Raw genomic sequence first — 47,066 nt, 5'->3', positions numbered from 1 at the left:
CGGCCAGCGTCTGCCGCTGGCCGGCGAGCTGGTGGTGCTGGACCGATTCCGCCACGTGCGTGGCCGCACGCTGGTCCGCAACGACCGGGCGAGCCGCACGGTCTCCTGACGGGCTAGACGCCCCCGCGGGAGCGGACCTCGTCGATCGCGCCGTACGCCACGGCCTCTTCCGCGCTCAGCCAGAAGTCCCGGTCCGAGTCGGCGCGGATCTTCTCCAGGTCCTGGCCCGTGCGTTGCGACAGGATCTCGTAGAGACGCTCCCGCAGATAGACGATCTGCTTGGCCTGGATCTGGATGTCGACCGATTGCCCGCGCGCGCCGCCCAGCGGCTGGTGGAACATGATGCGCGCGTTCGGTGTGGCCGCACGGGTCCCGGTGGCCGTGGCGAGCAGGAAGGCGGCAGCCGAGGCCGCCAGGCCGACGCAGACGGTGTTGACCTTCGCGGTCATGAGGTGCATCACGTCGTAGACGGCGAACATCCCGCTGACCAGGCCGCCAGGCGAGTTGATGTAGAGCGTGACGTCCTTGTCGCCGTCGGCGTCCAGGGACATCATCTGCGCCACCAGCGTGTCGGCGACGGTCTCCTCGATCGGCCCCCGCAGGTAGAGGATGCGGTTGTCGTACAGCTTCTTGAAAACGCTGGCCTCGACCATCGCTTCCAGGGGGGTCTCAATCTCTGCCACGGCAGTTCTCCTCGCGGACGGCTGGAAGTGAAGCCTATCAGGGGGGTGGTGGTCCGACCGGCCCTTGACGGGTCTGCCGGGCAGCGGAACACTCGCCCTTGGTGCGCCGTGCGCGCGCGGACGAGGGGGTTCCTGGGCGTGTCGTCACCCGCAGCACCGACAGGTTCTCGCACGCTGTCCCGAGGGCTGGCTGTCCTGCATGCGCTCGGCGAGGTGAGCGACGGGGCCACGATCGCCGAGCTGGCGACGTCCACGGACCTCGACCGGGCGGTGCTCTACCGCCTGCTGGAGACCCTGACCGCGGCCGGCTTCGTGGTCCGTGACGTGGAGACGCGCCGCTTCCATCTCGGTGTCGCCCTGGTGGAGCTGGGGGCCCGGGCGAGTCGGGGCCTGGAGGTGCGGCGTCTCGCGCTGCCGGGGATGCGCGCCTTGATGGAGCAGTGCCGCGAGGCGGTGTGCCTCGCCGTGCGCGACCGGGCCGATGTCGTGGTCGTCGACCGCCTCGAGCCACCCGGTCTCTTCGTGCGCGTCGGCTACCACGTCGGTTTCCGCCATCCGCTGCACGTCGGTGCGCACGGCCGCGCCCTGCTGGCCTTCCTCGATCCTGGCGAGCGGGCGGCGCTGGTCGCTCGTCAACCGCGTCTCGCCGGTGAGCTCGATGCCTGCCGGGCACGAGGCTTCGCCCTGTCGACCGACGAGCTGGAACGCGGAGCCTCCGGGGTTGCCGCCCCGGTGCTCAACCGGGCCGGGCGGGCGATCGCCAGCGTGGGCGTGGTCGCCCCTTCCCCTCGGCTGCCCGAACCGGTCACCCTCGGTCCGCGGATGCGCGCGCTGGCGGCTGAGATCTCCGCGCGGCTCGGGCACACCGCCACGGGCGCGCACGGTGGCGCCCCGCGCCCGCGCAGCGGGTGACACCCCCCGATCAGCGCCCGACGAGCAGGAAGCCGATCAGGAGCCCCAGACCGGCACCCGCGGCGAGCACCACGAGGATGGCGAGCGCGTTCAGCAGCGGACGCACGAACGAGCGCCGGCTCTCGGGCTCGTCCGGCTCGTCCGGCTCGTCCCACGTCGTGGGTGCGTGCGGCTCCTCCGACTCGGTCTCTCCCTCTTCGGCCTGAGGCAGGGCCTGGGTGGGGTCTGCCTGCGCATCGGCGGCGTCGGTCTTGGCGGTGTCGGCTTCGGCTGCGTCGGCCTCGACCGCGGCGTCAGGCCTGGTGCCGGTCTGCAAGGTCCCCAGGAAGGGGGTCAGGTCCTCGGTGTGGTCGTGGCTGGCGTCGTCGGCGGTGTCCGCCGCGTCGTCAGTTTCGGGGTGGTCGGTGTCCTTGCGCGCGGTGTCGGTGTCGGCGGTGTCAGGGTCGGCGGGCGCGGTGTCGGTGTCGGCGGTGTCAGGGTCGGCGGGCGCGGTGTCGGCGGGCATCTCCTGGTCCGTCGGGTGGGGCGGAGCCGGGTCGTCGTCCAGTGCCGAGGGCAGGGGCGCCACCGGGATGGCCCCCGACGGCGCTTCCCCGAGGCTCGAGAGCGGCTCCTGCGATCGGGGCGGGGGCTCCGCGGTGGGGGGTGGGGCGGAGCTCGCCCCGGGGTCAGAGCGCGGTTCGGCGGGCGGGGGTGTGCCGGGGCCGGGGGTGGGCGGCGCGTCGCCCCCGGCCCCGAGCACGCCCGCGAGGACACGCTGGCCCAGATCCGGCGCGGCGGGAAGCCCTTCGAGACGGCGGCGCCCCCGGCGCAGCGCCCGGGAGCGGGAGGCGCAGGCGCGGCGATCGACCACCTCGCTCGCCACCCGGGCGGCACGGTCGGCTTCGAGCAGCCCGAGCGTCCAGTCGGCCATCCCGGCCAGGTCCCCGCATGCCTGGGCCGAGCCCTCGTCCGCACCCTCGCCGGGCCCGGCGAGGGCCATGAGCGCGCGATCCAGGGCCCCCGCGGCATCGGGGTCGTCCTGCGCAGCGGTGGGCAGACCCTGGTCGTGGGCCAGGAGCACCGCTCGCCGCTCGTCCTCGGGGAGGGCGGCCAGCACGTCCTCGGCCGGGTCACGCGTCACGCCCTTGGGCGACGGCAGCTCGGGCAGCAGCAACGCCAACGATGGCGACGCGGGCGCCTCCTGGCGTTCGCGGAGATGATCGGACCCCAGACGGAAGCACCGCGACCGGATCCACCCCTCGAGGCGGGCCGTCTCCGGGGGCTCCGTCCACAGCTGGGTGTAGACGGCGTGCAGCAGGGCCTCGGCGTCCCGCGGGTTGCCGAGCAGTCGCCGAGCGCACGCGTGCGCTGCCGAGCTCGTGCGGTGGTAGGCCTCGGCCAGCGCCAGCGGGTCGCGCGAGCGCAGCCCCACGAGCAGCTCGGCTCCCTTGCTCCGGCGGTAGTCAGGCCGTTCGATGCGCAGCAAACCGATGCTCCTCTCCCCGTGTCGCAGCTCGCGCACAGCCTAGACGAGCGGGCGCTGGAATCCGCGGCACCTCAACGTCCGTGCCGTCTGGCTCCGCGACCCCCGGTGGGGTGGTCGCGGCGATCGGCGATCTGATCCGGCGCACCGGCACGCCGGCAGCGGCCCGTCACCGCGCTCAGATGAGGCGGACCTGCAGCCGGACGCCGTCCCACCCGCGCCCGTGGCCCGGCGCGTCCTCTCGCCAGTGCACGCCGCGCGATTCCGTCCGCAGACGGGCGCTGCGCACGATCAGGCGGCTCACGGCCAGCACGTGCGCGAGCTCGACGGTGTCGCGCCGCAGGGCGGGGGTCGCCGGCCCCGCGGCAGCGGCCGCGTCGCCCAAGGCCTTGGCGGCCACGTCGAGGGAACCGGCCGTGCGCAGCGGCCCCGCACCCGCGGTCATCGCCTGGCGCACCTCCAGGCGCAGGGCCGACACCACGTCGCCCGCCGGTGCGTCCCCCGGCGCCGGTGGGTGCGGATCGGGCGCGCGGGGCAGCGCCGCGTCCAGGTCGCGCACCACCGAGCGCGCGGCCCGATGCCCGAAGACGCAGGACTGGGCCAGCGAGTTGCCGGCCATGCGGTTGGCCCCGTGCACCCCTGTGGACGCGACCTCGCCGGCGGCCCACAGGCCGGGGAGCGAGGTGCGTGCCCACAGGTCGGTCGCCACGCCACCGACCATGTAGTGCTGGCAGGGCTCCACGGGCACCGGCTGGGTCGTGAGGTCGTAGCCATGGGCGCGGGCCCCGGCCAGCACGGTGGGGAAATCGGCCGCCAGCGTCGCGGGCGGTAGGTGGCTCGCGTCCAGCCAGGCGCCCCCCGGCTGCTCGAGGATGGCCCGGGTGACCACATGCCGGGGTGCCAGCTCGGCGTCCTCATGGTAGTCGGGCAGGAACCGCTGGCCGTGCGCGTCGACGAGGACGGCTCCGGCCCCCCGCAGGGCCTCGGTGAGGAGCAGCCGCCGCATCCCCTCGGTCCGCAGGCCGGTGGGGTGGAACTGCACGAACTCCATGTCCACCAGGGCCGCGCCGGCGGCGCCCGCCAGTGCCACGCCGTCCGCGGTGGCGTCGGCGCGGTTGGTGGTCGCGGCGTACAGGCCCCCGCAGCCGCCGGTAGCCAGCACCACCGCCCGCCCCTCCACCAGGACGAGCCCGGCCTCCTGCGCGGGTCCGCTGGCGTCGGCCTCCCGGTCGTCGACGAGCAGCCACGCACCGTGCACACGCTCCGGGCGCCCCCCGACCGCGAGCGCGCAGGCCGTCCCCTGCAGGCGCTCCACCCGGCCGGTCGCCTGGTCGCGCAGCGCCGCGAAGATCGCTGCACCGGTGGCGTCCGCGGCCCGCACGCTGCGGGCGACCGCCTGGCCCCCCTCCCGGGCGAGCGCGAAGGCCCCGGAGCCGTCGCGGTCGAAGACGGCGCCGCGGGCGATGAGGTCCTGCACCCGTGCGGGGGCCTCGCCCGCGAGGACCGCTGCGGCGCGGGGGTCGGCGAGGCCGTCGCCGACGGCCAGCGTGTCGGCGGTGTGGCGGGCCGGCGAGTCCTCCGGCCCCACGGCGGCGGCCAGTCCGCCCTGCGCCAGCGCGGTGGATCCCGAGGTCCCGAGGGCGCCCTTGTCGATGATCGCGACCGACAGGCCGGGGGCCAGATCGAGCAGGTCCAGCGCCGTGACCAGGCCGGCGACGCCCGCCCCGAGCACCACGACGTCGTAGGAGCGCCGGTCTCCAGCTCGAATGCGCCGCGCTAGCATTGGGTCATCGTCGCTGCGGCCGACCCCGCCTGCAAAGTGCACGGACGACGCGGGTCAACACCCGGCCCGTCGGGTACCACTGACAGGGCATGCGGGCGAAGGACTGCCTGACCAACGCGACGGTACCGACAGGATCGAGGCTGGCGAGTGGACCGCATCAAGCGCTTCCGACTGCTGGCCTTCCTGCTGCTCCTCCTGCTGCTGGTCATGCTGTTCTCGGGGTTCGGCACGGACGACGCCATCTCCTACAGCGAGTTCCGCACGGCGGTGGACGACGGACGCGTCGAGACCGTCACGTTCACCGGGGAGGCGATCCAAGGCGAGTTCGCCGACGGTGAGGCGTTCACGTCGCAACTGCCGACCAGCACGGTCATCGGCCAGCAGGGCATCGAGGACTTCCTGGTCGAGCACGACGTCACGATCGACGCACAGCCGGACACCGAGAGCCCGTGGTTCCTGCTGATCTGGCTGCTACCGGCGCTGATCATCGTCGGGTTCTTCGTGTGGATGAACCGCCAGGCCCGCGGACAGATGGGCGGGCTGTCCCAGATCGGCAAGTCGCAGGCCAAGGTGCACAAGCCGCACGAGCCCACCACCCGCTTCGACGACGTCGCCGGCTACCAGGAGGTCAAGCAGGAGGTCGAGGAGGTCGTCAGCTTCCTGCGCGAGCCCGACCGCTTCCGCAAGGCCGGCGCCGAGGTGCCCAAGGGCATGCTACTGGTGGGCCCGCCCGGCACCGGCAAGACCCTGATCGCCCGCGCGGTCGCCGGGGAGGCGGGGGTGCCGTTCATCTCGGTCACCGGCTCGGACTTCATGGAGATGTTCGTGGGGGTCGGGGCGTCGCGCGTGCGCGACCTGTTCAAGACCGCCAAGCAGAACGCGCCGTGCATCATCTTCATCGACGAGCTCGACTCGATCGGGCGCAAGCGTGGCGCCGGCCTCGGCGGCGGCCACGACGAGCGCGAGCAGACCCTGAACCAGATGCTCGGCGAGATCGACGGGTTCGAGGGGTCGGAGGGCGTCGTCATCATGGCGGCGACCAACCGTCCCGACGTGCTCGACCCGGCGTTGCAGCGTCCGGGCCGGTTCGACCGGCAGATCGTGGTCCCGCTGCCCACGCTCGGCGAGCGCATCGAGATCCTCGGCGTGCACACCAAGGGCAAGCCCATCGGCGATGACGTCGACCTCAGGACGCTCGCCCGCGGCACGCCCGGCATGAGCGGCGCGGACCTGAAGAACCTCATCAACGAGGCCGCGCTCATCGCCGTTCGCGACGGCTCGGACGTCATCCGCATGCGCGACGTGGAGCAGGCCCGCGAGCGCCAGACCATCGGCCGCGAGCGGGCGAGCCTCACCCTCAGCGAGGAGGAGAAGCGGGCGGTGGCCTACCACGAGGGCGGGCACGCCCTCGCCGCGTTCCTCGAGGAGGAGGCCGACCCCGTCTACAAGGTGACCGTGCTGCCGGTGGGCATGGCGCTGGGGGTCACCACCCAGCTGCCCATCGACGAACGCCACATCTACATGCGCAGCTACCTCGACGCGAAGATCAAGGTCATGCTCGGCGGCCGCGCGGCGGAGATGGTGTTCCTCGGCCAGCCCACCACCGGCGGCCAGCACGACCTCGTGCAGGCCACCAAGCTCGCGCGCGCCATCGTCAAGGAGTTCGGGATGAGCGAGGTGCTCGGCCCGGTGGGCTACGGGGACCAGCAGCAGGTCTTCCTCGGCGAGGAGCTCGCCCGCGGCCACGAGTACTCCGAGAAGACCGCCGAGACCGTCGACGGCGAGGTGCAGCGCATCCTGACGACCGCGCTGGACGAGGTCTGCGCGCGCTTCGCCGAGCTGCGTCCGGGCCTGGACGCGATGGCCGAGGCGCTGGTGGAGCGGGAGTCGCTCACCGGCGAGGAGGCGCTGGAGGCCGTGCGCGGCGCGCTGGACGCCGAGCAGCGCCACCTGCTGCGGGGCCGCGCCAGCGTCACCGAGACCGCCGAGTCGGTGCAGGATGCCATCCACGAGGACGGCCAGCGCGACCGCGACCAGGCCGGTGTCGGCTCGGGCTGAGGCGCGAGCGTGGCTGGGATGGTGCTCAGGTGACCACCCGGGGGTCTGGGAGCCGGTAGCGGATGCCGCCGGGCTCGATGCGGCCGTAGTCGGTGGTGCGCTCGGCGGGGATGCGACCGGCGAGCTCGGCGATGTGGCGCAGGGTCTCGGGGTCCTGGGCCACGCCATGGTCGGCGCCGGCCATGCGGCTGATCGTCTCCTCCATCAGGGTGCCGCCGAGGTCGTTGCAGCCGGCCGCCAGGAGCTGCTGCGCGCCGTCGAGGCCGACCTTGACCCACGACAGCTGGACGTTGTCGATCACCCCCTGCAAGACCAGGCGGGCGACGGCGTGCACCTTCAGCGTCTCGTCCCAGGTGGGCCCCGCACGGGCGACGCCGGCGAGGTAGATCGGCGCCTGGGTGTGGATGAACGGCAGCGGGACGAACTCGGTGAAGCCCGCGACACCGGCGTCGCGGTTGGCCTGCTGCAGACGGCGCAGCAGGTGCAGGTGCGCCGCCCAGTGCCGCGGCTCGTCCACGTGGCCGTACATCATCGTCGACGACGAGCGGATGCCGAGGGCGTGCGCCGTGGTGACCACCTCGATCCAGGCGTCGGCCGGGAGCTTGCCCTTGGTGAGCACCCAGCGGACATCGTCGTCGAGGATCTCCGCGGCGGTGCCGGGGATCGTGTCCAGCCCCGCCGCCCGGGCCTGCGCGAGCCACTCCCGTACGCTGACACCCAGGCGCGTGGCGCCGTTGACGACCTCCATCGGCGAGAAGGCGTGGATGTGCAGGTCGGCCACGCGCTCCCGGACGGCCCGCAGCACAGCGAAGTAGTACTCGCCGCCGAGGTCGGGATGGATGCCGCCCTGCATGCACACCTCGGTGGCGCCCAGCTCCCAGGCCTCCGCGGCACGGTCGGCGATCTGGCCCAGCGACAGCGTGTAGGCGTCGGCGTCGTCACGCCGTTGCGCGAACGCGCAGAAGCGGCACCCCGTGTAGCAGATGTTGGTGAAGTTGATGTTGCGGTTGACCACGTAGGTCACGACGTCGCCGACCCGCTCGGCGCGCACGGTGTCCGCGGTGGCCACGAGCGCGTCGCGCTCCGCGCCGGACGTCTCGAACAGCGCCAGCGCCTCGGCCTCGTCCGGGGCCGTGCCGCCCTCCGCACGGCGCAGGATCGCGGCGATCTCGGGGCGCACGCGGCTGCGGGCGACGGCCGGGGCCGGGTCGGGGGGGCCCGCGGGGCGCCGGCGCAGGGTCTCTGCGGCGATGAGGTCGGTGTCGCCGTAGACCGCCGCGGCGTCGTCGCGCAGCGTCGTGTCGCGCCGCACGCCCGTCACGCCCTGCCCGGCCACGGCGTTGCGCCAGCGCCGGTCGTCGCCTGCGGCGGTGACAGCGGTGCGCTCGGGGTCCTGCCACGGCTGCCCACCGGGACGGCCGGGCACGGCGAACCCGTCGGGATCGGCGAGCGCCGTGACGGGGCCCCGCATACGCCCGGCGAGCCACGGGTCGGGCTGGCGGACGAACTCGGGGTAGACGCACAGCCGTTCGGCCAGGGTCTTGCCCGCCGCGGCGGTGGACGCCTCCAGGGCCTCCAGCGCGGGCCAGGCGTACTCGGGATTGACGTGGTCGGGGGTGACCGGTGAGACCCCGCCCCAGTCGTCGATGCCGGCGGCGACCAGGTCGCCCTGCCACCGCGGGGACAGGTTCGGCGGTGCCTGCAGGTGCACCCGCGTCGGTAGCAGGAGGCGGGCCACCGCGACGGCGGCCAGCAGCTCGTCCCGTGCGGGCGTGGGGTGATCACGCATGGCCGTGTCGGGCTTTGGCCGGAAGTTCTGCACGATCACCTCCTGCAGGTGGCCGTAGCGCGCGGCCGAGGCCCGCAGGGCGAACAGCGCCTCGGCGCGCTCCCGCAGCGTCTCGCCGATGCCGACCAGGATCCCCGAGGTGAAGGGGATGGACAGGCGCCCGGCGTCCTCGATGGTGCGCAGCCGCCGGGCCGGGTCCTTGTCAGGGGCGTGCCAGTGCGCCTGGCCCCGCTCCAGCAGCCGGCGGCTCGCCGATTCGAGCATGATGCCCATCGAGCCCGAGACCTGCTTCAGGCTCGCCATCTGCGACCAGGTCATCACACCCGGGTTCAGGTGGGGGATGAGGCCGGTGCCCTCCAGGACGGTGATGGCCACGGCGCGCAGGTACTCCAGCGTGGACTCATACCCCCGCTCCGCCAGCCAGCGACGGGCGGCCGGGTAGCGGTCCTCCGGCTTGTCGCCGAGGGTGAACAGCGCCTCCTTGCAACCCGCCGCCTGGCCCGCGCGCGCGATGTCGAGCACCTGCTCGGGTGACAGGTAGGCCGGCAGGTCGCCTTTGGGCGGCCACGCGAACGTGCAGTACCCGCAGGTGTCCCGGCACAGGTGGGTCAGCGGGATGAACACCTTGCGGCTGTAGGTGACCCGATCGGGGCGGGCCCCGTCGCGCACCCGGGCGGCCATCGCCATCAGCGCGGCCAGGGCGGGACCACGGGCCCCCAGCAGCCACGTCGCCTCGTCCACCGACAGGGTCTTGCCGGCGTCGGCCCGCGCCAGCGCCCGGCGCAGGCCCGACGGTCGGCGGTCGGCGTCCCCGGGACGCCCGTGCGTCCCGCCTGCGCTGTCGGGGGTTCCGGTGTCGCCCACGCCCCGGGTATAGCCGCTCTCGGCCGGACGCGCCACGACGTCGGTGGCGCCGTGCACGGTGCGGTGTACGGTGCGCGGGCCGACGTACGCACGAACGGACGGGGCACCGATGCGGTTCGCCTGGCTCTGCAGCCACGAGTCCTACCAGCCCGAGACCCTCGTCGAGCATGCCGTGGCCGCCGAACACGCCGGTTTCGACATGGTGACGGGCGCCGACCACTTCCACCCGTGGGTCGACGACCGGTCCGCGGCGAGCTCCGTGTGGGCCTGGTTCGGCGCGGTGGCACAGGCCACCGACCGGGTTGAGCTGGCCACGAGCGTGACCTGCCCGCTGTTCCACTACCACCCTGCCCTGATCGCGCAGATGGCGGCGACGGTCGACCGCCTCTCCGGGGGCCGGTTCAGCCTCGGCGTCGGCACGGGGGAGAACATCAACGAGGGCCCGCTCGGCTACGACTTCCCCGGCTACGCGGAGCGCAGCGCGCGGATGGACGAGGCGCTGCGGATCATCCGCGGCCTGTTCGACGGGGACAAGCTCGACTTCGAGGGGCGCCACTACCGCACCGACAAGGCCAAGCTCTACAGCCCGCCCGCCCACCGGGTGCCGATCTGGATGGCCGCGGGCGGGCCGAAGTCCGCCAGCCTCGCGGGTCGTCTCGCCGACGGCGTCATCACCAGCGTGAAGGATCCCGCCGAGACGCTCGAGCGGGTGATCGACCCCTATCACCGCGCGGCGGGGGAGCGGGGGGCGCCGAGCGCCGTCCTGGCCACCCGCTGGTGCGTGCTCGCCGGCGACGAGGACGAGGCGTGGCAGGCGCTGGCACCGATGCGCGGCCTGCGCGCCCCCGGCCGCCTGGAGGCGGTCGACCCCATGGTCCTGCGCCAGCGTGCGGACCGCATGGACCGGGCCGAGATCCTCGCCCAGTACACGATCGTGGCCGACGCCGACGAGCTGTTCGCCGCGTACCGGCCGCTGGTCACCGAGGTCGGCGCTGACGCCGTCGCGATCCAGGTCGCCAGCACCGACCCGCTGCGCGCCATCGCGCTCGTCGGGGAGGAGGTCCTGCCGCGGCTGCGGGCGCAGGCGCCCCCGTGAGGGGCGAGCTGCGCGTGGTCCCCGACGTCGCCGAGGCCTTCGGGAGCCTCGTGGACGACGCGGCCCCCGCCACCGTGGCCTTCAGCGGCGGCCACACTGCCCGGGCCTGCTACGAGCGGCTGGCCACGGCGTCACGGGTGGACTGGTCGCGCGTCGAGGTGCTCTTCGGCGACGAGCGATGGGTGCCGGTCGACCACGAGGGATCGAACGAGGGCCTGGCCCGCCGCGCCCTGCTGGACCGCGTGGCCGTGCGGGCGGTCCACTCGGTGCGCGGTGCCGGGCCGACGATCGCGGCGGCCGCGGCGGCCTACGACGCGCTGGTGGAAGCCCTCGACGGCATCGACCTCATCCACCTGGGGCTCGGCGCCGACGGGCACACCGCCTCCCTGTTCCCGGGTTCTGCCGCCCTGGAGGTGACCGACCGGTTCGTGGTGCCCACCAGCCACGTCGACTTCGAGCGCGTGACCTTCACCCGCGCGGCTATCGCGACCGGGCGGCTGGTCGTGGTCACCGTCGCCGGCGAGGGCAAGCGGGAGGCGCTGCAGCGGGTGATCGACGGCGACACCACCGCCCCGGCCGCGCGCGTCGACGCCGACGCCGTGATCTGGCTGGTGGACCCGGCCGCCGCGGGTCGAGCCGCTGACGGGTGAATCGCCCGAGCCTGCGAGGGCGGTTCTCTGCTGTGCCGGGTGTGGTGGTCGCGCAGCGACCGCCCTGGATGCTGACGGGTGATTCTCTGCTGTGCCGGGTGTGGCGGTCGCCAGGCGGACCGCCATGGGATGCTGGAGCGCCGGGATAAACCGGCATGGAGAAGAGGATGGAAGAGCCTTACACCGAAGGGCTAGCGTCCCACGGTGGCCCCGAGTCATGCGCGACCGTCCGCAAGGGCGGTAGCGAAGCGTTGACAGGGGTACGCGTAGGCCGGGCTATGGAGCCGCGAAATCATGGGTTTGGGGCGCCGACGCCGTCAGCATGGGCGGAAGGCAACACCTTTGGCAGCGCTATGCGTGAGCTGTCGGGGGGCCCCGCGCGGTCTGAGAACCTGAGCATGCGCGGAATCTTCATGCGCGAGAACCGGGAGGTCCCACTCTCGCCCGTGGTCGTGATCTGGCGACGGGCCGCCCAGGGAAGGCCAAGGCCGTGATCCTGGGATGAACGAGCGTGGGAAGTCTGACAGTCCTGTAGTACCGGCGAAGCTGTCGAACAAGGCCCTATCTGGGGTTGCGGAGACGGTGGAGGGAAGAGGGCTGGCCGAGGGGAACGCGGACAGCAAAACACGGCCCGGACGCAGAGCCGGACAGGACGTGCCACATGCGCTGGATCGCGTGCGCCAGGCCGCACGGAGAGACAAGGAGGCACGGTTCACCGCGCTGCTGCACCACGTGGACGTCGACCGCCTGCGAGCGGCCTACCGGGCGTTGAACCCGCGGGCCGCCGTGGGGGTGGACGGTGTGACGTGGCGGGACTACGACCAGGACCTGGAGGCCAACCTTCAGGATCTGTGTGGTCGGGTCCACCGCGGCAGCTACCGGGCGAAGCCCTCACGTAGGGCCTACATCCCCAAGACCGACGGGCGGCTGCGGCCGCTCGGCATCGCCGCGCTGGAGGACAAGATCGTCCAGCGGGCGCTGGTCGAGGTGTTGGAGGCGGTCTATGAGGAGGACTTCCTCGGGTTCTCGTACGGTTTCCGGCGGGGGCGCGGCCCGCATGATGCGTTGGACGCGCTCGCGACGGGGATCTACCGCAAGAAGGTGAACTGGGTGCTCGATGCGGATATCCGCGACTTCTTCACCAGCCTTGATCAGGGGTGGTTGAGCAAGTTCGTCGAGCACCGGATCGCGGACGAACGGGTCCTGCGGCTCATCCACAAGTGGGTGGGCGCAGGGGTCATCGAGGAGGGGAAATGGTCCAAGAGCGAGCAGGGGACCCCACAGGGAGCATCGGTCTCGCCGTTGCTCGCCAACATCTACCTGCACTACGTCTTGGACCTGTGGGCCCACGACTGGCGGCGGCGACACTCGCACGGTGACGTGATCATCGTGCGGTTCGCCGACGACTTCGTCGTGGGTTTCGAGCACGAACGGGACGCGCGGCGGTTCCAAAGCGATCTGCGTGAGCGGCTCGCGAGGTTCAGCCTGGAGCTGGCGGAGGACAAGACGCGCCTGATCGCGTTTGGGCGGTTCGCTGCTCAACAGCGCGCACGGCGTGGTCTTGGCCGCCCCGAGACGTTCGACTTCCTGGGCTTGACGCACATCTGTGCGAAGACCAAGAACGGACGCTTCCTGCTCAAGCGTGTCACGGTCGCGAAGCGGATGCGGGCCAAGCTGCGCGAGCTCAAAGTCGAGCTCAAACGGCGCCGGCACCTGCCCATCCCCGAACAAGGGCGCTGGCTGGCCAGCGTGGTGCGTGGGCACTGCGCCTACTATGCCGTGCCCGGCAACACCGAGGCGGTCGCGGCGTTCCGCACCCAGGTGACGCGGCACTGGTTTCGGGCGCTACGGCGTCGCAGCCAGCGCGCAACCCTGAACTGGGAACGCATGCGCCGACTCGCCACCCGATGGCTCCCACCCGTCCGGACCATGCACCCTTGGCCTACCACGCGGTTCGACGCATGCACCTGAGGCAGGAGCCCGGTGCGTTAGTAGCGCACGCCGGGATCTGCACGGGGGGCCGTCGGCAACGACGGTCCCTACCGTAATAGGCGAGCGCTACCGGGTCGGGGTGTGCTGGCCACCCTCGACGGCCCGGGCGAGCACGAACAGGTAGTCGGACACGCGGTTGAGGTAGTGCAGGATCACGTCGTCGGGCAGCAGCTCGGCCCGGCGCATGCGCACGGTCAGGCGCTCGGCGCGGCGGATGATCGTGCGGGCGAGGTCGATCGCCGCGCCTTCCCGCCGCCCCCCCGGCACGGTGAACTCCTGGGGCAGGGGGTAGGCGGCCGTGAGCTCGTCGATCGCGGCCTCGAGCCGGGTGGTCATGCCCGGCGTGACGCGGGAGACGCCGTCGGACAGCTGCGACCAGTGCTCCGTGGCCGTCGCCAGCTGCGCCCCGACGACGAAGAGCTCCCGCTGGACGCGCAGGATCGCGTCGTGCCAGACGCCGTCGACCCCGAGCTCGGCGCGCGCCAGCCCGAGCGCCGAGACCGCTTCGTCGACGGTGCCGTAGGCGTCGGTGCGCAGGTCGTCCTTGTCCACCCGACCCCCGTACAACAGGCCGGTCGTGCCGTCGTCACCGCGCCGGGTGTACACCTTCATCTCGCACCACCTCCCCAGGCGGCGCAGTGTAGTGCCCGGGCCCCGCGTTGCAGTCTCGTACCATGGTCGCGTACCGATACCTTTCTCCGGCCATCGACCTGAGGTCTGCATCCTGTGAGCGAAACGGCTCGGCGACACTTCCGCGCACTGACCCGCACGCGTGGGGGCTACAACGGCTCCATGATGTATGACGTCCAGCTCCAGTCGGTCGCCTCCGGGCGCCTGCTGTGGGCCCAGACCTTCACCCACCACGAGCAGGCCGCGGCGTTCGAGGCTGCGCTGGAGGCTGACCTCGACGAGCTGGACGACGTGGCGTTCCGGGAGAAGTACCGCGTCCCCTCCAACGCCTGACGAACCCGGCGTGGGTGCGCAGCCAGCCGGGCAGGTCCGCATCGGGGTGGAGCAGCTGGACGCCCCCGCGGACCCCTTCGCGCTCGCCGGCGTACCCGGGGTGCGCTTCCCGCAGGTGCACACCGTTCGGGGATGGCGGGTGGTGCTGGGCGACCCCGTGGCCGTCCTGCGTGACCCGGTCGCCCTCGACGACATCGGCCGCGGGTGCGACTGGCGCGGCGAGCGCGACGCGGGCGCTCCGCCCTTCACGGGTGGTGCCGCAGGGTTCCTGTCCGACGCCTGCTCGGCGGGCTTCGTCGACCTGGCGACCGGCGACACCAGGCCGGCGTTCGCCCCGCTGCCGGCGATGCGCCTCGGTCTGTACGACGGCGCCGTCTGCATCCCCCCCGGCGGGCAGGCGTCCCTGCTGGTCGCGGCGGCGCTTCCCGGCGTGGTCCGGACGTCCGTGGCCGACCGTCTGGACGAGCTGCGGCGGTGGGTCAGCGCGAGCCGGTCCGTGCCGGCAGACGTCGACGCCGGTGCGCCGGCGCCGACGGACGCCGCGCTGTCGCTGACGCGGCCCGCGCACGCGGCGGCGGTGCGGCGCATCCTCGGGTGGATCGCCGCCGGCGACCTCTACCAGCTGAACCTGACGCTGCAGGTGGCGGTCGGTTGGGCCGGCGGGGGACTGGCGCTCGCCCGCCGGCTGGAGGCGGCGTCGCCGGGGGCTGCGCATGCCGCCTACGTCCGGCTGCCGGGCGGGGCGGAGATCGTGTCGGTGTCACCGGAGACCTTCCTGCGCACCGACGGCGATCGGGTGACCACCCGCCCCATCAAGGGCACCCGCCCGCGCCACGACGACCCATCCCGGGACGCGGCGGCGGCGCGGGCGCTCCAGGAGAGCGTGAAGGACCAGGCCGAGCACGTCATGATCGTCGACCTCGAGCGCAACGACCTCGGCCGCGTGAGCGTCCCCGGAACCGTGCGGGTGCCCGAGCTCGCCGGGCTGGAGGGCCATCCCACCGTGTGGCACCTCACCTCGACGGTCGTGGGGCGGCTGCGCGACGAGGTCGGCCTCGGTGGGCTGCTGCGCGCGACGTTCCCGTCGGGGTCGGTCACCGGGGCCCCCAAGCGCATGGCGGTGGAGCGGACCCGCCTCGTCGAGCCCGTCCGCCGGGGCGTGTACTGCGGGGCGCTCGGCGTGGTGTCGCGCGGTCTGGTCGACCTCTCGGTGGGCATCCGCACCGCGGTGGTGGCGGGCCCGGTGGCCAGCTACGGGACCGGCGGCGCGATCGTGGCGGACTCCGACCCCGGCGAGGAGTTCGCCGAGGCCATGGTGAAGGCAGCGGCGTTCCTGCGGGTCACGAACGGTCGGATCGGGTCGCCCGGGCGAGACGGGGGCGACAGCGCGTCGTAGCCAGGGGCCCCTTCTCCCCGTCGGGGTGGGGATCAGCCGTAGGTGTGCTCGGTGGCCGGGTACTCGCCGGCGACGACCTCGGCCTGGTAGCTCTTGACCGCGTCGGTGATCGTGGCGCGCAGGTCGGCGTAGGGCTTGACGAAGCGGGGCCGGTGCCCTGTCGACAGGCCGAGCAGATCGTGGAGCACCATCACCTGGGCGTCGGTGTGGGGACCCGCGCCGATGCCGATGGTCGGCACCGCGACCGCCTCGGTCACCCGGCGGGCCAGGTCCGCGGGGACGGCTTCGAGCACGATGGCGAACACGCCGGCGTCGGCGAGCGCCTGGGCGTCGGCGACGATCGTGTCCGCGGCAGCGGCCGTTCGGCCCTGCACGCGGTGGCCCATCTGGTGCACGCTCTGGGGGGTGAGGCCGAGGTGGCCCATGACGGGGATGCCGATCTGCACCAGGCGGGTGGCGAGGTCCACGACGCGCGCGCCGCCCTCGACCTTCACGGCCGCGGCCCCGCCCTCCTGCAGGAGGCGCCCGGCGTTGCGGAGACCGTCCTCCACCGACACCTGGTAGCTCATGAACGGCAGGTCGGCGACCACCACCGCGCGCTGCGTGCCCTGTCGCACCGCCCTGGTGTGGTGGATCATGTCCGCCATCGTGACCGGCACGGTGGAGGGATAGCCGAGGACGTTGTCCCCGACGGAGTCCCCCACGAGCAGCACCGGCACCCCGGCCGCGTCGAGGATCCGCGCGGACGGGTAGTCATAGGCCGTGAGCATGACGAAGCGCTCACCGCGTTCCTTGAAGGCCACCACGTCCCGAGGGGACAGCGGTCGGGGGTCTGGTTGCATGCGCCACCACCATTTCCGCCTGCCGGCCCGATTCGTCGCGTCGGCCACGACGAGGTTGACGGGTCCAGCGGCTGTCATGGCAGTCTACCCGGGTATGCGAGTCGTCCTGCAGCGGGTGCGCAGCGCGTCGGTGACCGTCGACGGCGCGGAGGTGGGCGCGATCGGGCACGGGCTGGTGGCGCTGGTGGGCGTCGGGCCGCGCTCGACCACCGACGACGCGGCGTGGCTGGCGGCCAAGACCGAGCAGCTGCGGATCTTCGCCAACGCCGAGGGCGCGATGGACCGCTCGTGGTCACCCCGGCCTCCTGACGCACCCGCCGGCGGCCAGTGGCCTGGCGACGCGGCCGCCGCCAGGGTGGTGCACCAAGACACCGCTGGGGCCCACCCACGATTGTGCAGGGAGCCGGAAACCTCTTGCTCGCCGCGGCCGGTGGGTGCATTCAGGACGCGCCATGACCGACACACGACCGTTCGAGAACACACTGCCGCCCCCCGAGGGGACGCCGCAGTCGAACCTGCCGGTCCCGCCCGCCGGCTCCGGTGGTCCCGAGCAGGTCGTGGGCCGGCGCATCGGTGCGGCCCTGATCGACCTCGTCGTGCTGATGGTCTTGTCGTTCCTGGTGGCGACCCTGTTCGGGGGCGCCAGCGCGGGTGGCGGCGAGGTCGGCTTCGCGCTCACGGGTGGCCCGGCGCTCATGCTGATGGCGGCGATCCCGGCCTACTACATCATTCTCGAGGGGCTGCGCGGCCAGACGGTCGGCAAGATGCTCCTCGGGATCAGGGTGGTCGCCGCCGACGGCACGCCCGCCGGCTGGGGGGCCGTGGTCGTCCGCACACTGCTGCGCATCGTCGACGGCTTCTTCTTCTACCTGGTCGGGCTGATCGTCATGCTGGCCTCGCCGCGCAAGCAGCGGGTCGGTGACATGGCGGCCAAGACCCTCGTGGTGCGCGCCTGACCCGACCGGTCGGCGAGGCGGGGGGCCCCCCCCGGGGGGGGGGGGGGCCCCCCCGGCCAGCCCTGGGTGATCGGCAGGCGGCGGTCCCGGCCGAATGCGCGCCCGGTGATCTTGGCGCCGGGCGCGGATTGCCGGCGCTTGTACTCCGAGCCGTCCACGCGCGCGGTCACCTCGCGCACGAGCGGCTCGTCGAAGCCCCGGGCGGCGATGTCCGCGACGCTGGCGTCGTGTTCCACGTAGGCCTGCAGGATGACGTCGAGCACGTCGTAGGGCGGCAGCGAGTCGGTGTCGCGCTGGTCGTGGCGCAGCTCGGCCGATGGCTCCTTGGTCAGCACCGACTCGGGGATCACCGGCTGACGGGCGTTGCGATGCCGGCACAGCTCGTACACGGTCGTCTTCCACACGTCCTTCAGGACCGCGAACCCGCCGGCCATGTCCCCGTAGAGGGTCGCGTAGCCGACCGCCAGCTCGCTCTTGTTGCCGGTGGCGAGCACGAGCCCGCCGAACTTGTTGGACAAGGCCATCAGCAGCGTGCCCCGGATGCGCGCCTGGATGTTCTCCTCGGCCAGCCCCGGCTGTGTGGCCGCGAAGGGCGAAGCCAGCACGTCGTCGAACGCGGACATGACCTTCTCGATGGGCAGCTCCAGGTAGCGGCAGCCGAGGTTCTCGGCCAACGCCCGGGCGTCCGCCAGGGAATGGTCGGAGCTGTAGGGCGAGGGCATGGCCACGCCGGTGACCGCCCCGGCGCCGAGTGCGTCAGCAGCGATCGTCGCGGTGAGCGTCGAGTCGACGCCACCCGACAGGCCGACGAGGGCCTGGGTGAAGCCGTTCTTGCGGACGTAGTCGCCGGTGGCCATGACCAGTGCCCGGTAGGTGTCGGCGGTGGCGTCGGGCTCGTCCTCCTGGAGCGGGGACGGGGCCGGGCCACCGCCGGTCGGGAGGTCCACGAGGAGCAGGTCGGGGGCGAAGCGGGCGGCGCGCGCCACCACCGCACCGTCTGGTCCCATCACGAACGAGTCACCGTCGAAGACGACCTCGTCCTGACCGCCGACCTGGTTGACGTAGGCGATCCACACGTCGCCCGCGCGGGCGTGGTGCGCTGCCCACCGTTCGCGCTCGCCCCGTTTGTCCCGCTGGTAGGGGCTGGCGTTCATGGACACGACCACGTCTGCCCCGGCGATGGCGGCGTCCGCCACCGGCCCGCCCTCGCCCCACAGATCCTCGCAGATCGTCACGTACACCTGGGCCTGCCCGGAGGGGCCCGCGGTGCGGGCGTCGCCGGCCCCGAACCCGACCAGCGCACTGCCGGCGCGGAAGTACCGCGCCTCGTCGAACACCCCGTAGTTGGGGATGCGGTGCTTGCGGTAGACGTGCTCCACCGCCCCCCCGCGCAGCACGGCCGCGGCGTTGGCCAGCCGCTGCACCGAGGGGGCCTCGCTCATCACCGGGCGGGCCCAGTGGGTGGAGCGCCCCTCGAGGCGCTCGGTGAAGCCCACGACGAGCGGGACACCGGCGGCCGCGGCGGCCAGCTCGGCCAGCGTCGTGCGGACGGCGGCGATGAACGCCGGCTTCAGGACCAGGTCCTCGGGGGGGTAGCCGGTGAGCGACAGCTCGCCGGTCACGACGACGTCCGCCCCCGACGCCACCGCGTGGTCATAGGCCGAGCGGATCGCCGCCGCGTTGCCGGCGAGGTCGCCGACGACCGGGTTCAGCTGCGCGAGGGCCAGCTTCATCGGGGTCCTTTTACACCACGGAAACACGAGGGCAACGGGGCGGTAAGCGCTCGCGCCTACGGTGCCAACCGTAGCGGACGACCCCCCCACCCACCGACACCGAAGGATGGTCAATGGACGCAATGGAGGCAGTCGAAGGCCTCGAACTGAGCATGATGGTCATCTACCTCATGGTGGCCACCGTGCTCGTGTTCATCATGCACGCCGGGTTCATGTGTCTGGAGGCGGGGCTGACCCGCTCCAAGAACGCCGCCAACATCGTGATGAAGAACCTGATGACGATCTCGGTCGGCATGGTCGTGTACTTCCTCATCGGCTGGGGGTTGATGTACGGCGAGAACGTCGCCGGCCTCTTCGGCTCTGACAACTTCGCACTGATCGGTGGCAACTACGCCCCCGACGCGACCCTCGAGATGGACTTCGCCTTCCAGGCGATGTTCGCTGCGACCGCCGCGACGATCGTGTCGGGGGCGGTGGCCGGGCGCATGAAGATCGGCTCGTACATCGCCGTGGCGGCGGGGATGACCGCGCTGATCTACCCCATCGTCGGGGCCTGGACGTGGGGCGGCGGATGGCTGAGCGAGCTCGGCTTCGTCGACTTCGCCGGGTCCACGATCGTCCACCTGACGGGTGGGGTGGCCGGACTGGTAGCCACGATCATCCTCGGTGCGCGAATCGGCAAGTTCGACGCCACGGGCAAGGCACGGGCCATCCCCGGTCACTCGATGCCGCTGGGCATGCTCGGTGTGCTGCTGCTGTTCTTCGGGTGGTTCGGCTTCAACGGGGGCTCGGTCCTGGCGCTCGATGGGGAGGCCATCGGCGCCGTGCTGGTCACCACCGCGCTGGCCGGTGGCGCCGGTGGCGTCGCGGCGGGCTTCTTCACACGCTTTCGCTACGGCAAGTTCGACGTCGGCATGACCGGCAACGGCATCCTCGCCGGACTGGTCGGCATCACCGCGGGGGCCGACGTGGTCTCCAACTTCGGGGCACTGGCGGTCGGGCTGATCGCCGGGGTGGTCGTGGCGCTTGCGGTGGCGTTCTTCGACGCGGTGCGCGTCGACGACCCGGTCGGGGCGGTCAGCGTCCACGGCGTGTGCGGTGTCCTGGGCACGATCTGGGTCGGGCTCGCGCACACCGAGGAGGGCCTGCTGTACGGCGGCGGGGCGTCACTGCTGGGCATCCAGGCCATCGGGGTGCTGGCCGTGATCGTCTGGGTCGGCACCGCCACGGCCCTGCTCTTGATGGTCATCAAGGCGACCTTGGGCCTACGGGTCTCCGAGGAGGAGGAGATCGAGGGGCTCGACATCCACGAGCACGGGATGTACGCCTACCCCGAGGCCGCGCTTGGGGCGTCGGCGTACCCCGCCGGCCCCGCCATCGAGCCGACCGGGGCCGCGTTGCCCGCACCGGCGCGCCAGCAGCCGCCGGTCATGCAGGACTAGCCACCACCGGGACCGGCGCCCAGAGCCGGCCCCGCCGCAACGCAGCCCCGGCCGCGCCCTTCGAGCGGCCGGGGCTGCGTCTGCTCGCGTGGCTGGGCGCTACGATGCGGACCCGCAGACCGCATGAGGGGAGCGTCGTGGACAAACAGCAGGAGTACGTGCTGCGCACCGTCGAGGAGCGCGACATCCGCTTCGTGCGCCTGTGGTTCACCGACGTGCTCGGCATGCTGAAGTCCGTGGCGGTCACGTCCTCCGAGCTCGAGGGCGCCTTCGAGGAGGGCATCGGCTTCGACGGCTCCGCGGTCGACGGGTTCGCCCGCGTGCAGGAGTCCGACATGCTCGCGATGCCCGACGCCGGGACCTTCCAGGTGCTGCCGTGGCGCAACACCGGCGACACGGGCGTGGCACGGATGTTCTGCGACATCCGCACCCCGGAGGCCGAACCGTTTGCCGCCGACCCCCGGCAGGTCCTGCGCCGCAACCTCGCGCGGGCAGCCGACATGGGCTTCAGCTTCTACGTCCATCCCGAGATGGAGTTCTTCCTCTTCAAGGGCCCCGACGACCCCACCCCGCTGGACGGCGGCGGCTACTTCGACCTCACCCCCTTGGACGTGCAGTCGGACTTCCGCCGGGAGGCCATCCAGACATTGGAGGCCATGGGCATCTCCGTGGAGTACTCCCACCACGAGGTCGCCCCCAGCCAGCACGAGATCGACCTGCGCTATGCCGACGCGCTCACCATGGCCGACAACCTCATGACGTACCGCCTGGTCGTGAAGGAGGTCGCCATGCACCGGGGGATCTACGCGACGTTCATGCCCAAGCCGCTGGCCGAGCACTGGGGCAGCGCGATGCACACCCACGTGTCGCTGTTCGACGGCGACACCAACGCGTTCTACGACGAGCACGACCCCTTCAACCTGTCCGTCGTCGCCAAGCAGTTCATCGCCGGCCTGCTCCACCACGCCAAGGAGATCTGCGCCGTCTGCTGCCAGTGGGTCAACTCCTACAAGCGGCTCGTGCCCGGCTTCGAGGCCCCGGTGTACGTCTCGTGGGGCCGGCACAACCGCTCGTCGCTGGTGCGCATCCCGCGGTACAAGCCGAAGAAGAGCTCCTCCACCCGCATCGAGTTCCGTGCGCCCGACCCCGCCTGCAACCCCTACCTCGCCTTCTCGGTGATCCTCGCCGCGGGCCTTGAGGGCATCGACAAGGGCTACGAGCTCCCCCCGGAGGCCCAGGACAACATCTACGAGCTCACCCACGCCGAGCGGCGGGCCGCCGGCATCGGCAGCCTGCCGCACAACCTCGACGGGGCCCTGCGGGCGATGGAGGAGTCCGAGCTGGTCGCGGAGGCACTCGGCGAGCACGTCTTCGAGTTCTTCCTGCGCAACAAGCGCGTCGAGTGGGACGAGTACCGCTCGCAGGTCACCCCCTACGAGATCAACAAGTACCTGCCGACCCTGTAGCGACATGAGCGCAGGCGGCCCATCGCGGGCGAGGCGCGACGAACGCCCTGTCAGCGGCGCGGCCATGCTGGCCCGCCTGGGCATCGCGGCCGACGCCGCCGTGCCCGCCCTGCGCACACTCGGCCTGTGGAGCGAGGACGGCCCGGCGGCGGACGCCGCCGAGGTCATCGAGGCCATGGCGCGCACGCCGAACCCCGACCACGCGCTGCCGCTGCTCGCCAGGTTGGCGGAGCAGCACCCGGACGCGTGGGCGACGCTGGTGGAGGGCGAGCGTGCGGGGCAAGGGCTGGTCGGTCGTGCGGCCACGGTGGCGGGGGCCAGCAGCGCTCTCGCCGAGCTCATCATCGCCAAACCGGCCGCGTTGGCGGTGTTGACCGGCGACCTGGAGCCCTGGCACGCCGCCACCGTGCAACGGCGGGCGATGGCGGAGCTCGCGGCCAATCCCGACGAACCTGCGGCCACGCTGGCGTCCTTCCAGCGCCGGGGTCTGCTGCGCGTGGCCGCCCGCGACCTGCTGGGGCACGCGGACACCCCCGCCACGGCCGGCGAGCTGGCGGACCTCGCCGAGGGGGTGCTCGCCGCTGCCCTCGACCACCTGCAGGAGCAGCTGGGGCCCGACGCCCGCGTGGCCATCATCGGCATGGGCAAGCTCGGCGGGTGGGAGCTGAACTACGTCTCGGACGTCGACGTCATGTTCGTCGGGGACGGCAACCTCGATGATGCTCGCCGGGTGGCGTCGGCGTTCATGCGCCTGCTGGGGGAGAGCACACCCGCAGGACGCGCCTACGAGGTGGACGCGAACCTGCGGCCAGAGGGCAAGGACGGGCCGCTGATCCGCAGCCTCGAGGCCTACCAGGCCTACTACGAGCGGTGGGCCAAGACCTGGGAGTTCCAGGCGCTGTTGAAGGCCCGGCACGTGGCGGGCGACGTGCGTCTCGGCCGTGACTTCGTCGAGCGCACCCGCCCGTTCGTCTGGCCGGACCGCCTGGACAGCGGTGCGGTCTCGGAGATCCAGGCGATGAAGGTCGTGGTGGAGTCGTCGCGGGAGGTGCAGCGCGCCGGCAGCCGCCAGGTCAAGCTCGCCCCCGGCGGCATCCGCGACATCGAGTTCGCCGTACAGCTGCTGCAGCTCGTGCACGGACGACACGACGACACCCTGCGAAGCGGCAACACCCTCGTGGCCTTGCAGGCCCTGGCCGATGGCGGCTATGTCGACGAGGGGGACGCCAACCTGGCCGGGGACGCCTACCAGTTCCTGCGCACCGTCGAGCACCGGCTGCAGCTGTACCGCCTGCGGCGGACCCATACGGTGCCCGCCGACGACGCCGCCCGCGCGCAGCTCGCCCGCTCCTTGGGCTTCCACAACCTCGCCCGCGCCAGTGCGCTGACCCAGTTCGACAAGGAGTTCGCGCGGGTCCAGGGCTACGTCCGCCGACTGCACGAGAAGCTGTTCTACCGCCCGCTGCTGGAGCGCTTCGCCGAGCTGTCGCGCGCGGACCACCTGGGCGTCGAGGGGGCTGACAGCGGACTGGACGACGCGGCAGCCTCTGATCGCCTGGGGGCGCTGGGCTTCGCCGACGCGGCCGTGGCCCTCGACCACCTGCAGGCCCTGGCCGCCGGTGTCAGCCGCCGGGCCCAGCTGTTTCGCACCCTGCTGCCCGCCGTCCTGCCGACGTTGGCGGCGTCACCTGACCCCGACGGCGGGCTGGCCGCGTACCGGTCCCTGGCCGAGCGCCTGGGCGATTCGCCGGTGTTCCTGCGCACCCTGCGCGACACCCCGCCGGTGGGCGAGATGCTCGCCCGGGTGCTGGGCAGCAGCCAGCTGGTCGGCAAGTGGCTGGAGCGCCAACCGGAGGTTTTCGGGTACCTGGCCGACCTCGACGGGCTGTCCCGTCCCTTGGCGGCGGCTGACTACCTGCGCCTGGCCGAGGGGCTGCGCCGCCGCCGTCAGGAGGAGCTGACGGCGGCGGACTCCCTGCGCCGGCTCAAGCGCCGGGAGGCCGCGCGCATCGCGGTCCGCGACCTCACCGGCCAAGCCGGCTGCCTGGAGGTCGCGGCGGAGCTTGCGGGCTTGGCCGAGGCGTGCCTGGAGCGGGCCGTGTCCATCGTCGTGCCCGAGGGCGTGCGCATGGCCGTGGTGGCGCTGGGCAAGCTCGGCGGCAGGGAGCTGGGCTATGCGAGCGACCTCGACGTGCTGCTGGTGTTCGAGCCCGCCGACCGGCGGGGAGACGCCCTGCGCGCGGTCGCCCGGCTCCTGAGCCTGCTGGGCGAGATCACACCCGAAGGCCAGGCCTTCAACGTGGACCTGAACCTGCGCCCGGAGGGCAAGGACGGCCCGCTGGCGCGCACCCTCGACTCCTACCGCTCCTACTACGAGCGCTGGGGGGACCACTGGGAGCTGCAGGCGCTGACCCAGGCGCGCCCGGTCGCGGGCGACGCCGAGCTCGGTGCGGCGTTCGTCGAGTCGGTGCGCGACCTCGTGTATCCCGAGCAGCCGCCGGTGGAGCGCACGCACGCCGTGCGCCAGATGAAGGCGCGGGTGGAGCGGGAGCGCACCGGCGGGGACGCCGCCGGCGGTCGTGAGCCCCGGCAGCGACGGGCGTTCCGTCCCGGTCGCCCACCCCCGGGCCCACGGGCGGTGCGTCCGCCGCCTCCGTCGCGGCGACCCGCCGGTCCCGGCGTGGGCGACCGCGTGGACCTGAAGCTCGGCGCGGGGGGCCTCACCGACGTCGAATGGACGGTGCAGCTGCTGCAACTGCAGGCGGGGGGACGCCACCCGGAGGTGCGCACCCCCGGCACCATGGCTGCCCTGGACGCCCTGGAGCGCGCCGACCTCGTCGCAGCGCAGGATGCGAGCTGGCTGCGCGAGGGCTACGAGCTGCTCACCCGGGTGCGCAACATGCTCTACCTGGGGGGATTCCGCCAGACGGACCAGCTCCCCCCGGGGCCCCGCGAGCAGGAACGCATCGCCCGTATGGCCGGGCATCCGCCGCCGGGAGCGCAGAACCTGGTGCAGCAGCTGGGACGGGCGATGCGCAGGGTCCGCAAGGTTCACGAGCGCTACTTCTACGATGCCTGAGGCATGGGTCGCGGTGAAAGGGCATGGAGGGTGACGATCTCGGAAGTGATCATCCACGTGGGTGATGTCGATGACGCGGTGGCGTTCTACGTCGACGCCTGCGGATTCGAGCACGTCCGTACGGTGGAGCACGCGGGTGAGCGCATCGCCGAGATGGACGCGGGCGGGCAGCGGGTCAGCCTGGTGCGTGCCCGTAAACCGGGTGTCGAGCTGGCGCTGGCCAGTCCCGATGTCGCGGCCACCCGTCGCCGGTTGAAGCGCCTCAAGGTCCCCATGGACACGGTGCAGCCCCAAGACGTCGAGGGCGGCGCCTGGCTGCCGTTCACCGACCCGTGGGGCAACCAGCTCGGTTTCTGGCAGCGCCCCGACTGAGGAGACACGTTCAGGGGTGTCCGGGGCGGGGTAGGGAGAAGTGGTCCCTGCCTCCCGCGAAGGAGTCCCCCGTGTACATCGGCATCGGCACCCTGATCCTGATCATCATCCTGCTCGTGATCTTCCTGTGAGGATCCTCACCTGACGAGCTGGTCGATGGCGAAAGGCGTCTTGGTCTCCTGTTCGGAGATCGCCCAGAGCGTCGCGCCGGCACGTCCCGCCGGACGCACGACGGGGCGACGCACCGGGGCTCCCACGGTTCCCCACCGGGGCGCGTAGAGCTCGCCGCCACGAGCTGCGGGATCGGTGGCTGCCCGCAGCAGCGCGAGCGCGCCTTGGCGCGGCGTCATGCCGGTTCCGTGCGCCATCGCCTGCCAGAACCGCTGGCTCGCACCCCCCTGGCTGGCCTCGACGCTGCGTGACTGGAGGTCGGTGTGGGTCAGCCCGGGGTGCGCGGCGAGACTGCGCGTCGCTGCCCCGGCTTTCTCCAACCGGCGGTGCAGCTCCAGCGCGAAGTGCAGGTTCGCGAGCTTTGACTGGCCATACGCCCGCCAGGGGTGGTAGCGGCCGCGCAGGTGCGGGTTGGCCGGGTCGACCGCACGCCCGACGTGGCGGGCGACGCTCGTGACGGCGACCACCCGGGACGCCGGTGTGGTGAGCAGCGCGGGCATCAGGAGTCGCGTCAGCGCGAAGTGGCCGAGGTGGTTGACCCCGAGCTGGGCCTCGAAGCCGTCGGCGGTCTCCCGCTCCGGGATGGCCATGATCCCAGCGTTGTTGACGAGCAGATCGAGCTCGGGGTGGTCCTCGACGATGCCCGCGGCGCAGGCCCGTACGGAGGCCAGCGACGCGAGGTCGAGCTCGCGGACGTCGAGCTCGGCGCCCGGCACGGCCTCGGCGACCTGCCGGCGGGCGGCGCGGGCCTTGTCCTGGTCGCGCGCGGCCATCACGACCGTGGCGCCCGCCTGCGCGAGCGCGCGGGTGAGCTCCAGGCCCAGCCCCCCGTTCGCGCCGGTCACGACCGCCACGCGGCCGGTCTGGTCAGGGACGTCCGCTTCGGTCCACATGCCCGCAGTGTGCCCACCCGACGCCGGGGGGACATCTTCGGGGTCGGGCCAGAGCGTCCAGCCAGCCGTGGGCGGTCACTGCGGCGATCGCCGGCAGCAGATCGCGGTTGGTATCAGTTGTGGTATCTTCGAGCCCATGGCGATGACGTTGCGACTCGATGAGCATGAGGCAGAGGCGCTGCGGCGCCGTGCCTTGCGGGAGGGCCGATCGATGCAGGAGGTCGCCCGCCAAGCTGTGCGCGAGTACATCGAACGCACGAGCAGGCAGGAGCTGCTGAACCACGTGCTCGATGCGGAACTGCCTCGCTATGCCGAGGCGCTCGAGCGTCTCGGTCGGTGATCCTCCTCGAGCTCGAGGAATTCCTGCAGATCGCGGAGCGCGTTCTGCCTGCGGTCGAGGTACGCGACGCCGGGTTGCTGGAGGCCGCCGCAGCCCGGCCAGCCGCCAGCGCCTTCGGCGCAGCGGCGTATTCAACGCTGCATGAGAAGGCCGCAGCGTTGCTGCACTCCCTGGTCTGCAACCATGCGCTCGTCGACGGCAACAAGCGCCTGGGCCTGGCGAGCGTTATCGCCTTCTACGGGGTCAACGGTCTCCGGCTCACCCTCACCAACGACGCCGCCTACGACCTGATCATGGCGGTAGCGGCAGGAGAGCTCGACGAGGTGAGCATCATCGCTCAACGCCTGGAGGCTGGCACCGAGCCGCGGATCTGAGCGCGTGGACTCACGGTGGCCATCGACCACGGCGACCAGTTCCTTGGTGCCGTCAGGGCAGTTCCAGCCGCATGAGGATGCGAGGAAAGCCGTTGAGGACCGAGTCGGTGTCTGACGCCCTGACAACCCGGCCTGCTCGAACAGTCCGCGTGTCCCCACGTAGGCCATCGTGAGGTCAACCTTCGCGCCACGGTTGCCGACCGGGTAGCCCTCGATGGCGGGCGCACCGCCTTCTCGGGCGAACGCGACCGCTCCCCGCAGCAGATCGTGGGATACCACGGCTAGCCCGCATCGACGAGCTGCTGTCCCGCCGGCTCGCGGCTGCACCGGGGGAGGGCTTCAACTACAGCAACGCCGGCGTGATGCTGCCGGCCGCCGTGACCGAGCAGGTCACCGGCCGGGCCTTCGCCGACGAGCTCGCCGACCGTGTGTTCGACCCGCCGGGGATGACCGGCTCGTTCGCCGCCGCCGACGACCCACGCGCAGCCGACCTGGCGACCGGTCACCAGCAGTGGTTCGGACGGTGGCGCCCGGTCGAGCTGGCGTACGACGACGCCGGTGTCGCCCACATCCTGCTCGCACCCGACGCCGACGGCCTCGGGATCGCCGTCGTGTCCAACGCCGGCGCGTTCCTCGCAGGCCACGAAGCGCAGTACGACATCGGCCTGGGACTGCTCGACCTGCTCCTCGACCAACAGCCGCAGCCGTCCACGCCCTCAGCTCAGCGCTGATGGTGCTCGTCGTGCCGGTCCTCGCCTGGCCCGTCGTGGCGGCCCTGCTGGCGACCATCTCGTAGAGGTTTCGGACGCCGTTGTCGATCGTGTTCGCGGAGGTTGCGACACACAACCACTTTGTGCTGGATCGCGGCGGTAAGGTGTTCAAGCAGTTCCCATTGCCGGTGGGCGGCCGTTGGAGCTGGCGCGGTTGTTGGACGGTGCGGCGCAGGAACTCGCCGGGGTGCTCCCAACGGCGGTGGCGGAGGGCGAGGTCCCGACGCGAGCGGTGCTCCATGCGAACGCGGAACGGGCGAAGTCGTTGCGAGCGCGCATGGTGACGTTGCAGGAGGAGCTCGTCTGGCGCTGCTACGCTCCTTATGGCCTGCTCGCGGAGGATCGGATGTTCGACCCCGTTCGCCCCCGAATGGGGTGCCCCCGCTCGCGACTGGCGAGCGCGCGTTCGAGATCGCGCTCGCCCGGCGGATGGCCGCGGGGGAGAAGTCGTCCCTTTTGCCTATGTCCCGGGAACGGCCGCCGGTCGACACTGACATTCGGGAGCCGAGCATGACATGACCGAACAGCCTTGGGAGGAGATGGTCGGATAGTGGAGGACTTCGTCCCCCCGGACGTGGCGATGGCTGGCCCGGTCACCGAGGCGGCCGCCGTGACACTGGTGCAGCAGGTTCTGCGCCGGCTGCTGCGCGCCACGACGCCGGAGGAGGCAGTGAGCGAGCTGGTGGGGCTCGTGTACGGACTCGGCGGCCGCACGGTGCCCGCCACGCTGGAAAACGAGCACGTCCTGCCGATGGACCTCAGCATGGGGGTGCTGCCCGAGCCGCTGCTGCCCGCCGCCGATCCCTACAGCGCCGCACGGCTGCACCTCGAAACCCACCTGCCCGGTCTGTTGGAAGACGTCCGCGCGGTCGTGTCCCGCCTGGACAAGGCGACCCGGTCCGAGCACGACGCCGCGGTGGACCCCCTCACGGGATTGCTCAACCGGCGCGGCTCGGCGGGCGTGTACATCCAGGGCCATGATGGCGATACCGTCGCGATGCTCGACCTCGACCACTTCAAGGCGCTCAACGACACGCACGGCCACGAGGCCGGCGACCGGGTGCTGCGGGACTTCGCCGAATGCCTGCGCGGCAGCATCCGCGAGGCAGACGTCGCGTGCCGCATGGGCGGTGAGGAGTTCATGCTGTACCTGCCGTCCACCGACGGACCGACGGCAGCCGGGGTGCTCGGACGGGTTCGCACGCGCTGGCTGGCGGTCCGATCGCTTCCGGTGACCTTCTCGGCCGGCGTCGCCGACGTAGGCGAGGACGGAGTGGAGACCGCGCTCGCCGTTGCGGACGCAGCGCTGTACCGGGCAAAGGAAGCGGGCCGTGACCGGATCAAGATCGCAGGCCAGGAGACCACATGAGCACGATGACACAGCGGCTGCCGCAGCCTGCCGACTCGGCGGGGCCGGACGCGCCCTTCGTGGTGATGAGCGAGATCGCCGTCTCTGCTGGTGGCGAGAAGGCACTGGAGGCGGCATTCGGTGACCGGCTCGGAGAGGTGGACGGGTGGCCGGGCTTCCTCGACCTGCAGGTGTGGCGCGACGAGCGCGAGGGGGGCGGTTACCTGATGGTGTCGTGGTGGGAGACCAAGGAGCACTTCTCCGCCTACATGCGTAGCGAGGCGCACCGCCGGTCTCATGCGCGCATCCCCGACGGACCGGACGGGCCACGTCCTGCCGGCGTGCGACTGCTCAGGGTGGTGGCCCGGTGAGCGCGCTGTCGCCAACCGCGGAGTACCTGGCCTGCCTGGAGCGGCGCGACCTTGCCGCCGCGATGGGTGTGGCGCTGGGTGCGCTCACGGCCGGTGCGGGAACGGAGCAGGTCCTCGGCATGCTCGCCGGCGCACAACGAGAGGTCGGTGAGCGATGGGCCAGCAACGAATGGACGGTCGCCGACGAGCACGCCGCGACCGCCATCACCGACCGGGTAGCCGCCGCCGTGGCTGCACATACCAGCGAACCGGTGCTGTCGCGCCCGCTACTCGTCGTGTGCGCCGAGGGCGAATGGCACACGCTGCCGGCCCGCATGCTGACCGACGGTCTGCGAGCGCGCCGCTGGGACGCCCAGTTCCTCGGCGGCAGCATCCCCGCTCGTGACCTCCAGCGCCACCTCGAGGAAACCCGACCCCTGGCCGTCGCGGTCAGCTGCGCCATCCCGATGACGCTGCCTGGCGCGCTGGAAACCGTTGAGGCCGCCCACCGCGCCGGCGTGCCCGGCATTGCCGGTGGCCGCGCGTTCGGTGACGACGACCGCCGCGCCACCGCGATCGGCGCGGACGCGTGGGCAGCCGACGCCGCAGCGACTGACCGGGTCCTGCAGGGGTGGGCCGAGCACGGCCCCGGACAGCTGGCAGCGCCAGACGAAGCCGCCGTCGCGTCCTACCGGACGTTGCGTGGTGACCGGACCCTCATCACCGAGCAGGCCGAGCACGAACTCGAACGGCGACTTCCTTGGCTGCGCAGCGCTGAGGAGCGGCAGCGCCAGCGCACCCGAGAGGACCTCGAGTACACCGTTCGGTTCCTCGAGGCGACGGTCCTCACCGGAGACGAGCGCGTCGCGACGGAGTACCTGTCCTGGCTCCTCGGGATCCTCACCGCGCGGAGGGTTCCAGCAACCGTGCTCGACCCCACGTTCGACGCCCTCGGTGTCGCCCTGCACGCCCAGGGACAGGAGCAGGCTGGCGGACTACTGACCCGCTCCGCCGCTTCGCTGCCGGCGAACTCCGCCACCTGAACGCGCAGGCGCCACGACTGTTCGACCGCCCCCCGACGTCAAATCCTGCGGGTAACCGAGCGGCTGGGCGCAGCGGCGGAGCTCTCGGCACTGGTGAACGACGGCGCCGACTTCCACGCCGCCGGACACGCCGCCGTCGTGCTGCTGCATCGCCACCTCACCGCCGCGACCATGCAGACCGAGTTGCTGAAGGCCGGCTCACAGAGCCGCAGGTCGCCGATGCCGCTCATACCCTCCACACCGTCCTGGCCACCGCGGGCGGCCTGGTCCGTCAGCTGCAGGCGTTCACCAGCGGCTGGCAACCGAAGGCCGCGTCGATCGACGCCATTCGGCGTGCTCGGCGAGCTCCGCAGCGGGCTCGCCGAACTCGTGCCCGACGTCATCGACCTGGAGGCACGGCTCGACGGCACCACCGCCCACGTCCGCGTCTCCGCCCCACAACTGCACTGCGTGGTCAGCAACCTCTTCACCAATGCGGTTGATGCGGTCGAGCATGACGGTCGCATCCTCCTCAGCGCGGCCGCAACGTCGCTGCCGCCCGCAGCAGCCAGCCGCCTCGGACTGCCAACCGGACGCTACGTGCGGATCAGCGTCGCCGACGACGGCCGCGGGATGGACCCGACGGAGCTCACCGCAGCCGTCGAACACTACTCCACCACCAGGCAGCGACCAACACCACGTCGGTGGGGGACTGGGCCTGTCAGCTAGGGGACACCACCGACCCTCCGACGTGATTGAGGTGGGGCTCCTCAGCCCGGCTTGCGGGCCGTGACCGTGATCGCGGTGGCCACGTGGGCCTGCCGCTCGGGAGGAATCAACTTGTGCATGAGGTCGATGAGATCGGGCGTGAACAACGGGTAGTCGGCGGCGTCCTCGAGCCCGAAGGGCCGCCGTTCACGCACGTCGATGTCGATGAAGCCGACGGTTGTCATCTTGTCGACGAAGACACGCTCCGCCAGGGCCCCGGCTACTCACCCGGCCCACGCCGCGGGGTGGGTGAGCACCTCGGTGGGCAGTTCGTCCTCGCGGATGGTGAGATCGGGTGCGCACAGGCGCCCGCCCGGCCGCAGGATGCGGTGCGCCTCGGCGAGCACGCGGCTCTTGCGCGCAGACAGGTTGATCGTGCCGTTGGCGAGCACGACGTCGACCGAACCGTCGGCCAGCGGGACGTCCTCGATCTCGCCTTGCAGGAACGTGACGTTGTCGAGCCCTGCGGCAGCGGCGTTCGCCCGCGCCCGTTCGACCATCTCGGGCAGCAGATCGATCCCCGTGGCGTGCCCGCCCGCACCGATCTCGCGCGCGGCGAGGATCGTGTCGGGCCCGGCGCCGCAACCCAGGTCGGCGACGTCCTCGCCGGGTCGCAGGCCGGCCCAGGCGGTCGGGTTGCCCACCCCGAGCAGCCACTCGCGGGCACCGTCGGGCAGCGCGGCGAGCTGCCCGTCGGTGTAGTGGCGGGCGGCCGGGCCACCTGGGGCGTCAAGCGCCCGGTAGGCGTCGGCGACGAGTTGCTGAACCTCGTCTTTGAACATGAGGTCCTTGCTCATGTGCTCTCCTTCAACTCATCGAGGAACCCGACGAGGCGGTTTGCCACGTCGCCGGGCAGGTGGGGACGTGCGGCGGAGCGCAGGAAGTCCCGCAGCGCTTCGGCGAACTCGGCCTCGCCGCAGCAGCGCCGGCAGAACGCGAGGTGTTCCTCGACCTGGCCCCGGTCGGCGTCGTCGACCTCGTGCTCGAGGTACTCCCACAGCTGGCCAACCGCCTCAGCGCAGCTGATCATCGCCCTGCTCCCTTTCCCGGCCGCGAGCAGGTCGTGCTCGGTGGCGTAGTCCCATAACTCGCGTTCGAACAGCTTGCGGCCGCGGTGCAGCCACGACAGCACGGTGCCCCGCGCGACCCCGAACATGCGGGCCACCTGGGCGGTCGAGAACCCCTCCATGTGCACCAGCACGAGGGGGACCCGGTAGAGCGCCTTGATGCGGTCGAGCACCTCCCAGACGTGCGCCTGCTCGAACGCGGCGAGGAAGTCCAGGTGCACGCTGTCGGAGTAGGGCAACGGGTCGGCGTCGGCGATCTGGCGGTACAGCGAGTGCTCGCTCATGTCGTCGATGGAGTCCTCGACCGGCAGGCCGGACTCCTTGCGGTAGCGGTCGCGGATGCAGTTGAGCAGGATCTGGCGGAACCACGCCGGCGCGGCCTGCTCGTCGCGCAGCTTGTCGTACGCCCGGTAGGCCTTGATGAGGCACTCCTGCACGGCGTCCTCCGCCTGGTCGCCGACGAGCCGGCGGGCCAGCGAGTACAGCCACGGCAGCTGCTCGCGGGCAACCGCGGTGAACCCGCTGCGATTCGTCTGCTGACCTGCTTGCTGCATGGCGCTACGCGCCTCCGATCGTGCGCCGTGGACCACGCAGATGCATTGTCACACACCCGACGGGTGGCGACCCCACGTCAACGCGTGCACCGGGGCGAGCTGCGCCGACCCGATATCGGTGAACCCGTGCCGCGTGAGAAGCTCGTCGTAGACCCGGCGCGGGAGCAGCTGATCGTCGATCTGCGCCTCGAAGAACTGGATCCCGCACATCAGCCGACCGGGCACGGTCGCCAGCTCCTCGTCGGTCTCGGGGAACGGGAAGTCAGAGATCACGAACCAGCCGCCGGGCTCGAGCGTTCCCTTGACCTTTCTCGTCGTCTCGTCGATGTCGCGGCACTCGTGCATCGAGATGTTGTTGATCACCAGCGTCGCCGGCTCGTCGATCGTCATCTCCTCCAGCGGGCTGACGTGCAGCGTCACACGCTCGTCCACCCCGGCCTCGGCCAGGCGCCGGGCGGCGAGGCCGATCGAGTGGGCGTCGCCGTCGACGCCGATGAGCTCGCACGCCGGGTAGTGCTCGGCGAGGCGCAGCAGGCCCACCCCCGTGCCGCAGGCGGTGTCGACGACCCGGCAGCCGGACGCGAGCCGTTCGGCGAGGCCGGGCACGTCGCTGAGGCCCTGCGGGACCAGGCGGGTGTAGAAGGGGGTGCCGGTGCCAGTCACCCCGGCGATCCACTCGGGGCTGCACTCGTCCCACCACAGCCGCTGCCCTGTGGGCAGCACGCGCTCGAAGCGGTCGAACAGCTCGGGCTGCTCGAAGACGCCGAAGAGCGCACCGGCGTACGCGGGGGAACGGTCGTCGAGGAGCAGCGTGTCCATGTGGGGGGCGAGCCGGTAGCCGTCGCCGACCCGCTCGCAGACCCCGGCGGCGAGCGCTGACCGGCACCACACCGCGGTGTAGAACGGGTCAAAGCCCAGATCGGCGGCGAGCTGGTCGGGCGTGGTGGCCTCCGGCCGGCGGGCGAGCGCCTCGATAAGGCCGCTGCGCAGCCCCATCGCGATGGTGCGGTGACCCGCGTAGCCGGCCGCGTGCGACAGCACGACCTTGGCTTGATCGGCGGGGGACACGGTGTCCCCTGTGGCGGCCGTCATCGTGAATCCCTCCAGGTGTTGTCGGGCTTGTGGGCGAGGAACGGGTAGCCGTAGACGTCGTAGGCGCGGGCGTTGGTCTCACCCGGCGCGCCACCGAACGTGTCGACCCGCTCACCGATGCGCACGTCGACGAAGCCGATCTCCTCGAGCATCTGCTGCCAGCCTGCGCACGGCAGGCCGCCGGCGATTCACCCGGTCCACAAGTCGATGTCCTTCACCGCCTCGGCGGGGACCGGGGCGCCGTTGGCGATGTCGCCGAACTGCAGGTGGCCTCCCGGGGCGAGCACGCGCCAGACCTCGGTGAACGCCGCGTGCTTGTCGGGGCACAGGTTGAACACGCCGTTGGAGATCACGACGTCGGCCCAGCCGTCGGCAACCGGCAGCGCCTCCGCGAGGCCTTCGAGGAACTCGACGTGAGCGAGCCCGAGCGCAGCGGCGTTGCGCCGGGACTTGTCGAGCATGTCCTGGGTCATGTCGACGCCGACGACGACACCGCTCGAGCCGACCTGGCCGGCAGCGATGACGCTGTCAAAGCCGGCGCCCGAGCCGATGTCGATGACCTTCTCGCCGGGCTCGAGCGGCCGCAGGGTGAACGGGTTCGCGATCCCGGCGAACGACTCAACGGCCTCATCGGGCAGCGGGTCGACGACATCGTCGGGGTAGCCGAGCCGGCGGGCCAGCCGACGCCCAGTGTGGAAGTGGTGCGCACCCCGCGGATCGTGCGCGACCTCGCGGTACTTGCGGCGCACCTCCTCCCGCAACGTGCCGGGGTCGACCGGCGTCTGCGTCGCGGCCGCGCGCGTGGGTCCTGTCGCAGTCATCGTGTCCGTCTCCTCGCGTGTTGTCGGGCTTCGGCTGTCGGCTGTCTGCTGTCTGTAGTCGGTCCCGCTATCGGTAAGGACGCATCGACGGGTGGTCCTATTGCACGCCGGGACCCGGGCGGCGGGGTGGCCTCGCGCCGTCCCCGAGCCCCGCCGCGCACCGAGTCAGGCTTCGAGGCGATGCGTACGGTCGCCGAAGCACAGGTGGTAGGCATCGGCAACCTTGTCCGCGGCTACCTCGGCGACCGCGAGGACGTCCCCACGCTCACCGGCGAGGAGCTCCTCGAACGGCTCGACCGCGGAAACGTCGTCGTCGTGGACGTACGCCCCCAAGACGAGTACGCCGCCGGGCATCTCCCAGGCTCCGTCCACATCCGACCCGACAGCTCGAGCGCCTCGACGACCTGCCCGCGGACCGGGACATCGTCGCCTACTGCCGCGGCCCCTTCTGCGTCTGCGCCGACGACGCCGTCCGCCGCCTCCAAGCGCAGGGCCGCCACGCCGCATCGAGGATGGCTTTTCTGAATGGCGCCGAGCCGCCGATCTTCCGGACCGCACACGGTTGTGCAGGCGCCGCGCTCTCCGGAACCGGTGTGGCCCCATCGACCCGGCTGCAAAGAAGTGCTCAGGATGGTGCGACCACGACTAGTAGGTGAAGGCCGTGGCACCCTCCTCGCCGACCCACTCCCACAGCGGCACGGTCCCCTGGATCTCGGCGTAGGACACAAGCGTGGAGTCGTCGAGCTGGCGGGCGTTGAAGCAGACCGGGCACACGAAGAGCCGTCCCCCGGCGTCCTCGTAACGCTTCAGCAGATCGGGCAGGGCCGGGCACCCGTCGCAAGCCGAGCCGACGGCGATGTCGCGCTGGGCGAGCCGCACGGCCTCTTTGGTCAGGAACATCACGGTGGGGCGTCCCGTTTCCGCGGCCCCCACCGCGACCAGCAGCGCCACGGTCACCGTCTCGGTGTCCTCGAGTCCTGTGTTCAAGCTGACAACGGCCTTGTTCGACATGAGCTTCCTCCTGGTAAGCCGGGCGCCACGGGACTGCCCGCAGCGTGGTTCCCTACCTAAAGGACGCCGGATGTGAGGTCCCTATTGCAGGCACCGCACGCAGGGCACCGTGCCCCGCCAGGCGGTCGGGGGCTCGGGACAAGCCTCGCCACCGCCCGCGCACACGACGCCGCGTCACGGCGTCACCACGCGGATACGCCACCGGGTCGGACCTCCCCGTCGCAGAAACAACGCTGCCTCGTCCGGGTGCGGCTTCCGCTGGGAACGTGAGCAGTGCTCGCGCTTTGGTGCACACCAGCGCCGATTAGCAGTATGTTGCGCCGCCGATGGCCCCGACGCCCGATGCGGTCCTTATGCCCGAAGGGCCGCGTTGGCGCCGAAGCCTGATTACCTTGACTGCGTCCCTTCCCGGGCGATCACGCAGGGGCCAAGGAGGCCTACCGTCGTGGCCACAAGCTCGGTCGTCCACCACAGCCCGGCCTCGCACTCGTCCGGCTCACGCAGGGCCGGGTTAAGACGGCGGTCGCGGCGTTGCATGGCCGCCGCCGGCCGGCCCAGGCTGGTGTGGCCCTACCTCGCCGTGCTGGTGACTACCACGGTGGCCTACACCCGGCTGGTGGCCGACCCCGCCGCCCGCTCACGCACCAACCTCCTGCTGCACCACCACCGCCGGTTCCTCGTCCGTCCCCGCGCCGGCGAGGTATGGCGGGAGGCGTCGGTCACCCTCGTCCATTTCCTGCGGCAGGCCGTGCCGGTGTTCGCCGTCATCGCCGTGGCGGCGTCGCTGCTGGTGGCCTCCGGGGGGACTCGACGCCCTGTCGGGTGTGCTCCGACCGGTCATGGCGGTCGTGGCGCTGCCGGCGGAGGCGGCGCTGCCCACGGTGATGGCCGCGGTGCGCAAGGACGGCATCTTGCTGCTTGCCGAGCCGGGTGTGCTCGCAGCACTGTCGCCCGGCCAGCTGGTGACCGCGGTGTACCTGGCCGGCGTCGCCCTGCCTGCCTGGTGACCGTCCTGACGATCGCCAGGGAGCGCGGCTGGTCCCTCGCTGTCACCATTGCGGTTCGCCAGCTGGCAGCGGCGGTGGTGTGCGCGGCGCTGCTCGGCTGGGGAGTCCGCGCGCTCGGTGTCTGAGCCGGCGCCAGCGGGCCCGAACACCCCTATGTGGTCTGGTCTGGTCTGGTCTGGTCTTGTACCATGGGAATACGATGCGAGGTGCCGAGCGAGGGGGAGGACGCCGTGTCCCGGGTTGTCAACATCACCGAGGCCAAGGCCCAGCTGTCCCGCCTGGTCGACGAGGCAGCCGCGGGCAAGCGCGTGCTGATCGGCAAGGCCGGCAGGCCCCTTGCGGTCCTGCAGGCCTACGAGGCCGATCCCGGACCGCGCGCGCTCGGCGGCTGGGAAGGACAGGTGTGGATCGGCGAGGACTTCGACGACCCGCTGCCAGAGGGTCTCCAGCGGGCCTTCGAAGGCCACGAACCGTGAACCTCCTACTCGACACCCACGCACTGCTGTGGGCGCTGGCCGACGAACCGACTCTGGCCAATGGAGCGCGAGACGCGATCACCGATGGACGCAACCGCGTCCTGGTCAGCACGGTGTCCGTTTGGGAGATCGTGATCAAGAAGGCCCTCGGCAAGCTGCACGCACCCGACGACCTGCCGCAACAGCTCACGAGCGCACGCCTCGAGCCGCTCGAGATCACCATCACCCACGCGCTGGCCGTCGGGGACCTGCCCGACCACCACACCGATCCTTTCGACCGCATGCTGGTCGCCCAGGCCCGAACCGAAGGGCTCACCCTCGTCACCCGCGACGCGCGCATCGCCCAGTACGACGTCGCCGTCCTGCCAGCCTGACCCGGTCGGCATCGCCGCTCGCCGACACGGCCGTCCCACCGGGCGGTGCCGTGCCCTTGGGGGAGCGCATGAGCCGGGACGTTCGCCGGAGCAAGAATCAGATCCGAAAATCCCGCCGCCCGATCCCGCCCACACCGCAACCTTCAAGATACTGCAGAAGCGCCAGAATTATGCGCGCGTCAACCTTGTGCGTCCTGTCGACGCCCCGCACATGTGGCATGCCGCGATGGAGAGCAAGTCGTGTCAGCTTACCGTTCTCGGTCAGCACTATTGGCAGCTCGTCGACAAGGGACTGATCTGAATGAGTGCTTGCTTGGGCGGCGTACTCGCGACGCTGCGCAGTGAAGCGCTGGTTGAAGAGCTGGCCGCGCTGGAGCATGATCGGTGGGCGCACTGGCAACGTTACCTTCATAGCAAGTGCGAGATGCACGAGGATGGCTCACTGTCAATCTCCGCAGAGCTGGTGCAACGGTGGACAGAGCAAGCTGAAACTTCCTACGCAGACCTCAACGAGGAGGAGAAGAACAGCGACCGGGAGCAGGTTCGACGTTACCTCCTGACGATCGCTACGCACTCGTCAATTCGCATGTTGATTCACCGGGCCGGCAGGATCCGATGTGACGCAGTGACCGCGGTCTTTCCCACAAGCATGGGTCGTCGTCTTTGACTATCGGTCATTCCCCGGCGGGCTGCATCGGTTGCGTGAACTCGGAGCATCCCCCGCCTCTAGGCAAATGGGCTCCCCCTCCGTTTGCGTCTGCAGGAGCTTCGGCATCTGCTCGGTCAGCAGTGTGAGGATGGTGTCTCGGCTCGGGTCCCACTGCCACGCATCCCACTGCCACGCGTTCCGCACCAGGCATAGTGCGCCGGTGTCGGGATCCTGATGGCGCGCGAGCCGCTCGTTCGGCGCGAACACCACCGGTGGGAAGTTCGGATAGAGATCTGGCAGGGCCACGAACAGCAGCAGCGTGCGGCCCTGGATCTCGTACTCGAGCCGCAACGCGACGTCGACATCGAACGCGTCCGCCCACTGGTCGGTTTCCGGGTCCGGCGTGTAGAGGGCGACGGCTATTCCCGCCTGCTCGAGACCCTGCTTCTCGGCCTTGAGCAGGCGGGAACGGCGCTCTTCCCAGCCCCAGGGGTCACGCGACCTCCCGGCGTTTGGGGGGCCGCGGGGCGTCCGGCGGCCCAGGCCGGTCCGGAGGCGGCCCTGGGCGGTCAGGCGGGGGCCCGGGCGGGTCGGGCTTGCTAGGGTTTGTCGGGTCGGCCCGGCGCGTGGTCAGGCGGGGTTTCGGGACGTGGCATCGGCTTGCCTTTCTGTGTCGGTCGCGGTTCGGTGGGCGGCTGCCCACCTGTATGCGAGAATAGAGCATACGAATCATGTGTAGTCAAGACTTCGCTGAGATACGCTTACCGAAGCCGCCACCCAAGGAGGGGCACATGCCTGAGACCAAGGTCACCACCATCCGCCAGGACGCCGACCAGCACGAGGAGCTGGAGGCCGTCGCGCAAGTCGAGGGCGTGCCGGTTTCCAAGATTGTTCGAGACGCGATCAGCGAGGCGCTGGCGAAGCGCCGGAACGACCCGGACTTCCAGGGCCGCCTCAAGCAGCACCTCGAGAACAACCGGCGCATCCTGGAACGTCTCGCCGATCAGTGACCCGCTACCTCGACCTCGCCGACTACCTGTTGATCGCTGAGGGTGCCCTGCAGGTCAGGGCCGAAGACCTCTACATGCAGGTGAACCTGCCGCTGGCGGAATCTGCCCTCGGCGCTCCGCGGGCGGCCTTCGGCGAGGTCGAGTTCTATCCCGAGTTCGTTCAGAAGGTCGCGGTTCTTGGCCATCGGCTGGTCGCGAACCATCCGCTGCCTGACGGGAACAAGCGCACGGCGCTGCTCTGCATGATGGAGTTCGCCGCGAGGAACGACTGCACGTGGGTCGCCCCCGAAACGGATGGGCCGGAGGGCGACGAGACCGTGGAGGTCATGGTTGCGGTAGCCGCAGGCGACCTCCCCCTGGACAACTTCGTCGCGTGGGTACGTGCCCGGATCGGATCGACATGAACAGCGATAACCAGCCCCCTCTGTTCGAGCCCGATGGGAACCTTCCGCCGGATCCCTTTCCGAGGAGCGAGTTCACCGATCGCACATGCCACCTCTACGTCGCTTCCGCTTTGACGCGACTCAGCGAAGCGTCCGGCGAGGATGCCCGACTGCTCGAAAGCGAACTTCACGCGATCACACAGGCCATCAGCAGCCTCGACTACGATGGCCTCGGGTTCTCGCTAGAAACCTATGCGCCCATCGAGCATTCGTCCGCTCACCGTCACCAGGGTCTGACGCCCGAGCAGGTCTTCAGGCAGAACTGCCTTGAGGTTCTGACGCGCAGTGATGCCCTGATCGTGCACGGCTGGCAACCGGGTGCCGGCGTCGGTCAGGAGTTTGCCTGGGCCGTCCTGCAGGCAGCGATCCCCGTGCTGTGGGTTCAACATGGCGACCATCCCGTGAGTCGCCAGATCCTCGGTACGCCGGGAGATGTGACATTCGAACGGTTCGAACGGCCTGCCCAACTGGTTCAGATCGTCCAGGGATGGGCACGCTCGCGGCGTGCTGTCCTCAGCGGCGGCCCTTACAGACGGAGCAACCGGGCGCTCCGGTGGCATGGTCCGACCACCGCGGCGCGACGACGATGGCTAGAGCTCGAGGACCACGAGCGCCAGCGGATCTGCGCCACCGGCAACGTTGTGCCATCAGAGGTCGAGCAGCGTGGAGAGCGTGCCGCGGACTTGCGCGAGGATCACCGGTCCGACGTTGCCGAGGGTTCGGTCGATCCGCTGGGCGGCAATGGCCCGGATGTGCTGACACTGCGCGGCCGAATCGACCTCGAGTCCGTTGGCGGGATCCGCGGGTACGGTGACTTCACTCGCGTAGCCGCGCACAGTGCTCGTTAGTGGCACGACTTGCACAACGCTGGGGCCTTGCGCCAAGACGCGGTCAGCGGTGATCACCACCGCGGGTCGACGCAGGCCGGCTTCGGAGCCCGCCGGAACGCCGAGGTCGACCTCGACGACATCACCCGAGGTTTGCATCCAGCCAGTCGCCCTCGTCGTCGGTGAGCGGAGCGGTGAGCTGCTGGCCCATCTGCTCTTGTCGCAGCAGCCGCACACCGCGAGCGACGGCTTGGGCAACGGTCATGTGACGCTCGTTGGCGAGACGACGGAGTTCCTCGTGGGTGCTGCGATCGATCCGTACGGTCGTGGTGTCGCTCATGGGAGGAAGGGTACCCCTTGTAGACTATTCCGTCTACAAGGACTCGCGCCCGCGCATCAGTACGCACCGGGCAGAGCCATGCCCCAGACGGGATCGACCGCGAGCTCACCCAGCTCTATGCCCACCTCAGCGGCCTCCGATCGGAGGTGGCCGTCAACCTCCGCGTGGGCCGCCTCTATGGAACGAAACACCATGGCGATGCGGAAGCCATCGTCCTCGGGATGGACGCACAGAAAGATGAGCCCTTCCGGTGGTCCACCAGCCGCTTCCAACCGCTGTTCGACCCGCTGCTCGAGGTTGATGCTGTCTTCCTGGGTTCCTCGCGCCACCCGGACTTGGCAGAAGACCGCCACGAAGACCTCCTGAACCGTCGGCTCCATCTACTTGGCCGCTGTCCAGCGCACGTTGCCACGATCCACACGGGGAAGCCACACCAGGCCGGGACGGCGACCACATCATGCCACCGTCCCGTTCAGGACCCGTGGAGCGGCGGATACCGGTAGGTTCCGGCGCCCATCATGCGATTCGCGCAGGGAGCCGACGGTTAGGGTGCGTGATGCCCGACCGCAGCACCTGAGTTCAACCCTACCCGGCAAGGACCGTGTTGCCGCGCTTCCCGGCGCGGATGTTGGGCCGCGTTGTGGGACTCGGATGGCTGGGGCGACGTGAACCCCTCCCGGTGTCCGCACTGGAGTCGCGATTCGCGCTCTACCAACCCCCAATGTCACGCTGAGTACCGTTGGCGCGTTCGTGGAGTGCCGCCCTTCGGCCATTGGCACGCGGCGGCGTTCCGGATGGCAGCGGAGCGAGCGGTGCCGGCGGGATCCTGGCAACCTGAGCGGATGCTGGGTGGAGGACCTGGTGACGGGGGAGGAGACCGTGCGGTCCCCACGAGGACCCGGATACCGAGGTGTTGGCCACCGTGTGTGCCGGGCCCACGCCATAGGGCTTGAGGGGCAAGCAGCTTGACCCCGCAACGTCGATCGAGTCCGACGGGCAGGTGCATGACTTGACGCAACTGCCCGTCGCACATGTGTGGATGTCTGGCTGTCGACGGATTTCCCGGCCGGGTTTGGGGGGCTGCACCCATGACGGCGGGAAGGAGGTGCCCACACGATTGGGTGGTGAGCAACTCGTCAAAGGGAGCGGGCCATGAGCGATGACACGACACGAGCACACGACGGAATCGAGCCAGGCGCGCCTGACGATGGGTCGGCGGCGTCACCGGGCACCAGGGCCCCAGTCGGCGCCGACGACCTCACCTGGTCGAAGGGCCACCGCATCGCCTTCCGGGTGTTCAGCGCGTTGATGGCGCTGTTCGTGCTGGCCTACTTCGTGTTCGGGTTGTTGGAGGTGGTTCTGATGTGGCTGCCGGACGACGTCGTGGCGGGATTGCCGGGCGGCGGTGACGGCGGTGACTACCCGGGGGGCCTCCTGATCCACCGCAGCCACTTCATGGTGATCGGGCTGGTGGCCTGGGCCGCCGTGCCGCCGATCCTGGTGCAGCTGCGCAGGCCGTGGCGCCGGGTGGCGCCGATGTTGCAGGCGGTGGTGGTGGCGATCGCGGGGGCGGTCGTCTTCGGCCTTGCGGGCACCTTCACCGCGTGGGTGAGCGAGGACCTCATCGTCACGATCCCGATCCTGGTGCTCGCGGCGCTGCACCCGCGTATGCGTGACTTCTTCCGCCGTCCGACGTTCGACCGTGACCTCGTGGTTCTGGCGGCCGTGGCCGCCGTGCCGTGGGCGGTCTACGCGTTCGCGAACGCCCGTCTGCAGTTCCTCGACGCTGCCGGTGACCCGCATGCCGGGGTCGAGCACTGGGCTACCGCTGCGCTGCTGGGCGTGGTCATGATCGCCTGTGCGCTGCTCGGGGCCAGCGACCACGATGGCTGGCGCCTGCCGGCCTGGACGGCCGGCCTCGCGTCGATCCTGTTCGGGGCCCACTCGCTGGTGTTCCCCGGGTCGGCATCGGGGCTGTCGACGATCTGGGCGATCGCGGCGGTGGCGTGGGGCGTGGTGTTCCTGGTGACCGTGGTGCGACGTGGACGCGCAGGGGCGCCGGCGGTCGGGTCGTGAACCCAGGGGGGCGGCGCGCGTCCCGACACGCCGGTCGTGCCGCGGCCACGTACGATGACATGCCCGTGGGGCGTAGGACAGCCGATGCCAGGGGGCAGTGATGACTGCCAGGGATGAGCACACGCCGGCTCGGGCCGGTTCGGCTCCGGGCCGGCCGTGGCGCCTGCCGGTGGTGATCGTGCTGGCTGCCATCGTCCTGGCCGGCGAGGTGGGGCGCTGGGTCTTGGTGGGTCTGGGTGGCACCCGGGCCCTGGACCACCTATCGAGCTCTCTGGCGATGGTGGTGTTCGCCGTGGTGGGTGCGCTGGTGGTGCGGCGAGGCGAGGCGGTGCGCTACGGCTGGTTGTTGCTGGCCATGGCGGTGGTCGGTACCACGAATGGTCTGGCGTTGCAGTACACCGAGTTGGCCTGGGTGCTCCGGCCCGAGGCCGACTGGCCGCTGGCGATGGCGGCCGCCTGGTACCAGGACTGGTGGATGGTGCAGTGGCTGCTGGGGTTCCTGCTGCTGCCCGCGCTGTTCCCCGACGGGCGCCCGGTCACGCGGGGGTGGGGGCGTGCCGTGCGGGCCACGGTGATCGGGTGGGTGGTCTACATCCCGCTGTTCATGGTGGTGCAGCGTCCGGTCTCGAACTTCTTCGAGGGCAACCCGCTGGTCGAGCCACCGATGAACCCGACCGGGATCCTGGCAGTGCCGGGATCCCTTGCGGTGGCGGAGGCCGTGATCGCTGTGCCGTGGGTGGTCCTGACGCTGGCGTCGGCGGTCGTCGGGGTGTCGAGCATGGTCGTGCGGTGGCGGCGATCCGGCGAGCGGGCCCGTCGCCAGATCAACTGGGTGCTCTACGCGTTCGGGCTGCTGGCCGCCGCCGCGGTGATCCGGGTCGGCAACACGCTGCTGACCGAGAGCGGGATCGACCTCGGCCTGGTCCCAGTCGTCGACCTCCTCATGGCGGTCGCGATCGGTGCGCTGCCTGTGGCGATCGGGCTGGGCGTGTTGCAGCGTGGTCTCTACGACCTCGGTCGCGTGGTCAACCGCACCCTGGTGTATGGGCTCCTCACGGTCGGCGTGATCGCGGTGTACGTGACGGTGGTCGCCGGCGCGGGTGCACTGGTCCCCGGCGCGAGCGACCGCGGGCTGGCGCTCGCCGCCACAGGGCTCGTGGCCGTGGCGTTTGACCCGGCCCGCCGCCGGATGCAGGGCCTGGTCAACCGGCTGATGTTCGGCCAGCGTGGCGACCCGTACGCGGTGTTGTCGCGGGTGGGCGACGTGATGACCGCTGCCGGGACCCCGACCGAGACCCTGCAGGCGGTGGTGGACACGGTTGCCCGCTCGCTCAAACTGCCGTGGGTGGCGGTCGAGCTGGACCAGCGCGACGGCCAGGTGGTCCGGGCCGAGCACGGCAGCGCGGACGGACTCGCCGCTCCTGCGTCGGTGGCGCTGGTGCATCGCGACGAGCAGGTCGGACAACTGCTGGCGGCACCGCGCTCCGACAACGCGTCGCTTGGCCTGGCAGATCGCCGGCTGCTTGCCGACATCGCGAAGCAGGCCGGTGCAGTGGCCGCGACCGCCCGCCTGACCGCCGATCTGCAACACTCCCGCGAGCAGCTGGTGCTGGCCCGCGAGGAGGAACGACGTCGGATCCGCCGAGACCTGCACGACGGCCTGGGTCCGTCGTTGGCCGCCCAGACCCTGGCGCTGGACGCCGCCACCGACCAGGTCGACCGTGACCCGGCTCGAGCTCGCGCCCTGCTGCAGTCGTTGAAGGCGGACACCCAGGAGCTGGTGGCCGACATCCGGCGGCTTGTGCACGACCTGCGGCCACCCGCACTGGACGAGCTGGGACTGGCCGGCGCCCTGGTCGCCCACGTCGCCCAGATCGACGGCTCCGGCAAGATGGCGATGCGCATCCGCGCCGAGCCCGACCCGCTGCCTGCACTGTCCGCGGCCGTGGAGGTGGCCGCGTGGCGCATCACACGCGAAGCGATGACCAACGTGGTGCGGCACGCCGAGGCATCGACCTGCACCGTCACCCTCAGCGTGCGGGAGCGGGTCCTGGACATTCGCGTGGTCGACGACGGTATCGGGCTGCCGGTGGTGCCCCGGGCCGGCGTCGGGATGCACTCGATGCGTGATCGCGCCGACGAGCTCGGCGGCACGTTCACCGCAGCCGACGCACCCGACGGTGGCACAATCGTCCAGGCGACCCTTCCCGTCGCCACGTCCATCGCCGACGACGCGGTGCCCACGGGCGACACGGAGGTGGCCCGTGGCCACTGACGAACGTGGCCCTGACCCGGCCACCGGAACCAGCGACGTGGCCGCGTCCGCGAGCTCCTCGCCGTCGATCCGGGTTGTGGTCGTGGACGACCACGTCGTGTTCCGCCAGGGCCTGGCTGCTCTGCTCGACGCCGCCGCCGACACGGCCGTGGTTGGCCAGGCCGGCACCGGCGACGAGGCCGTGTCGGTCGTCGAGGAGGTGGTCTGCGACGTCGTGCTGATGGACGTGCAGATGCCCGAGATGAACGGCATCGAGGCAACCCGGCGGGTACTGGCCGACCACCCGGACGTGCACGTGGTGATGCTGACGATGCTTGAGGACGACGACTCGCTGTTCGCCGCCATGTGCGCCGGGGCGCGCAGCTACCTGCTTAAGGGCGCCGACAAGGACGAAGTGCTGGCCGCGATCCGGTCGGCGGCGACCGGCGAGGCCCGGTTCGGCCCGGAGATCGCCCGTCGCCTCACCGAGTTCTTCCAGCGCGCCGACACCCAGGACCTTGCGGTGACCCCGTTCACCGAGCTGACCGACCGTGAGCGTGAGGTGCTGCACCTGATCGCGGCTGGCCTCGACAACGCCACGATCGCGTCGAAGCTGTACATCAGCGGCAAGACGGTGAGCAACCACGTCTCCAGCATCTTCAACAAGCTGCAGGTGTCCGACCGCGCGCAGGCCATCGTCAAGGCCCGCGAGGGCGGCCTGGGACGACAGGTCGGCGATCGCTGACCCCTTCCCGGGTGGCCATGGCGCTCGTGATGACCACGTTCGCAGCCGGGACGGCCGGCGACGCTAGCGTCGACGCCCCGACGGTGTGCCGCACCGCAGCCATCTCGAGTCCGTGCTGAGGTGGGCGACGACCAGGGTGAGGGGTCTGAGTAGGGGTATCGCGAGGATCGGAACGAAAATTAGCGGTAGGGTGCTGAACTAGTGCCGTCAGCGGGTTCACGCCGTGGAGGCGGGGCATGGTGAGCGGTTTCGGCCCAGACGACGAGCATCGACTGACGGAGCTGCTCCAGCGTTGCATCGGGCGTCTACGCGACCCGAGCACTGATCAGGACGCCTGACGAGCGACTCAGAACTGGATAACCATCTGATTATCAAGTCGGCATCGGCGCAGCTATCGCCCGGCGGTTAGCAAGTGAGGGCTGGGACCTGGCCACGACCCACTGGAGCCGCTACGACGCCCGCATGCCGTGGGGCAGCGTGACCCCACCGAAGTCGTGGAGCGACAACAGGACCTCCACGACCCCGGGGCTCGATCTGTGTCCCTCGAAGCCGACCTGTCGGACACCGACGCTCCCGGCGAAGTCTTCGACTTCGTACAGCAGCGGCTGGGGCCCGTGAGCGCGTTGGTCCTCGCTCACTGCGAATCGGTCGACTCCAACATCATCGACACCACCATCGAAGCCTTCGACAGGCTGTCGCAAAATGAACCAGGCGGGATGGGCGCTCACCCCACATGTTGTGCC

49 protein-coding genes and 1 pseudogene are annotated in these 47,066 nt (G+C 71.2%); 31 read left to right on the top strand and 19 right to left on the bottom strand.

Annotation, left to right across the window (positions count from 1 at the left end):
• Positions 1-113: 113 nt before the first annotated feature.
• The gene (locus WD250_10245) at positions 114-683 is read right to left on the bottom strand and encodes an ATP-dependent Clp protease proteolytic subunit (protein MEX2620588.1); all 570 of its coding nucleotides are present in this window, start codon (positions 681-683) and stop codon (positions 114-116) included.
• 27 nt (positions 684-710) lie between these two features.
• Between WD250_10245 and WD250_10240 the strand changes: the two genes are divergently transcribed.
• Positions 711-1,595: an IclR family transcriptional regulator gene (locus WD250_10240; GenBank protein ID MEX2620587.1), complete on the top strand. Its 885-nt coding sequence runs from the start codon at positions 711-713 to the stop codon at positions 1,593-1,595.
• Between the two features lie 10 nt (positions 1,596-1,605).
• Here WD250_10240 and WD250_10235 read toward each other — a convergent pair whose 3' ends face one another.
• Together WD250_10235 and WD250_10230 are read right to left on the bottom strand one after the other, a co-directional pair.
• Positions 1,606-3,063 carry a hypothetical protein gene (locus tag WD250_10235; GenBank protein MEX2620586.1) on the bottom strand — a complete coding sequence of 486 codons (1,458 nt, stop codon included), beginning with the start codon at positions 3,061-3,063 and terminating at the stop codon, positions 1,606-1,608.
• Positions 3,064-3,238: 175 nt separating this feature from the next.
• A complete protein-coding gene (locus tag WD250_10230; protein MEX2620585.1) occupies positions 3,239-4,843 on the bottom strand; it encodes an FAD-binding protein in 1,605 nt (534 codons plus the stop codon).
• Between the two features lie 147 nt (positions 4,844-4,990).
• Here WD250_10230 and ftsH point away from each other — a divergent pair, with 147 nt between their 5' ends.
• Complete coding sequence (gene ftsH / locus WD250_10225) at positions 4,991-6,901, top strand: ATP-dependent zinc metalloprotease FtsH (GenBank protein ID MEX2620584.1); 1,911 nt, start codon at positions 4,991-4,993, stop codon at positions 6,899-6,901.
• 25 nt (positions 6,902-6,926) lie between these two features.
• Here the strand turns inward: ftsH and WD250_10220 are convergent, their stop codons facing one another.
• Positions 6,927-9,611, bottom strand: coding sequence for a bifunctional FO biosynthesis protein CofGH (locus tag WD250_10220; GenBank protein ID MEX2620583.1), 2,685 nt, complete (start codon positions 9,609-9,611; stop codon positions 6,927-6,929).
• Between the two features lie 52 nt (positions 9,612-9,663).
• On the opposite strand from WD250_10220, the gene WD250_10215 reads away from it, so the two are divergent.
• From WD250_10215 to ltrA, 3 genes and pseudogenes are all read left to right on the top strand, one after another.
• The gene (locus WD250_10215; protein ID MEX2620582.1) at positions 9,664-10,650 is read left to right on the top strand and encodes a TIGR03557 family F420-dependent LLM class oxidoreductase; all 987 of its coding nucleotides are present in this window, start codon (positions 9,664-9,666) and stop codon (positions 10,648-10,650) included.
• Complete coding sequence (pgl, locus tag WD250_10210) at positions 10,647-11,300, top strand: 6-phosphogluconolactonase (protein MEX2620581.1); 654 nt, start codon at positions 10,647-10,649, stop codon at positions 11,298-11,300. The genes WD250_10215 and pgl overlap by 4 nt, the downstream gene beginning before the upstream one ends.
• A 501-nt stretch (positions 11,301-11,801) precedes the next feature.
• Positions 11,802-13,288: pseudogene (gene ltrA / locus WD250_10205) on the top strand (group II intron reverse transcriptase/maturase).
• Positions 13,289-13,358: 70 nt separating this feature from the next.
• Here ltrA and WD250_10200 read toward each other — a convergent pair.
• Positions 13,359-13,904: a cob(I)yrinic acid a,c-diamide adenosyltransferase gene (locus WD250_10200; GenBank protein MEX2620580.1), complete on the bottom strand. Its 546-nt coding sequence runs from the start codon at positions 13,902-13,904 to the stop codon at positions 13,359-13,361.
• A gap of 180 nt (positions 13,905-14,084) precedes the next feature.
• Here WD250_10200 and WD250_10195 point away from each other — a divergent pair, with 180 nt between their 5' ends.
• On the top strand, positions 14,085-14,255 hold the full coding sequence (locus WD250_10195; protein MEX2620579.1) for a hypothetical protein: 171 nt from the start codon (positions 14,085-14,087) through the stop codon (positions 14,253-14,255).
• Positions 14,256-14,265: 10 nt separating this feature from the next.
• Positions 14,266-15,651, top strand: coding sequence for an anthranilate synthase component I family protein (locus WD250_10190; GenBank protein ID MEX2620578.1), 1,386 nt, complete (start codon positions 14,266-14,268; stop codon positions 15,649-15,651).
• A gap of 32 nt (positions 15,652-15,683) precedes the next feature.
• Here the strand turns inward: WD250_10190 and panB are convergent, their stop codons facing one another.
• Positions 15,684-16,571 (bottom strand): 3-methyl-2-oxobutanoate hydroxymethyltransferase, encoded by an 888-nt coding sequence (gene panB, locus WD250_10185; GenBank protein MEX2620577.1) that lies wholly within the window; start codon positions 16,569-16,571, stop codon positions 15,684-15,686.
• Positions 16,572-16,945: 374 nt separating this feature from the next.
• On the opposite strand from panB, the gene WD250_10180 reads away from it, so the two are divergent.
• Positions 16,946-17,449: an RDD family protein gene (locus tag WD250_10180; GenBank protein ID MEX2620576.1), complete on the top strand. Its 504-nt coding sequence runs from the start codon at positions 16,946-16,948 to the stop codon at positions 17,447-17,449.
• On the opposite strand, the gene WD250_10175 is transcribed toward WD250_10180, so the two are convergent.
• Entirely contained in the window at positions 17,359-19,182 is a 1,824-nt protein-coding gene (locus WD250_10175) for an NAD+ synthase (protein MEX2620575.1), read from the bottom strand. The two genes, WD250_10180 and WD250_10175, sit on opposite strands and share 91 nt — an antisense overlap.
• Before the next feature lie 122 nt (positions 19,183-19,304).
• Here WD250_10175 and WD250_10170 point away from each other — a divergent pair, with 122 nt between their 5' ends.
• From WD250_10170 to WD250_10155, 4 genes are all read left to right on the top strand, one after another.
• Positions 19,305-20,624, top strand: a complete 1,320-nt coding sequence (locus tag WD250_10170) for an ammonium transporter (protein MEX2620574.1) — start codon at positions 19,305-19,307, stop codon at positions 20,622-20,624.
• Positions 20,625-20,761: 137 nt separating this feature from the next.
• Positions 20,762-22,090, top strand: coding sequence for a glutamine synthetase family protein (locus tag WD250_10165; protein MEX2620573.1), 1,329 nt, complete (start codon positions 20,762-20,764; stop codon positions 22,088-22,090).
• A 64-nt stretch (positions 22,091-22,154) separates the two neighbouring features.
• Positions 22,155-25,169: a bifunctional [glutamine synthetase] adenylyltransferase/[glutamine synthetase]-adenylyl-L-tyrosine phosphorylase gene (locus tag WD250_10160; protein MEX2620572.1), complete on the top strand. Its 3,015-nt coding sequence runs from the start codon at positions 22,155-22,157 to the stop codon at positions 25,167-25,169.
• A gap of 30 nt (positions 25,170-25,199) precedes the next feature.
• Positions 25,200-25,541, top strand: a complete 342-nt coding sequence (locus WD250_10155) for a VOC family protein (GenBank protein MEX2620571.1) — start codon at positions 25,200-25,202, stop codon at positions 25,539-25,541.
• A gap of 137 nt (positions 25,542-25,678) precedes the next feature.
• Here the strand turns inward: WD250_10155 and WD250_10150 are convergent, their stop codons facing one another.
• A complete protein-coding gene (locus WD250_10150) occupies positions 25,679-26,605 on the bottom strand; it encodes an oxidoreductase (GenBank protein MEX2620570.1) in 927 nt (308 codons plus the stop codon).
• A gap of 136 nt (positions 26,606-26,741) precedes the next feature.
• On the opposite strand from WD250_10150, the gene WD250_10145 reads away from it, so the two are divergent.
• The 7 genes from WD250_10145 (at position 26,742) to WD250_10115 (ending at position 31,538) form a co-directional block, all read left to right on the top strand.
• Positions 26,742-26,945: a ribbon-helix-helix protein, CopG family gene (locus WD250_10145; GenBank protein MEX2620569.1), complete on the top strand. Its 204-nt coding sequence runs from the start codon at positions 26,742-26,744 to the stop codon at positions 26,943-26,945.
• A complete protein-coding gene (locus WD250_10140) occupies positions 26,942-27,319 on the top strand; it encodes a type II toxin-antitoxin system death-on-curing family toxin (protein MEX2620568.1) in 378 nt (125 codons plus the stop codon). The genes WD250_10145 and WD250_10140 overlap by 4 nt, the downstream gene beginning before the upstream one ends.
• A 272-nt stretch (positions 27,320-27,591) precedes the next feature.
• Positions 27,592-28,050 (top strand): serine hydrolase, encoded by a 459-nt coding sequence (locus WD250_10135; protein MEX2620567.1) that lies wholly within the window; start codon positions 27,592-27,594, stop codon positions 28,048-28,050.
• A gap of 589 nt (positions 28,051-28,639) precedes the next feature.
• Positions 28,640-29,458, top strand: a complete 819-nt coding sequence (locus WD250_10130) for a GGDEF domain-containing protein (GenBank protein MEX2620566.1) — start codon at positions 28,640-28,642, stop codon at positions 29,456-29,458.
• Positions 29,455-29,808, top strand: a complete 354-nt coding sequence (locus WD250_10125) for an antibiotic biosynthesis monooxygenase (protein ID MEX2620565.1) — start codon at positions 29,455-29,457, stop codon at positions 29,806-29,808. The genes WD250_10130 and WD250_10125 overlap by 4 nt, the downstream gene beginning before the upstream one ends.
• A complete protein-coding gene (locus WD250_10120; protein MEX2620564.1) occupies positions 29,805-30,830 on the top strand; it encodes a cobalamin B12-binding domain-containing protein in 1,026 nt (341 codons plus the stop codon). The genes WD250_10125 and WD250_10120 overlap by 4 nt, the downstream gene beginning before the upstream one ends.
• Positions 30,831-30,923: 93 nt before the next feature.
• Entirely contained in the window at positions 30,924-31,538 is a 615-nt protein-coding gene (locus WD250_10115) for an ATP-binding protein (protein ID MEX2620563.1), read from the top strand.
• Positions 31,539-31,579: 41 nt separating this feature from the next.
• On the opposite strand, the gene WD250_10110 is transcribed toward WD250_10115, so the two are convergent.
• The 8 genes from WD250_10110 to WD250_10075 all read right to left on the bottom strand — a co-directional run bounded on the left by WD250_10110 (position 31,580) and on the right by WD250_10075 (position 36,122).
• Entirely contained in the window at positions 31,580-31,762 is a 183-nt protein-coding gene (locus tag WD250_10110; protein MEX2620562.1) for a hypothetical protein, read from the bottom strand.
• 39 nt (positions 31,763-31,801) lie between these two features.
• Entirely contained in the window at positions 31,802-32,374 is a 573-nt protein-coding gene (locus WD250_10105; GenBank protein MEX2620561.1) for a methyltransferase domain-containing protein, read from the bottom strand.
• Positions 32,371-33,198 carry a sigma-70 family RNA polymerase sigma factor gene (locus WD250_10100; protein ID MEX2620560.1) on the bottom strand — a complete coding sequence of 276 codons (828 nt, stop codon included), beginning with the start codon at positions 33,196-33,198 and terminating at the stop codon, positions 32,371-32,373. The genes WD250_10105 and WD250_10100 overlap by 4 nt, the downstream gene beginning before the upstream one ends.
• A gap of 48 nt (positions 33,199-33,246) precedes the next feature.
• A complete protein-coding gene (locus tag WD250_10095; GenBank protein ID MEX2620559.1) occupies positions 33,247-34,290 on the bottom strand; it encodes a class I SAM-dependent methyltransferase in 1,044 nt (347 codons plus the stop codon).
• Positions 34,287-34,442: a hypothetical protein gene (locus WD250_10090; protein MEX2620558.1), complete on the bottom strand. Its 156-nt coding sequence runs from the start codon at positions 34,440-34,442 to the stop codon at positions 34,287-34,289. Before WD250_10090 ends, WD250_10095 begins: the two co-directional genes overlap by 4 nt.
• A gap of 36 nt (positions 34,443-34,478) precedes the next feature.
• Entirely contained in the window at positions 34,479-35,111 is a 633-nt protein-coding gene (locus WD250_10085; GenBank protein MEX2620557.1) for a methyltransferase domain-containing protein, read from the bottom strand.
• Between the two features lie 165 nt (positions 35,112-35,276).
• Entirely contained in the window at positions 35,277-35,465 is a 189-nt protein-coding gene (locus WD250_10080; GenBank protein ID MEX2620556.1) for a hypothetical protein, read from the bottom strand.
• A 291-nt stretch (positions 35,466-35,756) separates the two neighbouring features.
• Entirely contained in the window at positions 35,757-36,122 is a 366-nt protein-coding gene (locus tag WD250_10075; GenBank protein MEX2620555.1) for a DsrE family protein, read from the bottom strand.
• Positions 36,123-36,946: 824 nt separating this feature from the next.
• On the opposite strand from WD250_10075, the gene WD250_10070 reads away from it, so the two are divergent.
• From WD250_10070 to WD250_10050, 5 genes are all read left to right on the top strand, one after another.
• Complete coding sequence (locus WD250_10070) at positions 36,947-37,129, top strand: hypothetical protein (protein ID MEX2620554.1); 183 nt, start codon at positions 36,947-36,949, stop codon at positions 37,127-37,129.
• Complete coding sequence (locus WD250_10065) at positions 37,126-37,254, top strand: hypothetical protein (GenBank protein ID MEX2620553.1); 129 nt, start codon at positions 37,126-37,128, stop codon at positions 37,252-37,254. The genes WD250_10070 and WD250_10065 overlap by 4 nt, the downstream gene beginning before the upstream one ends.
• Before the next feature lie 81 nt (positions 37,255-37,335).
• Entirely contained in the window at positions 37,336-37,605 is a 270-nt protein-coding gene (locus WD250_10060) for a type II toxin-antitoxin system prevent-host-death family antitoxin (protein ID MEX2620552.1), read from the top strand.
• The gene (locus tag WD250_10055) at positions 37,602-37,979 is read left to right on the top strand and encodes a type II toxin-antitoxin system VapC family toxin (GenBank protein MEX2620551.1); all 378 of its coding nucleotides are present in this window, start codon (positions 37,602-37,604) and stop codon (positions 37,977-37,979) included. The genes WD250_10060 and WD250_10055 overlap by 4 nt, the downstream gene beginning before the upstream one ends.
• A 313-nt stretch (positions 37,980-38,292) precedes the next feature.
• Entirely contained in the window at positions 38,293-38,646 is a 354-nt protein-coding gene (locus tag WD250_10050) for a hypothetical protein (protein ID MEX2620550.1), read from the top strand.
• On the opposite strand, the gene WD250_10045 is transcribed toward WD250_10050, so the two are convergent.
• Positions 38,647-38,979: an E2/UBC family protein gene (locus WD250_10045; protein MEX2620549.1), complete on the bottom strand. Its 333-nt coding sequence runs from the start codon at positions 38,977-38,979 to the stop codon at positions 38,647-38,649. It lies immediately after the preceding gene.
• Positions 38,980-39,419: 440 nt separating this feature from the next.
• Between WD250_10045 and WD250_10040 the strand changes: the two genes are divergently transcribed.
• Genes WD250_10040 through WD250_10030 form a run of 3 tightly spaced genes read left to right on the top strand, consistent with a single transcriptional unit; the run spans position 39,420 to position 40,929 of the window.
• Positions 39,420-39,638: a ribbon-helix-helix protein, CopG family gene (locus tag WD250_10040; GenBank protein ID MEX2620548.1), complete on the top strand. Its 219-nt coding sequence runs from the start codon at positions 39,420-39,422 to the stop codon at positions 39,636-39,638.
• Positions 39,635-40,042, top strand: coding sequence for a Fic family protein (locus tag WD250_10035; GenBank protein ID MEX2620547.1), 408 nt, complete (start codon positions 39,635-39,637; stop codon positions 40,040-40,042). The genes WD250_10040 and WD250_10035 overlap by 4 nt, the downstream gene beginning before the upstream one ends.
• Positions 40,039-40,929 carry a hypothetical protein gene (locus tag WD250_10030; protein ID MEX2620546.1) on the top strand — a complete coding sequence of 297 codons (891 nt, stop codon included), beginning with the start codon at positions 40,039-40,041 and terminating at the stop codon, positions 40,927-40,929. Before WD250_10035 ends, WD250_10030 begins: the two co-directional genes overlap by 4 nt.
• Positions 40,930-41,050: 121 nt before the next feature.
• Here WD250_10030 and WD250_10025 read toward each other — a convergent pair whose 3' ends face one another.
• Both WD250_10025 and WD250_10020 read right to left on the bottom strand, forming a co-directional pair.
• Positions 41,051-41,248: a hypothetical protein gene (locus WD250_10025; protein MEX2620545.1), complete on the bottom strand. Its 198-nt coding sequence runs from the start codon at positions 41,246-41,248 to the stop codon at positions 41,051-41,053.
• Between the two features lie 56 nt (positions 41,249-41,304).
• On the bottom strand, positions 41,305-41,628 hold the full coding sequence (locus tag WD250_10020) for a hypothetical protein (protein MEX2620544.1): 324 nt from the start codon (positions 41,626-41,628) through the stop codon (positions 41,305-41,307).
• Positions 41,629-42,400: 772 nt separating this feature from the next.
• Between WD250_10020 and WD250_10015 the strand changes: the two genes are divergently transcribed.
• The 4 genes from WD250_10015 to WD250_10000 form a co-directional block, all read left to right on the top strand.
• The gene (locus tag WD250_10015; protein MEX2620543.1) at positions 42,401-43,324 is read left to right on the top strand and encodes a hypothetical protein; all 924 of its coding nucleotides are present in this window, start codon (positions 42,401-42,403) and stop codon (positions 43,322-43,324) included.
• A 100-nt stretch (positions 43,325-43,424) separates the two neighbouring features.
• Positions 43,425-45,599 (top strand): sensor histidine kinase, encoded by a 2,175-nt coding sequence (locus tag WD250_10010; GenBank protein MEX2620542.1) that lies wholly within the window; start codon positions 43,425-43,427, stop codon positions 45,597-45,599.
• Complete coding sequence (locus WD250_10005; GenBank protein MEX2620541.1) at positions 45,589-46,323, top strand: response regulator transcription factor; 735 nt, start codon at positions 45,589-45,591, stop codon at positions 46,321-46,323. The genes WD250_10010 and WD250_10005 overlap by 11 nt, the downstream gene beginning before the upstream one ends.
• 536 nt (positions 46,324-46,859) lie before the next feature.
• The coding region (locus tag WD250_10000) for a hypothetical protein (GenBank protein MEX2620540.1) at positions 46,860-47,066 on the top strand (207 nt) is incomplete at its 3' end.

It is taken from the genome of Egibacteraceae bacterium (assembly GCA_040905805.1).
Lineage (GTDB): Bacteria > Actinomycetota > Nitriliruptoria > Euzebyales > Egibacteraceae > DATLGH01.
This window is presented reverse-complemented; position numbering and strand designations above follow the sequence as displayed.

Coding starts and splice junctions, on each gene's coding strand:
- panB (MEX2620577.1), bottom strand. CDS start 16,571: ATGACAGCCGCTGGACCCGTCAACCTCGTCGTGGCCGACGCGACGAAT.
- WD250_10230 (MEX2620585.1), bottom strand. CDS start 4,843: ATGCTAGCGCGGCGCATTCGAGCTGGAGACCGGCGCTCCTACGACGTC.
- WD250_10200 (MEX2620580.1), bottom strand. CDS start 13,904: ATGAAGGTGTACACCCGGCGCGGTGACGACGGCACGACCGGCCTGTTG.
- WD250_10095 (MEX2620559.1), bottom strand. CDS start 34,290: ATGACGGCCGCCACAGGGGACACCGTGTCCCCCGCCGATCAAGCCAAG.
- WD250_10030 (MEX2620546.1), top strand. CDS start 40,039: ATGAACAGCGATAACCAGCCCCCTCTGTTCGAGCCCGATGGGAACCTT.
- WD250_10195 (MEX2620579.1), top strand. CDS start 14,085: ATGATGTATGACGTCCAGCTCCAGTCGGTCGCCTCCGGGCGCCTGCTG.
- WD250_10040 (MEX2620548.1), top strand. CDS start 39,420: ATGCCTGAGACCAAGGTCACCACCATCCGCCAGGACGCCGACCAGCAC.
- WD250_10025 (MEX2620545.1), bottom strand. CDS start 41,248: ATGAGCGACACCACGACCGTACGGATCGATCGCAGCACCCACGAGGAA.
- WD250_10160 (MEX2620572.1), top strand. CDS start 22,155: ATGCTGGCCCGCCTGGGCATCGCGGCCGACGCCGCCGTGCCCGCCCTG.
- WD250_10100 (MEX2620560.1), bottom strand. CDS start 33,198: ATGCAGCAAGCAGGTCAGCAGACGAATCGCAGCGGGTTCACCGCGGTT.
- WD250_10110 (MEX2620562.1), bottom strand. CDS start 31,762: ATGACAACCGTCGGCTTCATCGACATCGACGTGCGTGAACGGCGGCCC.
- WD250_10170 (MEX2620574.1), top strand. CDS start 19,305: ATGGAGGCAGTCGAAGGCCTCGAACTGAGCATGATGGTCATCTACCTC.
- WD250_10010 (MEX2620542.1), top strand. CDS start 43,425: ATGACTGCCAGGGATGAGCACACGCCGGCTCGGGCCGGTTCGGCTCCG.
- WD250_10015 (MEX2620543.1), top strand. CDS start 42,401: ATGAGCGATGACACGACACGAGCACACGACGGAATCGAGCCAGGCGCG.
- WD250_10105 (MEX2620561.1), bottom strand. CDS start 32,374: ATGAGCAAGGACCTCATGTTCAAAGACGAGGTTCAGCAACTCGTCGCC.
- WD250_10125 (MEX2620565.1), top strand. CDS start 29,455: ATGAGCACGATGACACAGCGGCTGCCGCAGCCTGCCGACTCGGCGGGG.
- WD250_10085 (MEX2620557.1), bottom strand. CDS start 35,111: ATGACTGCGACAGGACCCACGCGCGCGGCCGCGACGCAGACGCCGGTC.
- WD250_10145 (MEX2620569.1), top strand. CDS start 26,742: ATGGCGATGACGTTGCGACTCGATGAGCATGAGGCAGAGGCGCTGCGG.
- WD250_10075 (MEX2620555.1), bottom strand. CDS start 36,122: ATGTCGAACAAGGCCGTTGTCAGCTTGAACACAGGACTCGAGGACACC.
- WD250_10215 (MEX2620582.1), top strand. CDS start 9,664: ATGCGGTTCGCCTGGCTCTGCAGCCACGAGTCCTACCAGCCCGAGACC.
- WD250_10080 (MEX2620556.1), bottom strand. CDS start 35,465: ATGCCCGGCGGCGTACTCGTCTTGGGGGCGTACGTCCACGACGACGAC.
- WD250_10150 (MEX2620570.1), bottom strand. CDS start 26,605: ATGTGGACCGAAGCGGACGTCCCTGACCAGACCGGCCGCGTGGCGGTC.
- WD250_10020 (MEX2620544.1), bottom strand. CDS start 41,628: ATGGAGCCGACGGTTCAGGAGGTCTTCGTGGCGGTCTTCTGCCAAGTC.
- WD250_10090 (MEX2620558.1), bottom strand. CDS start 34,442: ATGCTCGAGGAGATCGGCTTCGTCGACGTGCGCATCGGTGAGCGGGTC.
- WD250_10180 (MEX2620576.1), top strand. CDS start 16,946: ATGACCGACACACGACCGTTCGAGAACACACTGCCGCCCCCCGAGGGG.
- WD250_10175 (MEX2620575.1), bottom strand. CDS start 19,182: ATGAAGCTGGCCCTCGCGCAGCTGAACCCGGTCGTCGGCGACCTCGCC.